The organism is Marinobacter sp. BW6, assembly GCF_008107725.1.
GTDB lineage: Bacteria > Pseudomonadota > Gammaproteobacteria > Pseudomonadales > Oleiphilaceae > Marinobacter.
In genome coordinates this window covers 1,604,824-1,662,494 of record NZ_VIRN01000064.1, presented here as the reverse complement: position 1 = coordinate 1,662,494, position 57,671 = coordinate 1,604,824, and the positions used below count along the sequence as shown (strand labels likewise).

General features: G+C 55.4%; 49 protein-coding genes and 4 tRNA genes (2 of these 53 only partly in view). 17 read left to right on the top strand and 36 right to left on the bottom strand.

Translation table 11 applies throughout. The features are described from left to right. On the top strand, positions 1–90 hold the 3' end of the coding sequence (locus tag FMN52_RS16290) for a hypothetical protein (RefSeq protein WP_148609607.1). The gene continues 918 nt to the left of window position 1, outside the view; 90 of the gene's 1,008 nt are visible here — the last part of the coding sequence; its start codon lies beyond the left edge, outside the window; its stop codon occupies positions 88–90. Positions 91–133: 43 nt separating this feature from the next. Continuing rightward, the gene (locus FMN52_RS16285; protein WP_148609606.1) at positions 134–1,621 is read left to right on the top strand and encodes an amidase family protein; all 1,488 of its coding nucleotides are present in this window, start codon (positions 134–136) and stop codon (positions 1,619–1,621) included. Positions 1,622–1,708: 87 nt separating this feature from the next. Here the strand turns inward: FMN52_RS16285 and FMN52_RS16280 are convergent. Both FMN52_RS16280 and FMN52_RS16275 read right to left on the bottom strand, forming a co-directional pair. After that, positions 1,709–1,785: transfer RNA gene (locus tag FMN52_RS16280), tRNA-Met, on the bottom strand. A gap of 99 nt (positions 1,786–1,884) precedes the next feature. After that, positions 1,885–3,222 (bottom strand): acetyl-CoA C-acetyltransferase, encoded by a 1,338-nt coding sequence (locus FMN52_RS16275; RefSeq protein ID WP_240339502.1) that lies wholly within the window; start codon positions 3,220–3,222, stop codon positions 1,885–1,887. Between the two features lie 314 nt (positions 3,223–3,536). Here FMN52_RS16275 and FMN52_RS16270 point away from each other — a divergent pair, with 314 nt between their 5' ends. Then, on the top strand, positions 3,537–4,943 hold the full coding sequence (locus FMN52_RS16270; RefSeq protein ID WP_148609605.1) for a 3-oxoacyl-ACP reductase: 1,407 nt from the start codon (positions 3,537–3,539) through the stop codon (positions 4,941–4,943). A gap of 150 nt (positions 4,944–5,093) precedes the next feature. On the opposite strand, the gene FMN52_RS16265 is transcribed toward FMN52_RS16270, so the two are convergent. The 6 genes from FMN52_RS16265 to FMN52_RS16240 form a co-directional block, all read right to left on the bottom strand. Then, positions 5,094–5,169: transfer RNA gene (locus FMN52_RS16265), tRNA-Val, on the bottom strand. 19 nt (positions 5,170–5,188) lie between these two features. Next, positions 5,189–5,265: transfer RNA gene (locus FMN52_RS16260), tRNA-Asp, on the bottom strand. Between the two features lie 67 nt (positions 5,266–5,332). Next, a tRNA-Val gene (locus tag FMN52_RS16255) sits at positions 5,333–5,408 on the bottom strand. A 161-nt stretch (positions 5,409–5,569) separates the two neighbouring features. Continuing rightward, a complete protein-coding gene (locus FMN52_RS16250) occupies positions 5,570–5,827 on the bottom strand; it encodes a hypothetical protein (protein ID WP_148609604.1) in 258 nt (85 codons plus the stop codon). A 49-nt stretch (positions 5,828–5,876) separates the two neighbouring features. Continuing rightward, on the bottom strand, positions 5,877–6,749 hold the full coding sequence (locus tag FMN52_RS16245; RefSeq protein WP_148609603.1) for a DUF2846 domain-containing protein: 873 nt from the start codon (positions 6,747–6,749) through the stop codon (positions 5,877–5,879). Between the two features lie 139 nt (positions 6,750–6,888). Further along, positions 6,889–7,857, bottom strand: coding sequence for a hypothetical protein (locus FMN52_RS16240; RefSeq protein ID WP_148609602.1), 969 nt, complete (start codon positions 7,855–7,857; stop codon positions 6,889–6,891). Positions 7,858–8,154: 297 nt separating this feature from the next. Between FMN52_RS16240 and purE the strand changes: the two genes are divergently transcribed. From purE to FMN52_RS16210, 6 genes are all read left to right on the top strand, one after another. Next, positions 8,155–8,646: a 5-(carboxyamino)imidazole ribonucleotide mutase gene (purE, locus tag FMN52_RS16235; protein ID WP_148609601.1), complete on the top strand. Its 492-nt coding sequence runs from the start codon at positions 8,155–8,157 to the stop codon at positions 8,644–8,646. 17 nt (positions 8,647–8,663) lie between these two features. Continuing rightward, positions 8,664–9,782 (top strand): 5-(carboxyamino)imidazole ribonucleotide synthase, encoded by a 1,119-nt coding sequence (locus FMN52_RS16230; RefSeq protein ID WP_148609600.1) that lies wholly within the window; start codon positions 8,664–8,666, stop codon positions 9,780–9,782. 71 nt (positions 9,783–9,853) lie between these two features. Further along, entirely contained in the window at positions 9,854–10,432 is a 579-nt protein-coding gene (gene sodB / locus FMN52_RS16225) for a superoxide dismutase [Fe] (protein WP_148609599.1), read from the top strand. Between the two features lie 283 nt (positions 10,433–10,715). Next, positions 10,716–12,776 (top strand): GGDEF domain-containing phosphodiesterase, encoded by a 2,061-nt coding sequence (locus tag FMN52_RS16220; protein WP_148609598.1) that lies wholly within the window; start codon positions 10,716–10,718, stop codon positions 12,774–12,776. A 26-nt stretch (positions 12,777–12,802) separates the two neighbouring features. Beyond that, positions 12,803–13,390: a LemA family protein gene (locus FMN52_RS16215; RefSeq protein ID WP_148609597.1), complete on the top strand. Its 588-nt coding sequence runs from the start codon at positions 12,803–12,805 to the stop codon at positions 13,388–13,390. An 11-nt stretch (positions 13,391–13,401) separates the two neighbouring features. Beyond that, on the top strand, positions 13,402–15,399 hold the full coding sequence (locus FMN52_RS16210) for a M48 family metallopeptidase (RefSeq protein ID WP_148609596.1): 1,998 nt from the start codon (positions 13,402–13,404) through the stop codon (positions 15,397–15,399). A 4-nt stretch (positions 15,400–15,403) separates the two neighbouring features. Here the strand turns inward: FMN52_RS16210 and gspD are convergent, their stop codons facing one another. From gspD to FMN52_RS16180, 6 genes are all read right to left on the bottom strand, one after another. Next, positions 15,404–17,353, bottom strand: a complete 1,950-nt coding sequence (gene gspD / locus FMN52_RS16205; protein ID WP_148609595.1) for a type II secretion system secretin GspD — start codon at positions 17,351–17,353, stop codon at positions 15,404–15,406. A gap of 32 nt (positions 17,354–17,385) precedes the next feature. Continuing rightward, the gene (locus tag FMN52_RS16200; RefSeq protein WP_148609594.1) at positions 17,386–18,237 is read right to left on the bottom strand and encodes a type II secretion system protein N; all 852 of its coding nucleotides are present in this window, start codon (positions 18,235–18,237) and stop codon (positions 17,386–17,388) included. Position 18,238: 1 nt separating this feature from the next. Continuing rightward, positions 18,239–19,030 carry a type II secretion system protein N gene (gene gspN / locus FMN52_RS16195; protein WP_148609593.1) on the bottom strand — a complete coding sequence of 264 codons (792 nt, stop codon included), beginning with the start codon at positions 19,028–19,030 and terminating at the stop codon, positions 18,239–18,241. A gap of 174 nt (positions 19,031–19,204) precedes the next feature. After that, positions 19,205–20,857: a chaperonin GroEL gene (gene groL / locus FMN52_RS16190; protein ID WP_088827708.1), complete on the bottom strand. Its 1,653-nt coding sequence runs from the start codon at positions 20,855–20,857 to the stop codon at positions 19,205–19,207. A gap of 78 nt (positions 20,858–20,935) precedes the next feature. Beyond that, positions 20,936–21,223 (bottom strand): co-chaperone GroES, encoded by a 288-nt coding sequence (gene groES, locus FMN52_RS16185; protein WP_008171363.1) that lies wholly within the window; start codon positions 21,221–21,223, stop codon positions 20,936–20,938. A gap of 193 nt (positions 21,224–21,416) precedes the next feature. Next, complete coding sequence (locus FMN52_RS16180) at positions 21,417–21,965, bottom strand: FxsA family protein (protein ID WP_148609592.1); 549 nt, start codon at positions 21,963–21,965, stop codon at positions 21,417–21,419. 158 nt (positions 21,966–22,123) lie between these two features. Here FMN52_RS16180 and FMN52_RS16175 point away from each other — a divergent pair, with 158 nt between their 5' ends. Continuing rightward, the gene (locus FMN52_RS16175; protein ID WP_148609591.1) at positions 22,124–22,885 is read left to right on the top strand and encodes an SDR family oxidoreductase; all 762 of its coding nucleotides are present in this window, start codon (positions 22,124–22,126) and stop codon (positions 22,883–22,885) included. A 95-nt stretch (positions 22,886–22,980) separates the two neighbouring features. On the opposite strand, the gene FMN52_RS16170 is transcribed toward FMN52_RS16175, so the two are convergent. The 3 genes from FMN52_RS16170 to FMN52_RS16160 all read right to left on the bottom strand — a co-directional run bounded on the left by FMN52_RS16170 (position 22,981) and on the right by FMN52_RS16160 (position 25,330). Continuing rightward, on the bottom strand, positions 22,981–23,292 hold the full coding sequence (locus FMN52_RS16170) for an MGMT family protein (RefSeq protein WP_148609590.1): 312 nt from the start codon (positions 23,290–23,292) through the stop codon (positions 22,981–22,983). 142 nt (positions 23,293–23,434) lie between these two features. After that, positions 23,435–24,769 (bottom strand): MFS transporter, encoded by a 1,335-nt coding sequence (locus FMN52_RS16165; protein ID WP_205424936.1) that lies wholly within the window; start codon positions 24,767–24,769, stop codon positions 23,435–23,437. Positions 24,770–24,847: 78 nt separating this feature from the next. Beyond that, the gene (locus tag FMN52_RS16160; protein WP_148609589.1) at positions 24,848–25,330 is read right to left on the bottom strand and encodes a YajQ family cyclic di-GMP-binding protein; all 483 of its coding nucleotides are present in this window, start codon (positions 25,328–25,330) and stop codon (positions 24,848–24,850) included. Between the two features lie 111 nt (positions 25,331–25,441). Between FMN52_RS16160 and FMN52_RS16155 the strand changes: the two genes are divergently transcribed. Together FMN52_RS16155 and FMN52_RS16150 are read left to right on the top strand one after the other, a co-directional pair. Further along, on the top strand, positions 25,442–26,413 hold the full coding sequence (locus FMN52_RS16155; RefSeq protein ID WP_148609588.1) for a response regulator: 972 nt from the start codon (positions 25,442–25,444) through the stop codon (positions 26,411–26,413). 347 nt (positions 26,414–26,760) lie between these two features. Then, the gene (locus FMN52_RS16150; RefSeq protein ID WP_148609587.1) at positions 26,761–27,792 is read left to right on the top strand and encodes an AraC family transcriptional regulator; all 1,032 of its coding nucleotides are present in this window, start codon (positions 26,761–26,763) and stop codon (positions 27,790–27,792) included. Between the two features lie 131 nt (positions 27,793–27,923). On the opposite strand, the gene FMN52_RS16145 is transcribed toward FMN52_RS16150, so the two are convergent. From FMN52_RS16145 to FMN52_RS16120, 6 genes are all read right to left on the bottom strand, one after another. Continuing rightward, a complete protein-coding gene (locus tag FMN52_RS16145; RefSeq protein ID WP_148609586.1) occupies positions 27,924–29,135 on the bottom strand; it encodes an argininosuccinate synthase in 1,212 nt (403 codons plus the stop codon). 170 nt (positions 29,136–29,305) lie between these two features. After that, on the bottom strand, positions 29,306–29,704 hold the full coding sequence (gene fliS / locus FMN52_RS16140; RefSeq protein WP_148609585.1) for a flagellar export chaperone FliS: 399 nt from the start codon (positions 29,702–29,704) through the stop codon (positions 29,306–29,308). A gap of 70 nt (positions 29,705–29,774) precedes the next feature. Beyond that, positions 29,775–31,748, bottom strand: a complete 1,974-nt coding sequence (gene fliD, locus FMN52_RS16135) for a flagellar filament capping protein FliD (protein WP_148609584.1) — start codon at positions 31,746–31,748, stop codon at positions 29,775–29,777. Between the two features lie 234 nt (positions 31,749–31,982). Further along, positions 31,983–32,417 carry a flagellar protein FlaG gene (locus tag FMN52_RS16130; RefSeq protein WP_148609583.1) on the bottom strand — a complete coding sequence of 145 codons (435 nt, stop codon included), beginning with the start codon at positions 32,415–32,417 and terminating at the stop codon, positions 31,983–31,985. A gap of 70 nt (positions 32,418–32,487) precedes the next feature. Further along, a complete protein-coding gene (locus FMN52_RS16125; protein ID WP_148609582.1) occupies positions 32,488–33,690 on the bottom strand; it encodes a flagellin in 1,203 nt (400 codons plus the stop codon). 159 nt (positions 33,691–33,849) lie between these two features. Continuing rightward, positions 33,850–35,997, bottom strand: coding sequence for a 6-hydroxymethylpterin diphosphokinase MptE-like protein (locus FMN52_RS16120; protein ID WP_148609581.1), 2,148 nt, complete (start codon positions 35,995–35,997; stop codon positions 33,850–33,852). Positions 35,998–36,335: 338 nt separating this feature from the next. Here FMN52_RS16120 and FMN52_RS16115 point away from each other — a divergent pair, with 338 nt between their 5' ends. Then, complete coding sequence (locus tag FMN52_RS16115) at positions 36,336–37,835, top strand: flagellin (protein ID WP_148609580.1); 1,500 nt, start codon at positions 36,336–36,338, stop codon at positions 37,833–37,835. Between the two features lie 198 nt (positions 37,836–38,033). Beyond that, on the top strand, positions 38,034–40,034 hold the full coding sequence (locus FMN52_RS16110) for a hypothetical protein (RefSeq protein ID WP_148609579.1): 2,001 nt from the start codon (positions 38,034–38,036) through the stop codon (positions 40,032–40,034). A gap of 172 nt (positions 40,035–40,206) precedes the next feature. Here the strand turns inward: FMN52_RS16110 and sbcB are convergent, their stop codons facing one another. Next, positions 40,207–41,652 (bottom strand): exodeoxyribonuclease I, encoded by a 1,446-nt coding sequence (gene sbcB, locus FMN52_RS16105; protein WP_148609578.1) that lies wholly within the window; start codon positions 41,650–41,652, stop codon positions 40,207–40,209. A 49-nt stretch (positions 41,653–41,701) separates the two neighbouring features. Then, positions 41,702–42,589 carry a hypothetical protein gene (locus tag FMN52_RS16100; protein ID WP_148609577.1) on the bottom strand — a complete coding sequence of 296 codons (888 nt, stop codon included), beginning with the start codon at positions 42,587–42,589 and terminating at the stop codon, positions 41,702–41,704. Between the two features lie 354 nt (positions 42,590–42,943). On the opposite strand from FMN52_RS16100, the gene FMN52_RS16095 reads away from it, so the two are divergent. Then, the gene (locus tag FMN52_RS16095; RefSeq protein ID WP_148609576.1) at positions 42,944–43,972 is read left to right on the top strand and encodes a response regulator; all 1,029 of its coding nucleotides are present in this window, start codon (positions 42,944–42,946) and stop codon (positions 43,970–43,972) included. Positions 43,973–43,975: 3 nt separating this feature from the next. Then, the gene (locus FMN52_RS16090; protein WP_148609575.1) at positions 43,976–44,929 is read left to right on the top strand and encodes a sensor domain-containing diguanylate cyclase; all 954 of its coding nucleotides are present in this window, start codon (positions 43,976–43,978) and stop codon (positions 44,927–44,929) included. 37 nt (positions 44,930–44,966) lie between these two features. Here FMN52_RS16090 and FMN52_RS16085 read toward each other — a convergent pair whose 3' ends face one another. The 5 genes from FMN52_RS16085 to FMN52_RS16060 form a co-directional block, all read right to left on the bottom strand. Further along, entirely contained in the window at positions 44,967–45,335 is a 369-nt protein-coding gene (locus tag FMN52_RS16085) for a histone-like nucleoid-structuring protein, MvaT/MvaU family (RefSeq protein WP_148609574.1), read from the bottom strand. Between the two features lie 180 nt (positions 45,336–45,515). Further along, positions 45,516–46,778: a Vi polysaccharide biosynthesis UDP-N-acetylglucosamine C-6 dehydrogenase TviB gene (gene tviB, locus FMN52_RS16080; RefSeq protein WP_148609573.1), complete on the bottom strand. Its 1,263-nt coding sequence runs from the start codon at positions 46,776–46,778 to the stop codon at positions 45,516–45,518. A gap of 43 nt (positions 46,779–46,821) precedes the next feature. Beyond that, on the bottom strand, positions 46,822–48,378 hold the full coding sequence (locus FMN52_RS19915; RefSeq protein ID WP_205424935.1) for an MBL fold metallo-hydrolase: 1,557 nt from the start codon (positions 48,376–48,378) through the stop codon (positions 46,822–46,824). A gap of 56 nt (positions 48,379–48,434) precedes the next feature. After that, entirely contained in the window at positions 48,435–50,372 is a 1,938-nt protein-coding gene (locus FMN52_RS16065; RefSeq protein ID WP_148609572.1) for a nucleoside-diphosphate sugar epimerase/dehydratase, read from the bottom strand. Positions 50,373–50,377: 5 nt separating this feature from the next. Beyond that, positions 50,378–50,929 (bottom strand): sugar transferase, encoded by a 552-nt coding sequence (locus FMN52_RS16060; protein ID WP_205424959.1) that lies wholly within the window; start codon positions 50,927–50,929, stop codon positions 50,378–50,380. Positions 50,930–51,516: 587 nt separating this feature from the next. Here FMN52_RS16060 and FMN52_RS20020 point away from each other — a divergent pair. Further along, positions 51,517–51,765: a hypothetical protein gene (locus FMN52_RS20020; RefSeq protein WP_240339501.1), complete on the top strand. Its 249-nt coding sequence runs from the start codon at positions 51,517–51,519 to the stop codon at positions 51,763–51,765. Between the two features lie 120 nt (positions 51,766–51,885). Here the strand turns inward: FMN52_RS20020 and FMN52_RS16050 are convergent, their stop codons facing one another. The 6 genes from FMN52_RS16050 to rfbC all read right to left on the bottom strand — a co-directional run. After that, a complete protein-coding gene (locus tag FMN52_RS16050; RefSeq protein ID WP_148609569.1) occupies positions 51,886–52,833 on the bottom strand; it encodes a UDP-glucuronic acid decarboxylase family protein in 948 nt (315 codons plus the stop codon). Position 52,834: 1 nt separating this feature from the next. Continuing rightward, positions 52,835–53,626: a glycosyltransferase family 2 protein gene (locus FMN52_RS16045; protein WP_148609568.1), complete on the bottom strand. Its 792-nt coding sequence runs from the start codon at positions 53,624–53,626 to the stop codon at positions 52,835–52,837. Next, positions 53,623–54,882 (bottom strand): capsule biosynthesis protein, encoded by a 1,260-nt coding sequence (locus tag FMN52_RS16040; protein ID WP_240339500.1) that lies wholly within the window; start codon positions 54,880–54,882, stop codon positions 53,623–53,625. Before FMN52_RS16040 ends, FMN52_RS16045 begins: the two co-directional genes overlap by 4 nt. 293 nt (positions 54,883–55,175) lie before the next feature. Then, a complete protein-coding gene (locus tag FMN52_RS16035; RefSeq protein ID WP_148609566.1) occupies positions 55,176–56,510 on the bottom strand; it encodes a hypothetical protein in 1,335 nt (444 codons plus the stop codon). 190 nt (positions 56,511–56,700) lie between these two features. Continuing rightward, positions 56,701–57,585 (bottom strand): dTDP-4-dehydrorhamnose reductase, encoded by an 885-nt coding sequence (rfbD, locus tag FMN52_RS16030; RefSeq protein WP_148609565.1) that lies wholly within the window; start codon positions 57,583–57,585, stop codon positions 56,701–56,703. After that, positions 57,582–57,671, bottom strand: the 3' portion of a protein-coding gene (gene rfbC / locus FMN52_RS16025; protein ID WP_148609564.1) for a dTDP-4-dehydrorhamnose 3,5-epimerase. 453 nt of this gene lie beyond the right edge of the window; only the last 90 of its 543 coding nucleotides appear in the window; the start codon falls outside the window, past its right edge — the gene reads right to left on this strand; it ends in the stop codon at positions 57,582–57,584. Before rfbC ends, rfbD begins: the two co-directional genes overlap by 4 nt.

The window sequence follows — 57,671 nt, the reverse complement described above, 5'->3', positions numbered from 1 at the left end:
AACGAGGCCCTGATTAACCTTATTGTTGAGATCATTGACGCAATCAAGAGCCAGGTAAACGTAAAACACTGGCGATCCGAGTTACCCTGACGCCCTGGCGATCGTTTAAAAACCAACAACAACGAGACCATCCATGGATGCATCGCAATTGCCACTGCACTATCAATCCGCCCATGACCTTCTGGCACAACTTGAGGCTGGCACCCTGAGCAGTGAGGCTCTGACCACTGCCCTGCTGAACCAGATCCGCGAGCATAATCCGGCCATCAATGCCGTCGTCACCCTGGATGAAGAGCGGGCTCTCGCCAGCGCACGCCGGGCCGATGAACAACGTGCGGCCAACACGGTAAAAGGTCCCCTCCACGGACTGCCCCTCACCCTGAAAGACACGTGGGAAGTGGTTGGCCTGGCCTGTACCGCGGGCGCACCGGCTCTGAGAAACCACAAACCAGAATGCCACGCAGACGTTGTGCAGAGGCTTGAAGACGCCGGTGCCATTATCCTGGGCAAAACCAATGTGCCGATCTACGCAACAGACCTGCAGAGCTACAACAAACTGTTCGGGGTAACCAACAACCCCTACAACCCGGCACACACACCCGGGGGCTCCTCGGGCGGCGCAGCAGCTGCCCTGGCCGCAGGCATGACGCCCCTGGAAGTAGGCAGTGACCTGGCTGGCTCCATCCGCACACCCGCGCACTTTTGCGGCGTGTTTGGCCACAAGCCAACCCGCACTCTGGTCTCTTTTCGCGGTCACATTCCCGGACCGCCCGGCACCCAATCCCGGCCGGACCTTGCTGAGGGCGGTCCCATGGCGCGTAACGCCCGGGATCTGGAGCTTCTACTGAAAGTAATTGCCGGGCCCCGGCCAGCTGAAGAGCGCAGTTGGGCCTTGGCAATGGCACCAACTGAACTTCAAAGCCTCGACCAGGCCAGGGTCGGTTTGTGGCTGGAAGACCCCCTGTGTCCGGTAGAACAGGAGCTGACCGAAGGCTATCAGGCCCTGGGCAAGTCACTGGCTGAGCGGGGCGCACTGGTCACCGAAGCCAGCCACCCCTTACTGAGCCTTGAACATATCCTGCCCGCTTACTTCAACCTGCTTGGTGCATTACTGAGCACGTCCCTGAAACCCGGCCAGCGCCGACAAATGAAATGGATTGCCCGACTGGAACCCTGGCTCAGATTCCTCGGCCCGATGACGCCGTTTATCGGTGAATACGGACGGGGCGTGAATCAGCCGGTCTACCAATGGATGGCCTGGAGCGAAATGCGCGAAAAGATGCGGGCAGAAATCGAATCATTATTTCAGGAAGTGGACGTTCTTCTGACGCCGGTAACACCAACCACCGCCATCCGGCATGACCACACCCACCCGGTCTTCAAACGCCGGATTACCGTCGCCGGCCAGCCAAGGGCGTACATGGACCAGTTCTGCTGGATCGCCTTCGCCACCTTGCTTGGCCTACCCGCTACCTCTGTGCCCATTGGACGGACAGCAGAAGGCCTGCCATTCAATGTTCAGGTGATCGGTGCACCGGGGATGGATCTGACGACAATCGGATTTGCGGGATTACTGGAAGACGCCGGGCTGGCTGGGTTTGTTCAGCCGGAAGGATTCTGAAAAACGCGGAAGCGAAAAAAAGCCGGCAACTCAAAAGCCCCCGCTAAAAAGCAACAAAGCCCGCGAAAGCGGGCTTTGTTTCAATAGTGGTAGCGGGGGCTGGATTCGAACCAACGACCTCCGGGTTATGAGCCCGACGAGCTACCAGACTGCTCTACCCCGCATCAAACTGGTTGTTTCTCAGGGAACCCCTGATCAACGTGGCGCGCATGATAAGGGGTGAGACCGACACTGTCAAAGGAAAGTTCCGGTTTTCCGTAAACTTACCGTTCCAGTATCGCAGTGACCCCCTGTCCACCGGCTGCGCAAATGGAAATGAGGCCTCGACCACTGCCTTTCTCCTCCAGCAACTTGGCCAGCGTCGCAACGATTCGGGCACCGGTGGCGGCGAAGGGATGTCCGGTTGCCAGACTGCTCCCTTTTACATTGAGCTTGTCACGATCAATGCTACCCAGGGGCTTATCCAGACCCAGCCGTTCCTTGCAGAAAGTCGGATCTTCCCAGGCTTTCAGCGTGCAGAGCACCTGCGCGGCGAAGGCTTCGTGAATTTCATAGAAATCGAAATCCTGAAGGGTCAGCCCCGCTTTCTCCAGCATCCGGGGCACCGCATAGGCAGGTGCCATCAGCAGGCCTTCCTTCTTGTCCACGAAATCGACCGCAGCTACTTCGGAGAACGTCAACCACGCCTTGACCTCGTAATTATTGGCCTTCGCCCATTCCTCACTGGCCAGCAACACGCAGGACGCGCCATCCGTCAACGCCGTGCTGTTGGCTGCAGTCATAGTGCCGTTTTCCCGATCAAAAACCGGCTTGAGCGTGGCCAGTTTCTCCAACGTGGTATCCGGCCGCAGAATATTGTCTTTCTCCAGCCCCGCCATTGGCGTCAGCAGCTCGTTGAAGAAACCCTCCTCATAGGCTTTGGCCAGCTTCTGGTGGCTCTCAAAGGCCAGCTTATCCTGATCCTCCCGGGCAATATCCCACTCCCTGGCAGTGACCTGGGCATGCTCACCCATCGACATACCGGTGCGGGGCTCACCATTTTCAGGAACCTCAGGCTTGAGATGACCCGGCCGGAAACGCCCCAGAATCTTCAGCCGCTCGCCCGCAGTCTTGGCCCGGTTCAGATCCAGCAAAATTTCCCGAAGCCCCTCACCCACGCCAATCGGCGCATCGGACGTGGTGTCGGTTCCCCCGGCAATGCCACACTCAATCTGCCCCAGGGCAATCTTGTTGGCCACCAGAACCGCCGCCTCCAGCCCCGTACCACAGGCCTGCTGGATATCGTATGCCGGCGTCTCCGGCGCCAGCCCACAACTCATCACCGCCTCCCGGGTCAGGTTAAAATCCCGCGAATGCTTGATAACCGCCCCGGCAGCCACCTCACCCAGCCGCCGCCCCGCAAGGCCATACCGATCCACCAGCCCTCGTAGCGCCGACGTCAGCAACTCCTGGTTACTGATCTTGCTGTACGCTGTATTGGACCGTGCGAACGGAATCCGGTTACCACCCAGCACCGCCACGCGGCGAATATCCGAAGGGGCAGAACTGGCCTTTTTTGATGTGGCGGTTTTCTTTTGAGTCGTTTTCGGTGCCTGTGCCATGATCAATCCATTCCTTTTATGAGATATCTGCGATGCCCAAAGGAGCAATGGGGTTGGGCTTTCCAAAACCGTAGAGCGCCAGGGATGGCGCGACCGAGCCCTACAGGGACGTATTCACGGGCGTGTTTTGGGAAGCCCAACCCCATTGCTCCCTGCACCCAATCTGAAAACAGTGTAGCGAGAACGCCAAATGCCTCATTGGCACCCCTGACAACACCCTACAGGCATTGAGTCAATCCAAAAACTATCCGATTCTTTACCCTGTAGGACGATTCGCATCCAGCAACCCGAATGCAAACACAAGGAAGCCACCCATGTCTGACCTCTATCTTAGAATAGTAAACACCCCGGTAGGTAAAACCGCCGCACAATCCCTGGGCCTGCCCGCGCCAGTACCCCTGAAACGCCTCAAACGTACCGACCAGCCCTTTATTGAAGGCGACGTGCTCGTTGGTGCGGCCGGCGGCGGTAAAGCCATCGCGATCATTGGCAGCACCCTCAGTGCCAGCGCCGCCACACTGCATCACGCAAGCGGCAATGATCGCCTGAAAGATTCATCCAAAGCTGGCAACAAAGCCCGGCCACTGGATCTGGGGTCGGAAATTGACCACAAATTCTCGGCCCTGGTGTTCGACGCCACCGGGTTAAAAGGACCCGACGACCTTCGAGCCCTGTACGATTTTTTCCACCCCACCATCAAAAAACTCGGCAGCAACGCCCGCGTTCTTGTTATTGGCCAGAACCCCGCCACCTGCAGGAAAGCACCCCAGGCGGCTGCACAGCAGGCCCTTGAAGGGTTTGTTCGCAGCGCAGGAAAAGAAATCGGCAAGAAAGGCTCTACGGCAAACCTGCTGTGGATAGCACCGGGGGCAGAGAATCAGCTGGATTCCAGCGTGCGGTTCTTTCTGTCTGCCCGCTCTGCCTATGTGTCCGGCCAGGTGGTCAAGATTGGCAAAAGCGATGCAGCGCCCGCGACCAACCCTGTCGCTCCGCTGACCGGCAAAGTAGCCCTGGTCACCGGTGCCTCCCGTGGCATCGGCGCTGCGATTTCTGAAACCCTCGCGAGAGATGGCGCCACCGTTATCGGCCTGGATATTCCGCCAGCCATGGAGGACCTGGAAAAGGTCACATCCGCCATCAACGGCAAAGCACTGGCCTGTGACATTACCGACGATAGGGCGCCAACACTGATCGCCGACTTCATCGACGAGCATTTCGGTGGGGTTGATCTGGTCATTCACAACGCGGGCATCACCCGGGACAAGACCCTTGGCAACATGCCCGAGCACTTCTGGGATATGACGATTGCCGTGAACCTGACCGCCGAGGAATTGATCGACGAGGAATTGGCAAAGCGGGAACTGATGAAAGAGAACGGTCGCATTGTCTGCATCTCCTCCATCAGCGGCATTGCCGGTAACTTCGGGCAGACCAACTATTCAACCGCCAAGAGCGGTGTAATCGGCTACGTGGAAGCCATGGCACGGCAGCTGAAGAACGGGGTAACCATCAACGCTGTTGCCCCAGGATTTATCGAAACCCAGATGACCGCAGCCATGCCGGTCACCATCCGCGAGGCAGGGCGCCGGATGAACAGCCTGTCCCAGGGCGGGCAGCCTGTGGACGTTGCGGAAGCGATTGCATGGTATTGCAGCCCTGCATCCAATGGGGTGAACGGCAATGTAGTGCGGGTTTGTGGGCAGTCTTTGATCGGCAAGTAAGAATCGACCAGACCTGGACGTCGGATTACGCCTTTGGCTAATCCGACCTACGTGGCTGTCTGTGTAGGTTGGATTAGCCAAAGGCGTAATCCAACATCGCGAGCACAAAAAAAGGGCCGATCCTCACGGATCGGCCCTTTTTTAGAATTCTGGTGGGTGGTACTGGGATCGAACCAGTGACCCTCGCCTTGTAAGGGCGATGCTCTCCCAGCTGAGCTAACCACCCGGGAATACTGCATAAAAAATGGCGGAGCGGACGGGACTCGAACCCGCGACCCCCGGCGTGACAGGCCGGTATTCTAACCAACTGAACTACCGCTCCGCATCAATTCCGGCCCTCGGGCCCGAACCTGAAACCGGATGGGGTGATCCGGTGATGCATTTGAAAGTGGTGGGTGGTACTGGGATCGAACCAGTGACCCTCGCCTTGTAAGGGCGATGCTCTCCCAGCTGAGCTAACCACCCACTTTCAAGCCTTTCAAAGGCGCTCACTTGCTAGCCAGCGTTGCTGTCTCAACCAAGTGAGAGGCGCATTTTAAGCATTTGGCTGGCGGTGTCAAATATTTTCCCTGAATTTTCTCAAAAAACCTGCAAGCCATTCAAAAGAGTACAGTTTTTGAGCAAATTCACTTTGGCCGCGAAGCCTTGCCCGCCGCTTTAACAGCCCGTACGACCGGGCGATCCTGGCCCGCTTGCTCCGCTTTTTCCTGCAGGGACAGCTCGCTGACACGGCTGCGCCTGTTTTCCGGGACCGCTCGATTGGCCAGGGAGCAGTTCAGGTCGTCAAGCCGTTTCTGCAGATCCCCCCAGCCATCAAGTAGCTGGGGGACAACATCATCCGCGAGTTTTTCAAATCTGAGTCGAAGAGAATCCTTGAAAGCCATTGTTTTAAAATTTCCCGAGTCTTTCACCTGCAGTCAGTGTAGTCAGCACTCAGAAAATCCACCAGCCACCGCCGGATTCTGCCTCTTCCCTTCGTTCACGCTCCAGTTCCAGCTCCGCGTATTCCCGCTCCAGCTTCTCAATCTTGTGATCCGTCTCCAGGGGAACCGTGGGGCCACCGCCGAAGGGCCAAAACCAGGAAGTGGATTCATACTTTCCCTCTTCCTTCAGCCGCTCGACCTCAAGTTCCCGCTCCTCCTCAAGCAGCACAAGTTGCCGCTCATAATCCAGGTCTTCGTTCACTTCCACAATCGAGGTCGCCGCGTGATTCGGCGCCAACAGATCACTGTTCAGGAAACGGGTGGAAACAATCTCCTCCGCCTGCATGGCATATTCCCGGGTCACCAGCTGCAGGTCGCCCTGAGTCAGGGGATGGTCCGAATCCAGGTCAGGATGCCGTTGGCCCGGCTCCGAGAGCTCGTTATAACGCAGGTAATAGATCTGGCCAGGCTCAACCTCCAGTGTGGCATCAGCGATCAGACTCAGACTGAAGGAGTTCATCCCCTCCAGCCCCAGCAAAGGCCGACGCATGGCAATGTGGCGCTCTCCGGGGCTTACCTCCAGCCAGGTGAAGCTGTCGTTGCGGATATTGAAATAGTGGGTATCGTCTATGTAGACACTCGGGGCTTCAATCTCATCGGCCGCCCACTGGGAATGGGTCCGATAGAAATACAGCACGGCGTTGCGTCGGTCCCAGCTGTCGTTATCAATATGGACGAAATCATGGCCGGAAACCGGATGCAGGAACGAACCAACGCTCTTGCCGATGGACTGATAAACGGTACAACCCGACAACGCCAGCAACAGAAACACCACCACCAGCGGTCGGAAAAACGGGGAGACAGAAGGCACTCGGGTTTTCATTGTTGTTAACTCTTCATCCTGATTGCGAGTTGCCTGATCATAACAACTGCAAATCGCCAGAAATGAGAGCTACCGCAAGGGATTGCTACAAACCGTTACAAAACCCGAAATGCCAAGGACCAAATGCCCTGCAGGCCAGTTACTGCCCGCTAACCTGACTCCGCAGCTGATTCACCTCTTCAGACAGCCGAACGAGACGGGAAGTCAGTTGTGAACGGGAGGAATCAATGGACTCAACCGTTCTCTTGAGGCTGGCCACCTCATTTCGCAGCGCCTGAACCCGGCCATCGCCGGCCAGCTCATCCGTCTCCCGCTCCAGGGCCGAAATCCGCCCTTCCATGCCGCTGATACCAAGCTTTTGCTCCTGCTCAAACCGCCGGATACGGCTCTCGATTACCTGATCCACATCCGCTAGCTGCTGACTGAGCTTCGTCAACTGATCCGTTGCCTGCCGGTTGGCATCCTGCAGCGCCGTGATCGACGTCTCCGTCTGCTGCTTCAGAGCCGCGATGTCCTCAGAAAGTGACGAGCGAACCTTCTCTACCGACGTTTCAAGAGCGCCAATAGACTTTTTGCCTTCCGCAAGGCCGGCTTCCAACGCGGCGATCCGCTCCTGCTGCTCATCGAGACGTTTCTTGTTGCGCTCATTGGCAATGACCCAGAGCTTACGAATCTCACTGTCCGCCGTATCAAGCCGCTTCGTGTGCGCCGCTATCTGCTCCTCCAGAGTCGCTCCCCGTTCCTGCAGATTCTCGCCCGTCTCCGAAAGCTCACCCTCAAACCGCGCCAACGCCAGCTTACTCTGCCGAGCCCAGTAATCCGCCTCCTCGAGCTGTCCTTCCAACGCCTGAACCCGCTGCTCCTGCGAATACCAACCAGCCCCCGCCGCCACGGCCAGCACAATCAACAGCACCCACAGCATCGCCGAGCTGCCGCGGCTACCCCCGTTACCGCCCTTGCCACCTTTGGGAGGCTGCGCCGGCGCCGACGGTTCGCCTTTCCCACTTGAAGATGGCCTGGGCTTTCTCTCTGCCAACTTCTTCGGCTCGGCACTACCACTCGGTCGTTCGGCCCTCAGCTCATCATCATCTGGACGGATGGGTTCCATTACAGCTCCTGACTATGGACGGTTAAAACAATAAGGTCCGATAATACCTGTACTTACCCGCAGGTAAAAATGCAGCCTTGCCAATACATACTTTTGCATGGAGTCAGGGGGCGGGATGGAGGCTCTTTCCGGAAATGTCTGAAGCCATGGATGGCTTCAGCCAAGCCCACATGGATGTGCTCGTAGCGTTTTCCGGAAAGAGCCTCCATCCTGCCCTACTCCGAAGCCATAAGTTTGCATGGTAAGTAGGCAAAACATACAATGGCCGGCTTTCCAATTATCACAGGACTGTTGCATATGCAGCCGCTTGTAGGACTCATCATGGGCTCCAAATCCGACTGGCCCACCATGGAACACGCCGCCAACATGCTCGAAAAACTCGGCGTGGCCTATGAAACCAAAGTCGTCTCAGCCCACCGCACCCCGGATCTGCTGTTTGACTACGCCAAAACCGCGGCTGACCGCGGCCTGAAAGTCATTATCGCGGGCGCCGGCGGCGCAGCTCACCTGCCGGGCATGGTTGCCTCGCAAACCGCCCTGCCGGTTCTGGGAGTACCTGTTCAATCCAAAGCTCTGAATGGCCTGGATTCTTTGCTGTCCATCGTCCAGATGCCAGGCGGCATCGCTGTCGGCACCCTGGCCATCGGCAAAGCCGGAGCCACCAACGCTGGCCTCCTTGCAGCACAGATTATCGGCACCTCCGACGACAATGTCCGTGAAGCGGTGGAACAGTTCCGAGCAACACAGACCGAAACGATTCTGGACAATCCTGATCCTCGGGACCAGTAACAGGCAGGAGAACACGAATGAGAATTGGTGTACTGGGCGCCGGCCAACTGGGACGAATGCTGGCACTGGCCGGATACCCACTGGCCAAGACCTTTGTTTTCTATGACATGTCAGGCAGCCCCAGTGCCGGGCTCGGTGAAGTGATTATCGACCGCGAGGGCGAATACCTCGATGACTTCCTATCCCGCGTCGACCGGGTTACCTATGAGTTCGAACACCTACCGGTAGACGTGGCCGAGAAAATCGCCGCCCACAAACCCGTTCACCCCTGCCCGCGGGCATTGCAGGTGTGCCAGAACCGGGAAGCGGAGAAAACCCTTTTCGGCCAGCTAGGCATCCCGACACCAGAATGGAGAATTGCTGACAGCGCCGCCTCATTGAAAGCCGCCGCAGAGGAACTTGGCTGTCCGGTGGTGGCGAAGTCCAACACCGAAGGTTACGACGGCAAGGGCCAGGCTGTTCTGAGGAGTCCGGAAGACGCCGAGGCTGCCTGGGCGTCTATCGGCCACCCCCGCCTGATCGTGGAAAAGTTTGTCGACTTCCATCGGGAAGTATCAATGATCGCCGTGCGCGCTGAGGACGGGGACCTGGCGTTCTACCCGATGGCGGAGAACACCCACCACGAGGGGATTCTGCGTTACTCGATTGCTCCAGCACCAAAACTCGAAAAACATGTTCAGGAAGATGCAGAGCGTTACATCAAGGCGCTACTGAACGAGTTGGACTATGTCGGCGTATTAACACTGGAGCTATTCGAGACTGCCAATGGCCTGGTCGCCAACGAAATGGCTCCGAGGGTTCACAATTCCGGGCACTGGACCATCGAAGGCGCGATGACCAGCCAGTTCGAGAACCACATCCGAGCCGTCAGCGGGCACCCTCTTGGGAATGTCGCGCCCCGTGGCGTAAGCTGCATGATCAATATCATCGGCGAGCATGGCGATATTGAGCGGATCCTCGAACTGCCCTATGCCCATGTTCACCTCTATAATAAAGGGGAACGTCCGGGCCGGAAGCTGGGCCATGTGAACATACTGGCGGACAGCTACGAAGAACTGGTGTGGCGGGTAAAGAACTGCGCGCAGTTCCTGCCTGGCAGCCCCGAGTTTAAAAGTTCTTTAGCACCAAGGGGTTGATCTGACTCAAATCGACCCTATATTGGGCTTACGTACATCAACATAAACAGAGAGACAGGGAGAACGACCTCATGGCATTTGAACTTCCCGCACTGCCTTATGAAAAGAACGCACTGGAACCGCACATCTCTCAGGAAACCCTTGAGTACCATTACGGCAAGCATCACAACACCTACGTCACCAAGCTCAATGGTCTGATCGAAGGTACTGACAACGCCAACAAGTCTCTTGAAGACATCATCAAGAGCGCCAGCGGCCCGCTGTTCAACAACGCCGCACAGGTCTGGAACCACACCTTCTACTGGCATTGCCTGAGCCCGAATGGCGGCGGCGAGCCGACCGGCGCTGCGAAAGAAGCCATCGAGAAGGCGTTCGGTTCTTTTGATGACTTCAAGAAAGAATTCAACGACAAGGCCGCCAACAACTTCGGTTCTGGCTGGACCTGGCTGGTGAAAAAATCGGATGGCAGTGTTGGCATCGTTAATACCAGCAATGCTGAAACGCCGCTGACCGGTGCCGACAAGCCGGTACTGACGGTCGACGTCTGGGAGCACGCGTACTACATCGACTACCGCAACTCCCGTCCGAACTACCTGGAAGCTTTCTGGAATCTGGTCAACTGGGATTTCGTAAACGAAAACCTGGCCTGATCGAAGCTCCGCTTCCAGACAGAGTCCTCAAGGACTGTGTTGAAACGCCCGCCTCTGGCGGGCGTTTTTGTGTCTGTCATACCCAGACAATTACAATTTGATACAACCGCGCTCTGAAATCTTTGGAAAAATTGCCGATAATCCATGAAGATATCCGGAACCTGAACCATACTTGGGAACAACAATCAGGGTGAGACCCCAACCACATCGCCCGAAGTGCGACACTTTCGCCCTGAACAATGCGGAACGATCGTCCTGCATAACCGGAATAAGACAGGCTTGAATGCATAACTCCTTCGAGGTTGAACATCGCCTGGGCTACCGAATCTTACGGTGGATTCTTGCCGTGGCCCTCGTCAGTGGTGTCATTGTCAGCACCATACAGGTCATCCTGGATGCCCAACGCGTGTCTCTGGGTCTGGACAATGACGCCGAGCAGACAATCGCGATGGTAAAAGACGCCGCCACGCAGGCCGTGTTCAGCATTGATGCCGAACTCGCCCAACAAGTGGTGGACGGACTCTTTGCCAAGGAAGCGGTTCATATGGCCCGCATTGTCCACCCCGATGGCGACCCGCTGGGCAATCGCAGCCGCCCACTCCAGGAAACCGCCTTCCGTCCGGTGACCGATCCGATTTTCGACGCCGAGCGCATCTACAGGGAACCACTGTTCCGCGAGGGCAGCCCGGAAGACGTCTACGGCTTCCTCGATGTTCACTACGACACGGCAGCCGCCGCCCGTACCTGGCTGGACAGGGCTGCCGTCACCTTTGCTTCCGGTATCGCGACGGCACTCATTCTCGGGATGGTGTTGTTCTTTGTATTCCACCTGCTGCTGACGCGCCCCCTCCTCAGAATTGTCAATTCCGTGAGGCAGGTGGATCCTGCCCACCCGGATGACCGCCTGGTCACCATCCCATCCGGCCACCAGAGCGACGAGCTTGGCCTCTGGGTAAACGCCACCAATAATCTGCTGGTCGCCATTGGTGACAGCCAGAAGCGCCATCGCGAGGCAGAGGATCGAGTGAGCCGCCTGTCCCGCTACGATCAGCTCACCGGCCTACCCAGTCGGGATACCTTCATGGAGCTGCTGCTGCGGGACATTGAGGAGGCCAACAAACGCAATTCACAGCTGTCCCTGATTGTCTGCGGCATCGACGACTTCAAGTCGGTGAACGAGCAATGCGGTTTCCGCTCTGGCGATCTTATTCTGCAGACGGTCGCCGATCGGCTAACCAGCAAACTGGATAATGCCCGCTTCACCATTGCACGTCTTGGCAGCGATCAGTTCGTGATCGTTCAGAAAGGACTCCGGGACGGGTTCCAGGCAGCAGACACGGCTGAGCGAGTTCTGGCCTGTATCAGCGAGCCCATGCTTGTTGAAGATCAGAGTATCTCGATGAGCGCCACCCTGGGAGTCGCGCTGTACCCCTCAGACACCAATCAGGCGGACCGGCTGCTTCAAAGTGCCGAACAGACAATGACCCTGGCCAAACAGAACGGCCATAACCACTTCCAGTTTTACGTTGCCAGCATTGATCAGGAAATCCGGGATCGGAAACAACTGGAAAAAGATCTTTCCCAGGCACTCTCCAACCACCAGCTGCACCTGGTTTACCAGCCCCAGATCAATCTTGAGAGTAAACGGGTGATCGGGGCCGAAGCGCTGCTGCGCTGGGAGCACCCGACGCGTGGCACGGTTCCCCCCGACTTTTTCATTCCGGTGGCCGAAGCCAATGGCTCCATCGTTGAGATCGGCCAATGGGTTCTGGACCAGGCCTGCTGGCAGGCGGCACGCTGGGCATCGGATGGTTCCCCGCTGCGCATTGCTGTTAACCTCTCAGCCGTTCAGCTTCGCCAGGAAACCATCGTCGATGACGTTCTCGATACCCTTCGACGACACAAGATTCCTGCCGGGCGACTGGAGCTTGAGGTGACCGAAACCAGCTTCATGACCAACCTTTCAGACGCGGTGGCCAAGCTCCACAGGCTTAACAAGGCGGGCATCAGCATCGCAGTGGACGACTTCGGCACCGGCTACTCGTCCCTCACCTACCTCAAACAGATGCCAGTCCAGCATCTGAAGATCGACAAACAGTTTATCCGGGACCTGCTGGTCAACGAGGAAGACACCCGAATTGCCAACACCATCATCGATCTTGGCAAGAGTCTGAATCTGTCAGTGGTTGCTGAAGGTGTGGAAACGGCGGAACAGGAATACTACCTGAGTCAGCGCGGCTGCCAGCTGGCCCAGGGCTATTTCTTCAGCAAACCATTGCCGCCTCGTGAGTTTGAGACCTTCGTAAAAGGTTTCCACGAGCAAATCGTGGAAAATAACGCCTGACCCATCCATTACCCTGAGGAGTTGCCATGGGAACTACCGTTATCGGCCTGATCGTCATTGCCGTCGTTGTTTTCTACCTGGTCTTTATCTATAACCGCCTGGTTTCACTGCGCAATCAGTTCAAGAACGGGTTCGCCCAGATTGATGTCCAGCTGCAGCGCCGGCACGACCTGATTCCCAACCTGGTGGAAGCAGCGAAGGCCTACCTGACCCATGAGAAAAGCACCCTCACCCAGGTGATGGAAGCCCGTAACAACGCGGTTAGCGCCCAGAAAGATGCGGCCAAAGATCCCGGTGACGGAACCAAGATCCAGCGCCTGGGCAGTGCCGAAAACCTGCTGACCAAGGCCCTTGCCAATTTTTACGCCGTGGCGGAGAACTACCCGGAGCTCAAGGCCAACGAAACCATCCAGCAGTTGATGGAGGAACTGTCCAGCACCGAGAATCGCGTCGCCTTTGCTCGCCAGGCCTATAATGACGGCGTAATGAGCTACAACATTTTCCGGGAGCAGTTCCCCAACAACGTCATTGCCGGGATGTTTGCCTTCAAGGAAACCGCGCAACTGGAACTGGAATCACCGGAAGCCCGCCAGGCACCGAAAGTGGCCTTCTGAGGCCCTGAGGTATGGCTCATCCCGGTTTCTTTCAGCGCCAGGCCCATGCCCGGCGCAACACCAGCCTGCTCGTCTTCCTGTTCCTGACGGCAGTGGCGTTTATTACACTCGCCGTCTGCCTGGTGGGTTATTTCGTGACCCGCAGCGAATCGTCCGGTCTCGCCTTCCATCACTGGCTGCTCTCCAATCATGGCCTTCTGACGGCCGTTACGGTTGTCACACTGATTGTTTTGGGCTCGCTGCTCCGCTGGGTCGACCTGGCCGGCGGCGGGGACCGGGTTGCCAAAATGGTTGGCGCGCGCCCGATTGATCCTGATACCCGGGACAGTGACGAACGCAAACTGCGCAACATTGTCGAGGAAATGGCCATTGCCAGCGGTGTTTCGGTCCCGGAACTCTATGTGATGGACCAGGAAACCGGCATCAATGCCTTTGTGGCCGGTTATACGCCCGGCGAAGCCGTCATGGTCGTCACCCACGGTGCCATCACCCAGCTTTCCCGGGACGAGCTCCAGGGCGTGGTTGCCCACGAATTCAGCCACATTTTCAACGGCGACATGCGGTTGAATGTCCGGCTCATTGCCCTGCTTGCCGGCATCCTGATGATTGGCCAGATAGGTGGTTTTCTGCTCCGAGCATCCTTTTACCGTGGCCATCGCGTCGGAAGGTCACGGGACGGGCGGGCCCAGGCGGCTATGGGTATTATCGGCCTCGCCCTGTTCGTAATCGGCTATGTAGGCGTTTTCTTTGGCCGGCTCATACAGGCGGCGGTGTCCAGGCAGCGGGAGATGCTGGCAGATGCCTCCTCGGTGCAATTCACCCGCAACCCGGAAGGCATTGCCGGTGCCCTGTTCAAGATCGGCATGAAGGGCGGCTTCCTGGACACCACCAGCCACGCCAGTGACATGAATCACATGTGCTTTGGCGAGAGTGCCCGGATGAAGTTTACCTCACTGCTGGCGTCCCATCCGCCGATTGACGAGCGAATCGATGCCATTCAGCCGGGCATGCTGGCCAGATTGCGCAGCCGGCTTCGGGATACCGAGCCGGGTGCCGACCTTTACCGTGGTTCCGGACCAGCTCCAGAAGCCGGGGCCTCGGGATTTACCGGCGCGGCAGCCGACATCCTCGGACCGGTCACAGGCAGGAGCGGGAGAACCTCACCGCTCGCATCCAGCCCAGAGAAGAGCCTAAAGCCGGCCCGGAAATTTTCCGATCAGGTCGGGACAATCAACCGGCAAAGCGAAGATTTCGCAATGCGCTTCCTGAAGCGCCTGCCGGCCACCTTCCGAAACCTCCTGTACACCCGGGCCGGGGCCGCACAGCTTTGCTATGCCATGCTGATCAGTGAACTGCCGCGACCACAGCAAACGGAACGACTGAGCCTCCTGCCGGCGCACCCGGTATTGGGCAGCCAGCCGGATCTGCTGGAGAAACTGCTGCCAGCCCTGAAAACCATTGGTGATGGCGTCCGCTTCCCTGCCCTGGAGCTCGCCATGCCGGCTCTGCGCAAACTGGACCCGGAAGAACGGGAGATGCTGATCACCAATGTCCAGAAACTGGTCGCAGCGGATAACCGGGTTACCCTGTTCGAACTAGCCCTGACAAGCTTCCTATCCCGTCATCTGGGTGATGAGGCAGCACGAGTGGTACCGGTCCGCTACAAGAGCTACAAACCGGTCATGCCGGCCCTGCAGCGCCTCCTGAGCCTGATGGCAAGGGCTGGCTCTGGGTCCCAGGCTGACGCCGAAAAACTGTATCGAGAAGCCATGGCAGGGTTCATGAATGCGAGGGATGCTGTTGAACCGGTTCTGGAGAAAGTCACCATGCGCCAGCTGCGGGAGGCATTGACCGCGCTGAACGGCCTCTCGCCTCTGCTGAAACCGGCGATCATTGATGCCTGCGGGCACTGCATCACCCGCGACGGCAAAGTGGAAACCCGGGAGTATGAACTGATGCGCCTGGTGGCGGACCAGATGGACTGTCCGATGCCGCCACTGGCTGTTTGAGGACTTACTGGACCCGGGCACTCCCGTCTTCAAACAGCGCATCCACGGTCGGACGCTGCTCTTCCGTCGGGATACCCAGCTTTTCACGGATGTTCAGATTCACATCCCATAGCTGATTGAACTTGTCGGAGGTGGCTGCAACGGCCTCCTCCTTGCCCAACATGATTTTCGGGCGCAGGAACACCAGAAGGTTACGCTTTACCCGACGCTCCGACTCCGAGGAGAACAGGCGTCCGATAAACGGAATGTCACCCAACAGAGGCACTTTGCTCTTGTTGACCTGATAATCATCCCGGGTCAAACCGCCCAGGACGATGGTCTCACCATCATCTGCAAGCACCGTGGTCTTGATTTCACGCTTGTTGGTGACGATATCCGAGGCATTCTCGATACTGTCTGCCACGCTCTCCGTGGTCTGCTCCACAACCAGGCGCACCAGGCCATCGGCGCTGATGGTCGGGGTAACCTTCAGGGTCAGACCGATATCACGACGCTCGATGGTGGTAAACGGGTTGGTCGTGCCATCGCCGGTGACCGTGGACTGGCCGGTGCGGAACGGCACGTTCTGGCCCACGATAATTTCCGACTCCTGGTTATCCAGGGTAATGATGCTGGGCGTGGAGAGAAGGTTTGCAGCCGCCGAGGTAGAAAGCGCCTGCAGGAGAATCCCCCAACTCACACCATTCTCGTTTCGTTGGCCGGCGCCGACCGTGATGCCGCCGGTGGCAGGTGTAATAGCTGAGCCGGTCAGAATTGCGCTCAGCACCTCGCCGAGGCTGCGGCCCACATTACCAAAGTTGGAACCGATCACCGGCGTGGATTCACCAGACTCGTCAGCCACAGCAACCTGGACGCCCAGATCCTGGCCCAGTTCGTCACTGATCTCTACAATGGCTGCCTCAATCATGACCTGGGCACGACGTACATCCAGAGCTGCAACAATCTGTTCGGCTTCCTGCATGAGAGACGGCTCACCGCGAACCACCAGCGCGTTCAGCCCCTCATCCGCAAACACGGCAAAGCTGCTCTGCGGTTTGGCACCGCCTGTGCCCCCCGAACCCGTGCCCTCTTTAACGAGCTCGCCCATGACACCCTTGAGAATCTCAGTCAGGTTTTTGGCATCAGCGTGTTTCAGCCTCAGGACCTTGGTGGTGCCACCGGTCGCCGAAGGCTGATCCAGTTGCCGGATGAGGCCACGCATCTTGTCCCGGAAGGTCTCATCGCCCCGCAGAATGAGCCGGTTACTGCGCTCATCGGCGGTTACGCTGTATTTTCTGGCAGCGTTGTCGCCGCCGGCTCGACCCAGTTCATCCGGGGCCAGCTCCTGCAGCAGAGTAACCATATCGCCCACCCAGGCTTCCTGAAGCTGGATGACTTCCACTTCGTATTTTGACGGGCTATCCAGCTCCCGGACAATCTGCTCGATACGCCGAATGTTTGAGGAATGATCGCTGATGATCAGCGCGTTAGCAGCGGCCACACCGGCCAGGTGACCATACTTCGCCACCAGTGGGCGCAAAATCGGCACCAGCTCCAGGGCGTTGGCGTTGTCGATCTGGATAACCCGGGTAATCAGCTGCTCGGAGGGGGTTTCTGGAAACCGCTCCAGGGATTCTGCCGACTGCTTGGCGTCAACCTGCTGCACTACCTTGATCACTTCTTCGCCAGGAATGGCGGTAAAACCGTGAACATTCAGAACCGCCAGGAACAGGTCGTAAATCTCATCCTTGTTCATGGGTGCGCTCGATAGCACGGTTACCTTGCCCTTCACCCTCGGATCCACCACAAAACTGTAGCCGGTAATATCGGCCACCTGGGTCACAAAGGCGCGAATATCGGCGTCTTTGAGATTCAGTCGCCATGTCTCGGCTTCCTGGCCATGCGCCATGGACATAAAGGGAAGGAGGACAAGCAGGACAATGGCCCGCAAAAGATTGGTCTTGTGGTTATACATCTGGCGTTTTCGTCCTGTTTCAATGAACCCGATCAGCGCCACTGTTCGGGTATGGCATAACTGATGGTGAGGATGGATCCGTCACGCTCTATTTCTATCTCCAGCTGGGCCTGGCCGCGCCAGTTCTCGAGCAGAGCCTTGTCCTGACTGATATCACCGAGTCGCTGGCCGTTGATGGCGGTTATCACGTCACCGGCCTGCAGGTTAACGGCATTCAGCATGGCATTAGAGCCGTCGTATACATAGCCGGACATGCCGCTGTCATCCACCGGACTCAATCCGAAAGGTGCCAATGCGGCAATGCCCTGACTGTCAATCTGTTCGCGGGCGCTGGCCAGGAACTCATCCGGTGATGATTCTGCCGGCTCGGTGGTCACTTCTGCAACCAGTTCAGACGACTGTTCCTCGAAAGTCAGGGATTCGTATCGCCCACCCCGACGAATCAGTATGCGCCCGGGTTCCACTTCCGCCAGCTTTGCATTGCCGGGCAACATTTCTCCGACCCGGTAATAAGCTGTCTCACCATTACTTCCAGCAACTATAGCACCGGAGTCCTCCGGGCGCTGTGCTACCAGTACTCCTTCCAGCCGAAGCCTGAGGCGGGTCTCCGGAGCCGAGCGGCGAACGGCTTCCGCCACCTCAACCGGTCGCTCCGAACGGCCGAAAAAATCGTACACAGCCATGGAGGCATTCACGCGACTGCCCCCAGCCATGTTTCCGGTGCCGTTTGCAGACGGCGCGCTGGGAACCGGCCTGTCGTCCCAGGCCAACAGCCAGGTCATCCGGGCGAGAGTAACAGCCAGATAAACCACCAGCACCAGCAGCAACAGGTTCGCCAGTATCCGGGAAATCCGGCTCTGGGCCGGAATACTCAACAGCGCCATATTATCGCGCCCCCGGTACGAGAGGCTGTCGTACCCGGAACACCACATCTCCGGGGTTGGCAGAATCCGGCCAGGGCTGACCGGCAAGATCCACCATGCGCTTGTAGACACGCAGCTCCATCATTCCGTTCCACGTTACCGTCGCATCCGCCGCCGGTCCCTGCCCTCCTTGCTCGGACACGCTCAAAGCAACACCACCCTGGGTGGTGTCCATGGTCGCCTGCATGGGAGGAAACTCTGCCTGCCCCCGCTGATCTCCCATTGGCCAGGTCACCAGGCCGCCTTCCCAGCGCCCCAGACCTTCGGCCCGGGTAACCCGGTTATCGGCCCAGGTCATGTTCAGCCGGTCAATCATGACCTCCCCTTCGATCATTGCACCGCCGCTCTGCCGGATCAGGTCTTCAAACTCGGCCACCATGACCCGGCCATTGGCATCCAGCTGAGCGCTGGCGGGCCAACCGATCGTAACATTACCGTTGAGCGAGGATTGTGACGATTCGACAGACATTCTGGCTGGCCATTCGAGGTCGATAACAGAGGGCATATCAAGTTGCCACTCGACACGCAGCGGAAAACCGGCAACGACAACCCCGGCTTCTCCATCCCAGAGTTTGCCGGCGACCTGTCGAACCTGCACTTGAGGAGGCAAAGGCACATGGGCAGAGGCCTGCTGCCAGACCCATCCGGCAGGTACAAGAAATACCAGTGACAGCAGATAAACCAGAACGCCCAGCAGCAGAAGCAGAAATACCTTGCCGGGGCGAAGAAAGGATTTGGGTTCAGCGTCACTCATTCAGCGTTGCATAGTTAATGGACCGGAGGCCGAGTCTAGCAAAGGCATAGGGCAAGTTCATGACAAAAAAACAAAAACCCCGCGTTAGCGTGAACCAACGCGGGGTTTTGGTGATCAAGCGGACCACGCTTCTAATAAATCTGACCAGAAGCGTGGCGGGGCTTCAGGCAGGCATTACATCATGCCGCCCATGCCTCCCATGCCGCCCATGCCGCCCATGTCCGGCATACCGCCGCCGGCAGACTCTTCCTGCGGCTCGTCCGCAACCATCGCCTCGGTGGTGATGATCAGGGAAGCCACAGAAGCAGCGGCCTGCAGCGCGGAACGGGTCACCTTGGCAGGATCCAGGATACCCATCTCCAGCATGTCGCCATAGGCTTCGGTAGCAGCGTTGTAGCCGAAGGAGCCTTCGCCGTCGCGAACCTTGGCAACCACGACAGAGGACTCACCGCCTGCGTTGTATACGATCTGACGCAGCGGAGCTTCCATGGCACGGCGCAGGATGTTCACACCGGCTTTCTGCTCTTCGTTGATAGCGTCTACCTTGTCCAGAGCCGCGATGGCACGGATCAGGGTAACACCACCGCCCGGAACGATGCCCTCTTCAACCGCAGCGCGGGTAGAGTGCAGCGCGTCTTCAACACGGGCCTTCTTCTCTTTCATTTCCACTTCGGAACCGGCACCAACCTTGATCACGGCAACACCGCCAGCCAGCTTGGCAACACGCTCCTGCAGCTTTTCCTTGTCGTAATCGGAAGAGCTGTCCTCGATCTGCTTGCGGATCTGCTCAACGCGAGCTTCAATGTCCGCCTGTGCACCAGCACCGCCGATGATGGTGGTGTTTTCCTTGGTGACGTTAACGCGCTTGGCTGTGCCAAGATCATCCAGGGTGGTGTTCTCAAGAGTCAGGCCGACTTCTTCAGAAATTACGGTACCACCGGACAGGATCGCGATGTCCTGCAGCATTTCCTTGCGACGATCACCAAAGCCAGGCGCTTTAACGGCGTTGACTTTCACGATGCCACGCATGTTGTTCACTACCAGAGTAGCAAGCGCTTCGCCTTCGATATCTTCAGCGATGATCTGCAGCGGCTTGCCAGCCTTGGCAACAGATTCCAGCACCGGCAGCAATTCGCGGATGTTGGAGATCTTCTTGTCTACCAGCAGGATGTACGGGTCTTCCAGCTCGGCGGACATGTTGTCCTGGTTGTTGATGAAGTACGGAGACAGGAAGCCACGGTCGAACTGCATACCTTCAACAACGTCCAGCTCGTCTTCCAGGCCACGGCCTTCTTCAACAGTAATGACGCCTTCCTTGCCAACTTTCTGCATCGCATCGGCAATGATCTTACCGATGGTCTCGTCGCCATTGGCGGAGATGGTGCCGACCTGGGCAATCATCTTGCTGTCGTCGCACGGCTTGGCCATCTCGCGGATCGCCTTCACAGCTTCTGTAGTGGCCTTGTCGATGCCGCGCTTCAGATCCATCGGGTTCATGCCGGCAGTAACAGCCTTCACGCCCTCGTTAACGATGGACTGGGCCAGAACGGTTGCAGTGGTCGTGCCGTCACCAGCCGTGTCGTTGGCCTGGGAAGCCACTTCTTTCACCATCTGGGCGCCCATGTTCTCGAACTTGTCAGACAGTTCGATTTCCTTGGCGACGGAAACACCATCTTTGGTGATGGTCGGCGCGCCGAAGGACTTTTCCAGAACCACGTTGCGACCTTTGGGGCCGAGGGTCACTCTAACCGCGTCTGCCAGTACGTTGACGCCTGCGACCATGCGCTTACGTGCGCTATCACCGAATTTAACGTCTTTTGCTGCCATGTCTTCTATTCCTGTTCGTTAAACCGAAGTCGTTGAATCAATCGGATTAATGAGAGTTCGTGCGATTCGCCTCAGCGATCACTCAAGCACGCCGTAGATGTCGCTCTCGCTCATGATGAGGAGCTCTTCGCCGTCAATCTTGACGGTGTTACCGGCATACTGACCGAAGACCACGGTGTCTCCCACCTTGACCGCCAGAGAGCGGGTTTCGCCGTTTTCCAGGATGCGACCGTTACCTACGGCAATCACCTCGCCCTGGGAGGGCTTCTCTTTAGCGTTACCCGGCAGCACGATGCCACCCGCAGTTTTCTCTTCTTCTTCCTTACGGCGCACGACAACACGATCGTGTAGCGGACGAATTTTCATTGCTCGGTTTCTCCAATAGTCAGATTAATGTGGCAATGACATTGTTGATGTAAGTCGAATCAGCAAAGCCTGATCCGACAAATTGCCCGGCTGGATAACCAACTGTTTTCAGTGGAAATCAGCCCGCAGCGAACTTGTGGTTTCTATTTGGGGTAGCAGGTAGGTGTTTTCAACACCCCGGAGAGAAAAATTTTCACTTTTTTTCGATCCGGTCCCGATCGGATTCGGTCTCGTCCTGGTATTCACCTTCGATGATGTCGCCGTTACTGTCACGGTCAAACGGACGCTGGTGGCCAAACGGGTTTTCCCGGCCACCAAACGGATCCTGCCCGAACGGATTGGACCCGCCACCGGCACGGAAATAAAAGCCCTGACTCCGGCTTTGCCCAGCCACAACCATGCGCTTGAGTGCCTGGGCTGCCAGCCAGTGACGGGTTCCGGGAATAAGACACAGAAAGCCGACGGTATCGGTAATAAAGCCCGGCGTCAGCAACAAGGCACCGCCAACGGCCAGAATCAGCCCCTCGGCGACCTCTTTGGCAGGCAATTCACCACTGTTCAGCCGCTGATTGGCTCTCAACAGCGTTGCCAGACCCTGCTGGCGAAGGAGCCAGGCACCGATAACGGCAGTCAACAACACCAGCCCGACGGTATTAAGCACACCAATCATGCCACCCACCTGGATCAATACCGCCATCTCGGCGATAGGCATGATAATGAAGAGAAAAAGGAAAACGGACAAAGTGCCTCCATTGTTTCGGATCTTGTCGGGCTACGCTTCGCTAACCCGACAAGGATAAAACCCCACCATAGTCGTATTTGATATACTCCGCGCACAAAAATAACCGCACAGACGCACAGCAACCGTAAAACCACCTGATACAGTAGTTAGGGCAAAACATGAAACTTCAAGATTCTGTGATTGCAATTACCGGCGGCGGCCAGGGCCTTGGCCGTGCCATGGGCGAATACCTTGCCGCCAGAGGCGCAAAAGTCGCGCTGATCGACCTGATGCCGGAGAAGCTGGATGAAGCCGTCACCGCCTGCGTGGCCGCGGGCTCCGAGGCCAGAGCCTACGTCTGCAACGTGGCCAAAGAAGAAGAGGTAGAACAAACCTTTGAAGCCATCGTAAAGGACTTCGGCCACCTCAATGGCCTGATCAACAACGCCGGTATCCTCCGGGACGGCCTGATGGTCAAAGTGAAGGATGGCGAAGTTGAGCGCCGCATGGAGCTGTCCCAATGGCAGGCGGTTATCGACGTCAACCTCACCGGTGTGTTCCTCTGCGGCCGCGAAGCTGCGACCCAGATGATCAAGAACGGCGACCAGGGCGCGATCATCAACATCGCCTCCATCTCCCGTGCCGGCAACATGGGCCAGAGTAACTATTCCGCCGCCAAAGCCGGCGTCTCCGCCCTGGTTCCGGTCTGGGCCAAGGAACTCGCCCGCTACGGCATCCGCTGCGCCGGTATCGCCCCCGGGTTTATCGAAACCGAAATGACCGCCTCCATGAAGCCGGAAGCCCTGGAAAAAATGACCGCCGGCATTCCGCTGAAGCGCATGGGCAAGCCGGAAGAGATTGCATCGGCCGCCGCGTTCATCTTTGAGAACGACTATATGTCCGGGCGGATGCTTGAGGTGGATGGAGCTCTGAGGCTGTAACCTGGCAGCAAGGCTGAGCGACAAGTGTCGGATTACGGCTTCGCCTAATCCGACCTACTATCAATCCGATATATGGTTGCTTTGCCTAATCCGACCTACGGTTGCCATTGAAAGCGGCGCATGGGGACGCGGCCGTTGGTGACCTCCACGCCCTCACTCTTCAATCTGCCAACCTGAGTTTCGTAGGCATCCGAGCCTTCCGGGAACGCGATCTGGCCGTTGCTGCGGATAACCCGGAACCAGGGAATGCTGTGGCCGGCTGGCAGCTTGCCCAGGGCCCGGCCTATGTATCGCGCCTGGCGGCCGAGGCCGGCCATGGCGGCTATCTGGCCATAGCTGGCCACCTGGCCGAGCGGGATGGCGGCAACGACTTGCCAGATTTTTTGGTCCTTTGTTGGTTCGGACATGATTTAGGCGTCTCGTTTCTTGTCGGATTACGCGTTGCTAATCCGACCTACGGCCCTGAGTTCAACTCCTCGCAATCGTAGGTTGGATTAGCCGTAGGCGTAATCCAACAGCTTTTGTCGGATTACGCTTCGCTAATCCGCCCTACGGTTCCGAGGCGGTATCCGGCTTTGACTCATTCCGCGGTGCCAGTGCATCCAGCCGGCGACCGTGCCGAATCATGAACATGGCCAACAAAATGGCAGGCACGCCCATTATGCCGGCCACCAGGAAGAATTCCGCATAACCGAAGCCCGCCACAACGATGCCGGAGAACCCCCCCAGAAACTTGCCTGGCAGGGTCATGAGAGAACTGAACAGGGCGTACTGCGTTGCCGTGAACGAGGCACTGGTCATGCTGGAGAGCCAGGCGATCAGGGCCACGTTGGCAATGCCGCCGCTGAGGTTATCGGCACTGACTACCGCAGCCAGGGTAACGATGTTGGGTGGGTACTGGGCCAGAACGACGAACAGAAGATTGGTGGCGGCCGTCATGATCGCCCCCAGCAGAAGAATCCGGCGAACGCCGTAGCGAACCACCATAACCCCGCCAACCAGCGAGCCGGCAATGGTCATGAAGAAGCCGAAGATCTTGGTCACGTCTGCTACCTGGGTTTTGCTGAAGCCCATGAAATCCAGGTAGAAGGGATTGGCCATAACGCCCATGGCGATGTCGGAGATCCGGTAAACAGCAACCATAAGCAGGATAACCAGAGCCAGCTCCTTGTACCGGCGAAAGAAATCGAGGAACGGGCCGGCGACGGCGGCGTAAAACCAGCCAACCAGTCTCGCCAGGCGGGGATTCAGATGGGTGCGCTTGGCCGCCTCCTGCTCGATCTTGTGGGCAATGTCCTGCGCGGCGGCGAAGTGGTTCACGGTGGGCTCACGCACGATGAGCACCGTGAGCGCTCCAACCCCCACCAGGGCGGCCATCACCTCATAGGACACCTGCCAGGACCAGAACTCCGCTAGGTAAAGGGCGCCGGCGCCGGCCACCAGAAGCGCCAGACGGTAACCAAAGATATACGTTGCAGCCAGCGCCGCCTGCAGCCGCTCCTCGGCAATCTCGATGCGGTAGGCATCAATGGCCACATCCTGGGTGGCGGAGGAAAAGGCCACCAGCAGGCCGCAAAGAGCCATCATTTCAGGTGCCGCCGTGGCATCCACATGAGCCATCAGGTAGAGCCCCGTGGCGATACCCGCCTGCGCAAAGATAATCCAGCTTCGTCGTTTGCCCAGCAGCCGGTCGAGCAGCGGCAGTTTCAGGCGGTCCACCACTGGTGCCCAGAACACCTTGATGGAATAAGTAATGCCAAGCCAGCTGAAGAACCCGATGGTGGCCGTTTCCACCCCCACATCCGCCAGACGGGCGTTGAGGGTGGAAAACACCAACAGGAACGGCAAACCCGCCGAAAAGCCCAGGAACAACAGGGCAATCACCTGCCAACGGGTGTAGGTGTGGAGCGTGTCCCGGATCAGGGTCAGGCGGGTGCCGGTTAAGATAGTGAAACCTCCGGATCAGTCGCGGAAATTATTGAACTGCAGCGGGATATCCAGCTCAGCTTCCCTGAGCATGGCGATGGCTTCCTGGAGATCATCCCGCTTCTTGCCGGTCACTCTCACCTTGTCGCCCTGGATACTGGCCTGGACCTTCATCTTCTGGTCCTTAATCATCTTCACAATCTTCTTGGCCATATCGGTTTCAATGCCCTGCTTCAGCAGCAGGTGCTGTTTAACCAGCTTGCCGGACTTACTGTCGCCGTCTTCCGACAGGGCGCGTGAATCGATATTACGCTTGGCAAAGGCCATACGCAGCATATCCAGCAACTGCTCCAGCTGGAACTCCTGCTCGGCACTGATGGTGATGCCCTTGTCGTCCAGCTCAATGTCAGCTTCCACGTTCTTGAAATCCCAGCGATTGCCCAGCTCCCGCTTGGCCTGGTCGACCGCGTTGGTGATTTCGTGCATATCGATTTCTGAAACAATGTCAAAAGAAGGCATGGTCGTTATTCTCCAACAGGGTAAGAAGGTATACTTCCTCAATTTGCAGGGGATGATACCAACCCCCGACAACTCCCGCACCTGACAACGGACTGCTAAAAGTAGATAACAATGCCAAATCTGGACCTTCCCATCCTCGTAGTAGACGACGCGAAATTCAGCAGTATGGTGGTTGGCCGCACGCTGCGAAATGCCGGATATCGCGACGTACGCATCGTGAATAACGCACCGGAAGCCCTGCAACTGATCGAGCAGCGCCCGGTGAGCGTGCTGATTGCTGACTGGCTGATGCCCGAGATGGATGGCCTTGAGCTGACGGATCAAGTGCGACAACAGGACGAGCAGAACAATCACTACACCTACGTGATCCTGCTCACGGCACGGGAAAGCGTCGAGGCTCTTTCAGAAGCTTTCGACCGGGGCGTGGACGACTTCATCTACAAGTCCGACATGACCAAGCAACTGATCCCCCGCATCTTTGCGGCAGACCGAATGGCAGACCGCCAGAACACCCTGCTCCGCGCCAACTCCCTGCTGATCGAGAACAACCGGGAACTGGAATCCACCAACATCATTGATCTGGAAACCGGCCTCTGCAACACGAAGTACGGCCGCGAACGGCTGACCAAGATGCTGCGCCACGCCGAATCCCGAGGCGGCTGCTCCGCTTACGTACTGTGCGGCATTCGCAACTGGCAGGAGCTCAAGCGCAAACACCCGCCAACGGTGATGAGTGAGCTGGCGATTGGCATTGCCCGCCGTCTGAGCACCCTGATTCGCCCCATTGATGCCCTGTGCCGAGTCGGCGACAACCAGTTCGCCATCATTGCCTACTTCCCGACAAGCGACCACTGCACCACCACCGCCTTCCGGCGCGTGTTCGACGGCATCAACCACAAGGCCCTGAAGACCACGGCCGGCTACATTTCCGTGGAAGCCGGCATGGTGCTTTGCAAAGCCGACGCCCAGAACGGCACGCCCTCTATCCAGGATATGGAGCGGGCCGCGGTGCAGGGGCTGGTGGATGCGTACGATACCCGACGGTTTACCGAGACTGCGCCAGAAGTCAGTGCAACGGCATAACCAGTGTGTCGGATTACGGCTTTGCCTAATCCGACAACCAAGCTCCATTTCAGCGACACACTCCGTAACACTGATACACACTTCACAAACAGACAGGAAGGCACGGAAGACTTATTCTGCAATTGTGGATTTAAGCAGTATCCCCCATGGTGGAGGAGCCGAGTAGTACCTCCGCCGCCATATGGGGAATCGGATCCACCGGATTAACGAATTTTTCAGGCACTTTCGTTCTTTCCTTGTTTTTTGGGCCAGCTTTTTAGCTGGCCTTTTTATTTTCCGCTCCAGACGTTTCCGCACCAGTTCCGTTATACTCCAACGATAACGACTCCAAAAACAGTGCTGTAACCATGAAAACCCTCGGAACCGCCTCCGTCGCCGCCCTGCGCCAATACGTTCGTGCTGCCGAATCCACCGGCGCGGACATCAATCGACTTTTCGACCAGGCCGAACTGGACCAGAACATCCTCGACACCGACGACGGCCGCATCAACGGGGAGCAGTTCCAGCACTTTATCCATTTATTGTGCGGACAAACCGGCAACCCGATTCTGGGGCTGGAAACCGGCGACTTTGTTCAGCCCGGCTCCTACAGCGTACTTGGCTACATCACCATGAGCTGCGCCACCCTGGGCGAAGCCGTGGCACGCATTGCGCCGTTCGAAAAACTCGTCGGAGACATGGGCACCACCAGCCTCGCCATGAAAGGCGAAGACATCAAACTGACCTGGAACTGCAACTACACCGATCCCATCGTTCGGCCGCAACTGGTGGATAACGTGTTTGCCTCCTGGGTGAACTACGCCCGCTGGCTTGCAGACAACCAGGAGGCGTCACCAAGCTCAGTAAAACTCCGTCGTCAATCGCCTGGCCCAGAGCTCGAGAAAGCCTACCAAGAGCGCTGGCACTGCCCGGTCACCTTCTCGGCCGATGAAGACAGCCTTTCGCTCAAGAAAAGCCTGCTGGAGACCCGACTGAGACAACCCGACCCCCTGCTCCGCAAAACCCTGGAAGCTCACGCCCTTAGCCAACTGGCCTCCCTGGATACCGACAGCGACCTTACCTCAAGAGTCCGCCACAGCATCCAGCAACAGCTGATGCAAGGTATCACCCGGCAAGACATGGTGGCCGAAGACCTCGGCATGACCAGCCGGACCCTGCAGAGAAAACTCGGCCAAGAAGGCGTGTCTTACCAGAAACTGTTGGATGAAGTGCGGCAGAAAATGGCCGAGGATTACCTTCGCAACAGCGAGTTGGCCATTCCGGATATCGCACTGAGGCTGGGGTACAGTGAAACCACGTCGTTTCACCGGAAGTTCAAAGCGGTTACCGGGAAAACACCCGGAGAGTTTCGGCAATTCGAGGCAAATCCAAAAGCCTGAACGACCGAGGCCGGTGCAAGCTTCCAGAAACGTGGAGCGCCAGGGATGGCGCGACCGAGCCCTACATGGACGTATTTACGGGCGTTTTCTGGAAGCTTGCACCGGCCTTGGTCCGGCACGAAGCCTCAGTCTTACAGCTTGCGGCCTTTCCCGGCAGCAATCCGCAGACGCAGCGCATTCAGCTTGATAAAGCCTTCCGCATCCTTCTGATCGTACGCACCCTGATCTTCCTCAAAGGTGGCAATCTTCTCGTCGAACAGAGAATCCTCAGACTTACGGCCAACCACATCCACATTGCCCTTATAGAGCTTCAGACGAACCGTGCCGTTTACATAGTGCTGGGTCTGATCGATCAGCGCCTGCAGTGCCTCACGCTCCGGGGACCACCAGTAACCGTTATAGATCACCTCGGCGTAACGCGGCATGATGCTGTCTTTCAGGTGCGCCACTTCGCGATCCAGAGTGATGGACTCAATGGCACGGTGGGCACGCAGCATGATGGTACCGCCCGGGGTCTCGTAACAGCCGCGGGACTTCATGCCCACATAGCGGTTCTCAACGATATCCAGACGGCCAATACCGTTAGCACCGGCCAGCTTGTTCAGGGTTTCCAGAACCACGTGAGGCTTCATGTCCTGACCGTCAATGGCAACGATGTCGCCCTTCTTGTAGGTCAGCTCAACGTAGGTTGGCTCATTAGGCGCAGCTTCCGGAGACACACTCCAGCGCCACATCTCTTCCTCGGCTTCCGCCCAGGGATCTTCCAGGTTGATGCCTTCGTAGGAGATGTGCAGCAGGTTGGCGTCCATGGAGTACGGGCTTTTACCCTTCTTCATTTCCACCGGAATGTCGCGCTCTTCGCAGTACTGCAGCAGCTTCTCACGAGAGTTCAGATCCCACTCGCGCCAGGGGGCAATCACCTTCACACCCGGCTTCAACGCGTAGGCGCCGAGCTCGAAACGCACCTGGTCGTTACCCTTGCCGGTAGCGCCATGGGAAATGGCATCGGCGCCGGTTTCATTGGCGATATCGATCAAACGCTTGGCGATCAGAGGACGGGCAATGGACGTACCCAGCAGGTACTCACCCTCGTAGATGGTGTTCGCGCGGAACATCGGGAACACGTAATCGCGCACAAACTCCTCGCGCAGGTCCTCGATGTAGATTTCCTTAACGCCCAACGCCTCGGCTTTCGCCCGCGCCGGCTCAACTTCCTCGCCCTGGCCAATGTCGGCGGTGAACGTCACCACCTCACAGTTATAGGTATCCTGCAACCACCGAACGATGACGGAAGTATCCAGGCCACCGGAATATGCCAGCACCACCTTTTTAATATCAGACATGCCCTTGCTCCAGACTGAACAGAATGGATGTGTTGAAAATAAGGGCGGTATTGTACGGGAGAGCGGGGGGAATGGCTATTGGGCCGGGGTATAACGCAGCCCGCGTGTTGCCAAGGGGTCAGGCGAAAGCGCTCATCTGACCCCTACTTCGGCTAAGCGAACAGACCAGCTCAAACAGCCTGCTGCTGACCAACAGCCGCTTCACGAATGCCGTCCCAACCTTCTTTAACGGAGCGCAGAAGAGTTAGAACCTCATCAAGCTTGGCCAAATCGTTCTTGGCACTGGCTTCCAGAAGCGCCCGCTCCATGTAGTCATAAAGCGCTTCAAGACGGGCAGCCAGATCGCCACCCTGTTCGAAATCCAGGAAGGAACGCAGCCCCCCAATAATCTCTATGGCCTTATTGATAAGCTGGGCCTTGCCTGAGTAATCTTTTGCCTGGATACGAGACTTGGCCATGTTAATGCGCTCAATAGCACCGTTGTACAGAAGCTGGATGAGCTTATGCGGGTCTGCATCGGTGATGCTGGTCTGGGTGTTAACGCGTTGATATGCCTGCAAGCCGTTCATACTTAACCTCGTTTCACCGTGTTACCGGTTTCTGCCCTGTATTGGCGAGCCATATGGGAGTATGGCCTGATTATTCGTTACTACTGCGTGGGGCTAGTGCAGCCAGCTGCTGGCTCACATAATCCCGAGTACTGTTAAGCTGCGCGATTAGGGAATCCGCAGCGCTAAACTGGCTTACCAGACGCTCCTGGTAAGACTGAATGCGTTGATCCAGCCTGACCCGATCTTCCTGAATCCTCTCCAGGTCCCGGTTCAGCGACTCCGTTCGGGAACTGAGTGCGCCTTCAGCGCCCAAAATGTTGGTGATCGCGCTCACTGCGCGCTCACTTACACCCTCAATAAAGGTCACCGAGCCCCGGTTACCAACCTCGCCGCCAGTAATTCGCACCTGCAACCCGGCCGCATCGCCGCCTGCGCTGTTGGGGAGGTAAAGCACCTGCCCGTCACCTTCGGCAGTCTGGCCATTAATCGTACCCTGTACATCCAGGCCCGTACTGCCATTTTTCGCTGCAATGCCATCGACACCCAGGGTACTCGTCAGGCTCACGTTGGACTCACTGCCAAAACGGTTCGAGGTAAAACTCAAGCCACTGGTGGCGTCCCAACTTACCTGAACAGACCGGTCCGCAGCGTTCAATTCGGAACTGCTGCTCAGGGCACTCTGAATGGCAGCCGCAAATTCCTCGCCGGTAAATGGCGTATCATCAGCAGCAACATTCAGAGACACGCTCACCTGAGTCTCATTGTCCACCTGGAAAGTAAAGGTGTTGCTCTGATCAACCAGAATCGGGCCGATATCAGCCGGCGCGTAGCTCAGACTTCCTCGAGTGGCCATCTGGCTAACATTGATACCGTAGTTGCCGGGCTCTGTGGCCGAACCGCTCCGAACAAACTCTACCTGTGAATCACTGGTCCTGCCCTGCTCGGCAAACAAGGCGGTTACGTCGTTCGGATTGTCACGAAGCTGCTGCTGAAACTTCTGGCTATCAAACTGAAGCTCACCGGTACGCCAGTCCGTCCCGATACCCACATCCGCCATACTACGAACGTTCGCGTTTTGAAGCCCGGGAATCACATCGGTCAGCACCTGGCGCAGCTGGCTCTGAATATTACGGACCGTCGAGTCGCCCGTCAGGATACTGCCCTGATTGGTCTCTGTATCATAGGAGGACAGCTCACTAATCGTCGTCTGCAATTCGTTGAACTTGTCAACAAAGGCCTGCACGCGCTCGGCAACCGCAGCGGTATCCTGCTCAACCTTGACCGTGGATTTGCCTACCTCCGTCAGGTTGAAGGTCAGACCGTCCACCACATTTTCAACGGTATTAGTGGATCGGGTCACCGAAACGCCGTTGATCTTCATTTCCGCATCGGCAGCGGCAATGGTTTGCTGCATGGCAGGGTTGGCTGTCGGGTCGGTCGGATCGAACATAAAATTCGCCAGACCCTCAGCACCCACCTCTTCCGTCACGCTGATTTTAACAGCGTTGGCAGTTCCGGTCTCATCCGCCGAAAGCGTGAGCCTGTAGCCACTGCCGGTATCAATCACGCCGGCCGACACCCCGGCACCGGACTCATTGATGGCGTTAGCCATGCCCTGCAGAGTGTCGTTGCTGGAATCAATGGTGATTTCGGTGGTCTTGTCACCCACCTGAAGAGTCATCGTGCCCCGGCCGACGCTGGTGGCATCACGGTCTGCAAAGGTCTCTGTACTGGCCAACGCCTGCGACTCGGCAAGGGCAACCACCTCAACACTGTAAGACCCCCGCGAAGCCTTGCTGGCATCCACAGACACATCCACGTTGCCACCAGATGAGGTGGCCGAGAATGACTTCATCGCCTCTGCCGAGCCCAACTGCCGCATGGGTAAGCGCAGCTCGGTAACCGCACTGCGCAGCTTGCCATAGGCGGAAATCAGGGCCTCGGTGCGCTCTGTTTTCTGATCCAGCCGAACTTCCGTGGGCCGCCGTTCCGCAGCCACCAGCTGATCGACCAGATCCGACGTCAGAACGCCCGAACCAACACCCAACGATGATATTGCCATAACCTTGCCTCCTCAGGGGGAGCGAATCTGCTTACTGATCAAGTTATCGGCAACAGGCGGCAAAACTTTGCCCCTTTCTTAAACCGATTTGTAACATCGCGTAACCTAAACACCCCTTACCACTGGCACGAGCAGAGCCGGGTAGAAGCCCAGAACGCAGAACACCGCCGGACCCTTTGGGGTGCGGCGGTGCTGAGATACTGTCATCTACATCAGCGCAAAAGCGGCAAGCGCTTACACCTTGATGTTAAACAACGTCAGCGGTTCATCCTGCTGCAATTTTTCTGCCAACCTCAATGCTAGCTCATCCGGAATCTGGCGAATAACTTCTTTGGTCGACTGATCAACTACCTTTACTATCGTCTGGCCTAGTTCATTATCCACTTCAAACTGCAAATCCCGCTGCACATTCTGAACAAAATCGTTCAGCTGGCTAACCGCATCATCCAGTTGTTCCCGCTGGGCTTCACTCCGCGCCTGCAGCTTTTCAGCTTTGGACACGTCTGAAGCTGCCTGGGGACTCTGCACCTGACTGACCGCGGCAAACGAACCAGCAAGGTCGGAGGCATTCCTGCCTTCGGCCTGAGATGACGACAGTGCCTTGGCCGGAGCCTGGGCGCCAGAGCGCACCAGCTTCAGATCCGGGCTGTTCAGGTTAACGTCATTCATAGCTTTACCTCGCTATCCTTCAACGGCGTTAAGCCGGAACCTGAAGGTTCCGGCCGTTACCGCTAATCCCTTACTGCAGGAGGGACAGAACCTGCTGCGGACGGGCGTTCGCCTGAGCCAGGACCGAAATACCGGCCTGCTGCAGCACCTGGGACTTGGCCAGGTTGGCAGTTTCTGCCGCGAAGTCAGCGTCCAGTATTCGACTGTTAGAGGCGCTCAGATTTTCAACCGACGTACTCAAGTTAGCGATGGTTGATTCGAAGCGATTCTGGACGGCACCAAGTTGACCCCGAAGCTCGTTGACGCTGCCCAACGCCGTATCAATTCGAATAATCGCGTTGTTGGCGTCAGCGACAGTGCTCACCGACAAGTCCTCTAGACTACCAGTCTCAGCAGCGACGTTAGCGCCAGTGTCAAGTGATTGCGCTGTCGCTCCTGCCGCAGCGGTAAAGGTATCAAATCGCAATTCATCGGTCGCAGTGAGCTGGATTTTTGAGGTGCCACCATCATCTACAACATCTGCGTACAGCCCACCAATCCCTGCTCTGTTTATCTCATCAGCTACAAACTGAGCTCTTTGTCCCGATGTCGGGCTATCAATCCCTTCCTCTGCCAAACCGGCGTCAATATCACCGATCTCAATCGCTATGGCATTTCCGGTGAAATCCGAACCGAGAGCTACGGTGATCGCACCACCCGCAGCAGCCCCAGAGACATCACCCACCTCAAAGTTTTGAGCTGCAGTACTCTGGAAGACCTCACCGATAGAATCCTGACGTGTGCTCTGCGTGAGATTTACACCAATGGTCTCACCCGCATTAGCACCAACTTGAAAAGATGCCTGGCCGAAAGTTCCATCCAGTACTTTAAGCCCATTAAACGCAGTTTGAGACGATATACGGTCAATCTCAGAGATGCGCTGCTGAACCTCATCATTCAGAGCCTCACGATCGGAACTGCTATTGGTCGCATTCGCTGCCTGAACCGAAAGCTCACGAATACGCTGAAGGTTATTGGTAATCTCATCCAGGGCCCCCTCAGCAGTCTGCGCCAAAGAAATCCCGTCATTAGCGTTTCGAGTCGCCACATTCAGACCACTGATCTGGGACTGAAAGCGTGTTGAAATCGCCAGACCAGCGGCATCGTCCTTTGCTGAGTTAATGCGAAGGCCTGAAGACAACCTTTCTAAGGCTTGATCATTCATACCTTGGGATTTATTCAGCTGATTTTGAGCCGAGAGTGAGGCAACGTTGGTATTGATACCGAGAGCCATAGTGCTTCTCCTATAAAACCGTTTAAGTTTTGCTTGGTGAAGGCCAGACCCCCGCTTTCCAGTTGAGGTGCCGCGCCCTGTTACTTGACTTAACGGCACACCGAGGGGGTTCTTTAGACTTTTTTCCTCGGATTATGTAAATAAATGTTTCAGTCCGGATCAGTCTTCAGAAACAGCTTCATCGTCTGGCACAAACTCCGGATCCCGATCACCGATGAAGCGTTTTGCCCAGGGATCCGTATGCAACAATCGCTTCTCCAGCATTACCTTCGCAAAGTGGCCCGGCACGCTTGCCAGAAACTTCAAAAAACCATCCTCCCAACGCTTCATGAATTCCTGAAGTTCAGCATCATTTTCACAAGCCATACCATGACAAACACCCACATAAAGAAAATGTTGGAGAGAGCCTTTCAGTAACTGGTGGGTCATCAGTTGGGAGCCAGTAACCTTACCCTTGCCGGGGAGTGGACGAACTACATTAAGCTGCTCCCGGATATCGTTGACTAGCGTGCAAAGATCTCTCCGCCCCCCAAGCCGAGCAGATTTCACAGATCTCGTGTGTTGGGCGCAGACTCTCTTAAGCTCTTTGTGGAGATCTTCGAGGGCTTCATCGAAAGAGTCTGCGTTAATCGGTTCCGCTAGACCCTGGAAGGTATCAGCGGCATTAAAGGAAGCGCCCTGACCAGTTGTTTTAATCTGCTCTAAAAAATCAGGCTCTGCCAACCATTGAGCACCATCAATGACGGCCCCATCCGCGCAATTGAAAACCTGAGGAGGCGTTTCGGAAGATTTCAGCCTGTAAATCAAATCTTCCACGGAGCGCTTCGCCGAATAATAGTCATCACGTGTCAGCACAGTGCCACCATCAACAGACGGGGTTTTGAAAACTCGGCGCTTCTTCATCGTAGTCTGAACACGCCTTTGAATCTCCTCCGCAATGGCGGAATCTGTAGCATCCCCATACACAGATTTGCTGGAATGGTCTTTATTCGCATCTTCAAAACCATAATCCGTACCAAATAGGTAAATAGTACTGAAGCCCAACGAGTGACCAATTGACAGCGCTGCGTTCGTGACCGTGGGGTTACAGTTGGAGAACGAACGCTGTGACACACCCAATAATGAGGGATGTGCGTTGTCCATCTTAAAGTAGTAGAAAATCTTATCGAATAAGGTGGGCACGAATGGATTGATTTCATTAACCGCCAAAAGCGGTATATCCCTAATCCTGTCTTCTCCAATATCAGACAAAAGTTGGTATATAAGGTAAGCAGGATCCAGCTCGGCATGATAATCGGGCTTAACCCCGTGAGCCAACAAAGGTCTTAATGCTGTCCCTGCACTCACAACTACAACTTTATCACGAACCTTCTTGAGGCTTTCAACACGTTTATCCAGAGACGGCCCACTACCCACTACAACCAATGGCTTATTTTGAGTTTTGGATTCAGGCCGTGGCAAAAATTGCCCCCCCTGCCGAATGTTATGGGCAGTATTGGAGAGCCTCATGATTTCGTTATCGTAATTAGACCAGTTTGCGCTGATCACGGCGAGATCGTTGGCGTTCTCCATTACGGCTTTGGCCAATTCAACATCTGCAAGATGATTATAGTATGTAGAGAAGAACGGATAAAAAGGTACGTCTTTGGTCATGTACTGACTTACCAGCCGCCGAATTTCCTCAGGCTGATCAGCCTTACCAATAGCAAATGTCAGAGAGAAGCCCTTACGCGCGAAGCGCGAGCAGATTTTCTCCCAGTCGACTGTGTAGAGGCTTACAGCAAATTTCTCCGGTTCCCGCTCAATAATAATACCGTTAATGATAGGAGCTTTCTTCGTAAGTACGTCGATGTGGTAACCGAGGCCACAACCAAGAAAAACCATCGATGGAAAAATATTGCCGCGGATATAACCATTAAAATTATTTGGGGTTACCGGGCTAGCTTCTATAATGCGCCGTAATATTCTGTCAGCGAAATTTTCTTTTCGGTAAGCCGCGTCCCCGGGAGGCGAGAAGGTTCGAATTCTCTTACTCTCAGGATTTTCCTCCAGAACATGCTCTGCTTCATCCAGCGAATACTCTTTGGCCACGCCCCGATAACAAGACTGGCCGTTAGCGACCATGTCGACATCGTTCCTGCCTGGTGTAACCACCAACTCAACGCGCTGAAGTTCCATGCTCGCAAGCAGCTTGTAGATTTCCGGTCGGCGCTTCTTGAAGAATTCAAGATTCTTCTGCAGTCGCTGCATGAATACTTTGCTATCGTCCTGCGGCTGTTGGTTCTGCGTCTTACGCTTCTTCGCCATGAATTACTCCGGAGGCAAGGTTCAAATCTTGAAAGTCTTCCTGGGCATCCCTGACTAAGAGGGATAGACCGATTTTGCCACAGCCCTGCATCAATCTCATACATTGAAAATAACCCGGAGCCGGCAAGATCATTCCTTAAACAGTCGCCAGAATTTTGCCGCCCACCTCTAAAACAGCGACCTCCATTATAAATATTTCTATTATATTCATTGCATTAAAAAGAACTTAAAGAACTTGGCACGATCATCGCATTAATCGAGAAACGGCAAACTAACGACTTTCGTCCGGCAAGCTCATTAAAGGAACTTGCGGCAATTCTGAGCAGGGAGAACTGACAATGCCTCAGATCATCAACACCAATATCGCGTCGCTGAACGCCCAGCGAAACCTGAACGCTTCGCAAAGCGACGCAAACGTTGCGTTGCAGCGGCTTTCCTCGGGACTGAGAATTAACTCCGCGAAAGATGACGCCGCGGGTCTGGCAATCTCAGAGCGCTTCCAATCGCAGATCACCGGCCTGAATATGGCCCAGCGCAATGCCAATGATGGCATTTCCCTGGCCCAAACAGCTGAGGGCGCTCTGGACGAGGTTACGAATAACCTCCAGCGGATTCGGGAATTGGCCGTTCAATCGGCAAACGCGACCAATAGCAATTCCGACCGACAGGCGCTCAATCAAGAAGTCCAGCAGCGCCTGGAAGAGATCAACCGAATCGCTTCTCAAACCTCATTTAACGGCCTGAAGGTTCTCGACGGCACCTTTAGGACACAAACCTTCCAGGTGGGTGCGAATACGGGTGAAACAATCGGTGTCAGCGGGTTGGATACGAGAGGCAGCCAAATCGGCGCTGTAATTGACCAGACCCAACTCTTCTCTGACCTGGCACTAAACCCGGCATCGTCGGCTGCATTCGATTTCGCGGCAAACATATTTAGCGGCGGCGTCACAGGGGAAATAGAGATCGCTTTGGGAAGTGGCGCGACTACTGATCCTATCGGACGAATCTATATTGAAGAAGCCACCAGCCGGGATGACTTTATTGCCCAGTTCAGGGAGCAGGTTCGCAATAATCCTGACATCAATGGGTTGACTATAGAACCGTTCGGATCAGGGACCGAGTTCACTCTTGGCAACAGCCTGGAAGACGGATACACGCTTAATTCCACCGCATTTAGCACCGCATTTAACAACCAGGCTGTAAGTGGGGCGTCAAACTCCACCACCGTCAAAGAGTATTTTGAGCAAGGGAATACTATAACGTTCGATGTTGACGTAACTGATCCCGAAACCGGCGATGTCGTCAGCATTGAGGTGAGAGATGCAACCTCAATAAACGATATAGTCGCCAAAATGAATGCGGAATCTAATCGAACAGGTGTATCTGCAAATCTCGACGCAAGCAACACCAACATAATATTCTCCTCCCAGTTCAGTGAAGGATTCCAAGTAGACATTGCCGGGAGCGCCGGCGGTGAGACTATAGGCATTAGTGTTGAAGGCTCCACCGAAATCGACGCGCTGTCTGCGGATTTTCTGGATATATCCACCCGTGAGGGTGCAGACCGGGCGATGATTGCAGTGGATTACGCCATTGATACGATCAATGGCCACCGGGCGGAACTGGGTGCCGTACAAAACCGATTTGAATCCACCATCCAGAACCTTAGCACCACATCGGAAAACCTCTCTGCCTCGCAAAGCCGGATTCGTGATGCAGACTTTGCTGCAGAAACCGCCGAACTGGCCCGAACCCAGGTTCTCCAGCAGGCTGGCCTGTCCGTTCTGGCCCAAGCCAACGCAAGACCGCAGCAGGTGCTGCAGTTACTGCAAGGTTAAAGGCGCGAAGAGGACCTGAGAGGGCCCGGTAAGAACCGGGCCCTTCTTTCTTGGGTAAAACAATCCCCCTTTCGCTTTAATCCCTCCGCCGCACAAACTGGCACACCTTTCGCAACACCTCCCTCAAAGCACGGCAAACCGTCAAAAAACTGCAGACCTTTGCCGCTCTGGATTGCGGCAAATATAACGAGGTGTCCCATGCAAGCCAAGCATCAAGTCCAGGTATCCCAATCCCAACAGGCCCAGGTTGCCCGCCTGCTTCTGCAGGCCAATCTTGCCTATGGGGAGTCTAACAGCAACGGCCTCAGCCATATTCAGCGGCTAAAGGCCCGGCAGGAATGCCGGAGCTATCTGAACGAGGCGCTGGCTCTGGAGCCGGAGCATGCCGGTGGGCTGGGCCTGCTTGGCCGTGTGGAGATGGACGACGGGCAGCTTGAGAAGGCACACACCCTGTTCAACGCCAGCCTGGACCATCAGCCGGGCCAGGTTCAGCAGTATTGCAACCTGGGTTACTGGGCCCTGAAAACCGAGCGGCCGGCGCTTGCAGAGCAGTATTTCCTGCAAGCCCTGGACTGCGAGCGGCAATCTGCCGCCGCTTTCTGCGGCGTTGCCCACGCCAAGCGGTTGCAGGGCCAGTTCGATGTGGCCTACCTGCATTACCGCAAGCTTCTGGAAACCGGCGCCGAATGGGATTCCGTTTACAGCGGCATGCTGACCTGCGCCCAGCACTTGGAAGTAAATAAGGCGGATTCCGCCCTGGCCCAGGATGCTATCGCTCTGCTTCAGCGGGATGGTTTGCCGCACCAGGAATTGGGTCGGTTTGTCGGCGCGATTATTCATCAACAGTACGATCTGGATAACCCGGATGCACAGATTTTCCTGGATGCCGCCAGCGAAGATGAACTGCTGATCCTTGCTCTCCAGAAAACCCTGATGCCAAATCCGGTCGTGGAAGAACTGGTGACAATGCTTCGTCGGGCAATCATTGCCGAGGTCGCACAAACCGTTGAACTTCGGGACGAACTGCAACGACTGACACTGGCCATCGCTCAATACGCCGACAGAACCGGTTATGCCCTGGCAGCAGAAGACGACGAAGAGCGACTGGCCTCTGCCATCAACGACAGCATCCAGGCCCAGTTCGCCCTTGGTGAGGAGCAGGACGGACTCATCGGCTCACTGATGATCAGCGCGATGTATGGCGCTCTCTTCCACCAGCCCTTCGCCGTCCAGCTTGGCCAGTGGAACCTGGTGGACTGGCCCCTGGCATTGCAGCCAGTCTTGGCCGCCAGCTATTACGACCGGGCCGAAGAGGAAGCCATCAAGCAGAACTTCGATGAGAAAGCCGAAGAGCTCTGTTTGGAGAAGACCGATGCTCCCCAGGCCTGGCCGTCCTGGTCTCGGTTGGCCTATCGCACCGAAAGCAGCCTTAAAACATTGATGGCTACCGAACTGGGGCTGGGCACCGAAAACCTTCCGGTCACCCTTCGCATCATGGTGTGCGGTGCGCAGTCCGGCCAGCGGGCGATGGAACTGGCCAGCTATCTGGACGATGTGGAAGTGATCGCGGTGGATGAATCCCTGGCCAACATCGCCAAAGCCACCCGTATGGCCAACGAAATGGGCGTGGACAACATCGTGTTCTGGCCCTGGTCCATCGCCCAGCGTTTTGTGGCGGATGGCCACCAGGTGCACTGGATTGAAGTCGGTCGCTTGCCCTCGCCCGCCATGACCACTTTGTCTCTAGCGGCTCTGGTTAACCAGGCCACCGGCTCCGGCGCTGTGGTGCACATGCACACCGCGATTGCCGAGCAAACGTCCGGCGACAAACAGATTCGCAAACTGGTTGCCGAGCACAAGCTTCAACCCACCCGCCAGACGCTGCGCCAGCTCCGTCGGATGGTTCTTGCCAATCGCAACGATGCCGCCTGGCAGGAACTGACCGCCGACGCCGATTTCTACAGCCTCGGCGGCTGCCGGGACAGATGGTTCCGGCCACAGGATACCGCCCAGCTGAAAGAGTTGATGGCCATGGCCAGTAACGAGGTGGAATGGAAGCTCGTGAAAGCCCGGGATGTGGATGGCCACAGCCTGGCAACCGGGCCGGTTCAGAAGCAGATTCAGGCAGAGGCACTGGGCAGTGAGGTGCAGAGTTTGATGGGGCAGAATTTGAGTGTTTATTTCGTGAAGCGGCGGTGATGGATCGTCGGATTACGGCTCTGCCTAATCCGACCTACTTTGTTTCGGAGTATGCGCAGGCTTCATCGCGTAGGTCGGATTAGGCGAAAGCCGTAATCCGACAAAAAAGCGCTTTCTCTTGAAGGAGAAGGCGCACTACGCAATGGCGGCTCCAACGGAGCCAACATCCTTATCAGATGTACGGAATCAAAGACTCCCCATACAAATGCAAGTCCTCAAGAATATGCCGCCTCTCCGGCGTCAGTTCCGGGTCGGCCGCCAAGCGCTGTAATTCCTGGGCATAGGCCTCCAAAGACCGCCAACCCTTCTTCGGGTGCATTAGCCTCTGGCTTCGAAACTCCTCCCATCGCTCCAGCTCCTCACCCATCAGGCTGCCCGGATAGTTCCGCGCCCGATAGCGAAACAGCAGTTCCTGCAGGCGATCATCCTCGAAGGTCACATCCTGCTCGCCGAGAGTTTCCACCGGCTGCTCCAGCACCCAGTTCAGCTTCTCGCGGTCGGTCTTGCTGATGAAGCCGCCTGCATAGAGCTGTTCGTCCGGGTCTGTAAGGTCGCTCTCGTGGGGCTGGTCAAAAGCCTCGGCAATTCTGGCCGGAAGATCCGGGGCCTTTCGCAGCATGGCCACGTTGGCCCGCAAGTTATCCCCGTCCAGCGCCAGTTCTTCGAGGCGCTCTTGGGAAAGGGTGGAAAGCATTTTTGCTGGCGCCAGCACCGGGCATTTGTTTAGTTGCACACCTTTCAGCGGAAAGCGGCTTACGCCCTCCCCCAATTCTGCCTGGGAAGTAAACACCCGCTCACGAATCTGCTCAGGGCTGGCGTTGATCAACTCGGTGGGGTCTTCCCGCAGGTCGTAGACGATCACCAGGTTCTTGTTGGTGGGATGATCGGCCACCGGGGCCACCATCGCACAGCAACCCCGGCTGGCCGGGTACTTGGCGGATATGTGGAACACCGGCTTCATGCTGGCGGTATCCAGCATGGCCCGGGCGGAGTGTTTGTCCTTGTTCTGCAGAACAAAATCAAAGAGCTTTGGCTGTTTCTCCTTGATCAGTTTGGCCACCGCAATGGTTGCCTCAACATCCGACATGGCATCGTGGGCCGCTTCGTGAGCGATGCCGTTGGCAACCGTCAGTTCCTCCAGTTTGAAGCTGGGACTGCCATCTTCCTTGCGGGGCCAGTTGATACCCTCCGGGCGTAGCGCATAGGTCAGGCGCACCATGTCGATGATGTCCCAGCGGGAATTGCCATTCTGCCATTCGCGGGCGTAGGGATCGCGCAGATTGCGGTAGAGAGTGTGACGGGTCACTTCGTCGTCAAAGCGCAGGCTGTTGTAACCCACCACACAGGTGCCGGGCTGGCTGAAGGCCTCGTTGATCTGAGCGATAAACTCGGCCTCCGGAAAACCGTCTTGCAGGGCTTTCTGAGGCGTAATGCCGGTAATCAGGCAAGCCTCCGGCGATGGCAGGTAGTCATCCGCTGGCTTGCAGTAGATTACCAGCGGGTCTTCAATGATGTTGAGATCCGCATCGGTTCGTACGCCGGCAAACTGGGAAGGCCTGTCGTGAACCGGGTCTACGCCGAAGGTTTCGTAATCGTGCCAGTAAAACGAGCGGATCAAGGGACTAAGCTCCTGCCGAATGGATTAAACACTGGCAGGAGTTTAGCATTTAAAACAATCGGGTACCCATATCGTCCCGATGGGTCTGCAGCCGATCCACACCCTGGCTGATCAGCTGGCTCATATCCACCTTCATGCTTGTGGGCAGATTGATAAACACGCCTTTGCCAGCATTGATGACATTGGCGCCGTCCGGGCTCTGCCAGTCCACCCCTTCGCGCTGGAAACCAATGAAGAAGTCACTGGTGAAATCGGTAACACCATCGACGCCCTCTTCCCCCACGATGATCGACTGTAAATGCGTCAGTGGCGCACAATTTGTCTCAGCACCAGCGGTGCAATCAGCCGGAGCGGCAGCAAGATCGTTGATACCTATGTGGCTGGCGCGATAGTTGGTGGCCTGGGTGTTCTCATCAAAGAGTGTGGCATCGTACTCTTGGCCGCCACTAACGAGTTTCAGGCCAATATCGCCACTGAAACTGCTGGTCAGCGAGGAAACCGACCCTCTCGCCTGCCCGAACCCCATGCGAAAGCCGGAAAGCTTCCCCTCTGCAGGATCTTCCGCCAGCTCGATGTAAGGTTTGAGCGCCTCGAAATGCACGGTATCTCCGGCACTGTAGGTTCGGCCGTTGAATTGCTCACCGTCATTACGGGCAATATGGCCCAACGCCACATGCTGCGCAGCGAAGTCCACGCCGCCATCAATCTCGCCGGCTTGCACGTCATCCACGTTCATCCGGGTTTCCACATCCATGGTCAGCGTCATACGCGTGAACGCGTGTGTATCCCCCGGTATGTTCTCGATCTGCATAAATGCCTGCCCGGTCACCTCACCCATTGTTTCCTCTGAAATGGGCTTCAGCTCGGCCTGGGCAACGGGCGCAATACCTAGGCAGAACAGGGTGACGGCAGCGTATCCATACGCCAGCTGTCTCATAGTTTTGTGTCTCTGAAGTAATCGTTAAGAGTCAGTTTCCGACGCCCGACTCTGCTGCAGCCCGGTTTGTTTTTGGTTTTTCCGGTGCTTACAGGCGGCAGGTCTTTTACATTATTTTTTATTTGCCGCAGACACACTATAACCAAGGCAGATCGGCCAATAGAGTGAGCAGAGTCACAATCGCCGTTTACAATTCAGTAATACTCGACCAACTTTGAATACAGTCACAAAACCTTTGGCTTAATATACTTACAGCACCTTACTGATTGTTACGAATGATGTAGCAAACGTGTACACAACAAAGACTGCTGGTATACTTTCGCACCTTATGACTAACCCTCTACGGCCCCATCCATGACCACCCGCATTCTGATCTGCGACGACTCTGCCCTTGCCAGAAAGCAAATGGCCCGAGCCCTGCCAGAAGGATTGCGCGGCGATGTCAGCTTCGCGAAAGACGGTGTGGAAGCGCTGGAGAAATTGCGTCGGCACGAGGCAGAGCTCATGTTCCTGGATCTGAACATGCCGGAGATGGACGGCTATCAGGTGCTGGAGCAGGTTCGCAAGGAAGATTTACCAGTCATGACCATCGTGGTTTCTGGCGATATCCAGCCCGAAGCACGGGAACGCGTCAAAAAGCTGGGCGCCCTCGACTTCATCAAGAAGCCTACAGAAACCTGCACCGTACTTGACCTGCTGGTGGAATACGGGGTGTACCGCCCCGGAGAACTCGAAGATTCCGCTCTGCAGGATGCCAGCCTGAAAAACACAGGCAGCACTACCCCGGAAATCTCCGTTTCCCTGAACGACTATCTGCAGGAAATTTCCAACGTCGCCATGGGCCGGTCTTCGGATCTGCTGGCTCGCCTGTTGCGAGTTTTCGTAAAGCAACCGATTCCCAAGGTTGCTTTCCTGGCCAACTCCGAACTGCACATGGCCATTTCCTCGGTAAGCGACAGCGACACCTATTCAGCCGTGTGCCAGGGGTTCACCGGCGCCGGCATCGCCGGGGAAGCATTCCTGTTATTTGCAGATGCCAGCTTCCGGGAAATGGCCGAGATGCTTCACTACGACACCCTTGAGGGCGAGGCGGTGAACGTGGAGGTATTGATGGACATGTCCAGCATACTCTTCGGCGCCTTTCTCAAAGGCATCGGCGACCAGCTGGACCTGAAACTCGGCCTGGGCCACCCTACCGTGCTGGGCCAGCACCGTCAAATTACCGAATTGCTTGAACACCACAGCGCCAGGGAAGAGCAGCTGTTGTGCATCGAAATCTGCTACACCCTGGAAGACCGGGACATCGAATGCGACATGCTGATCCTCCTTACCGAGGATTCAGTGCCTTTTCTCGAAGATCGCCTGCAATATCTGGTGGACTGACTCATGGCCATAGAAGAATCTGAAGCCAACTCCTTTCACTGGCTGATGGACATGCTGGAATCCGTGGAAGTAGGCCTGGTAGTGCTGGACCTGGATTTCAGAGTCGAAGTCTGGAACGGATTCATGGAGAACCACAGTGGTATCACCGCGAGCAGGATCCAGGGGAAGGTATTGTTCGATGCATTCCCTGATATTCCCAAGGCGTGGCTGACCCGAAAAGTAGATGCTGTAGCGCTGCTCAACACCAAAGCCTTTACTTCGTGGGAGCAACGCCCGTATCTGTTCCAGTTCCGCAATACCCGGCCTATTACCGGCACTGAAGAATACATGTTCCAGAACCTGACCATCAGCCCGCTCTCTGGAACAAATGGCGAAGTCGAGAAAGTGTGCCTGATGGTGTACGACGTTACCGACATTGCCAGCAGCAAAATGGCCCTGGAGCGGGCCAACGAACAGTTGGCCAAACTCAGCATGACAGACCGTCTTACCGGCCTGCTCAACCGGGGCACCTGGGAAAACCTGGTAGATGCCGAGTTCGAACGCTTCCGCCGCTACGGCCATACCACCAGCTTGGTGATGTTCGACATCGATCACTTCAAGCCGGTGAACGACACCCACGGCCACCTGGCCGGGGATGAAGTGATCAAACACACCGCCAGCGTCACCCGTAACGCCATCCGACAATCCGACAGCGCCGGCCGCTACGGGGGTGAAGAATTCGGCATCATACTTCCGGAGACCGACGCCGAAGGCGCGCGCATTATCTGCGAACGGATACGGGAAAGCATTGAGCAAAGCGTTGTGGAAACCAGCGTGGCACCAATCCGCTATACCATCAGCATTGGCATTGCCCAGTTAACGGAAGAGCCTGAAAACTATATGCAGTGGATGCAGAAGGCGGACGAGGCGTTGTACGCGGCAAAAGAAGGTGGTCGGAACCGGGTTGTGGTTGGTTAACAGCCCCTCTCCCTGAAAGGAGAGGGGCCAGCTGACATCAGTCCTGCTGCCAGCTCTGTACAGCTTCCTTACCATGCTTCTGACGCCACTCGTTCAGCGTCTTGTGATTGCCACCACGGGTCTTGACCACTTCACCGGTGTGCGGGTTCTTGTAGGTCTTCATCGGGCGCTTCGGGCGACTGCCAGCGGTTGAATCGGCCTTTGCCCCAGACACTGAGGGATCAATTGCAGAAAGAATCTGCAGTACGTCCTTCGGTGACTTGTCATACTCCTTCATCAAGGCACGAACCTTGTTTTCAAACTCCAGCTCACCTTTCAGAGCCTGATCTTCTTCAAGCTTTTCCAGCTCTGCAGCAAGCTTTTCCATAAGCTGTTTTTTCTGGTAATAATCGTTAATCTTGGCCATGGAATTAAAACCTTATTCAAATAGGGGTTTTAAAGAATTAATTGGAGTTGACTGAAAGTCAGCCACGATAATAATCAAATAAATGTAGTCTGGCAAAATTATTTATTTACGAGTCCTTAATAATAAAAAAGCCGATCAATTTGACCGGCCTTTAAATTTAACTCTGTACGAAAATTGTACTTACAGTCTTAGATCCGCTTCGCCCAATGGCAAAACACCCTTCAGATCAAACAAAACACCATTGTCTTTCAAAAAGGAACGCAGCTCTTTGGCAGATTTGGCGGCATATTCACGATGAGGCACTGCAAGAAACAGCGCATCATAATCTCCGGCATTCGGGGACTCCACCAGGGAAATACCATATTCATGCTCGGCTTCGGTATTATCTGCCCAACAGTCCGTTACATCCACGGAACAGCCAAAATCTTCCAGCTCACGAATAACATCAATCACCCGAGTGTTCCGCAAATCCGGACAGTTCTCCTTAAAGGTAAGCCCCATTACCAGCACTTTTGATGATGCCACTGTATGCCCGGCTTTAATCATTGCCTTAACCAGTTCGGCTGCTGCATAGGGGCCCATATTGTCATTCACCCGACGACCGGAAAGAATAATTTCCGGATGGTAACCAATGGCCTGGGCCTTGTGGGTCAGATAATAGGGATCCACACCAATACAGTGGCCACCTACCAAGCCGGGTTTAAACGGCAAAAAATTCCATTTAGTACCCGCTGCGGCCAGCACTTCATGAGTATCAATTTTAAGGCGTGAGAAGATCATCGAAAGCTCATTCATCAGCGCAATATTCAGATCACGCTGGGTGTTTTCGATCACCTTGGCGGCCTCGGCCACTCTAATAGAACTGGCTTTATGGGTGCCTGCAGTAATAACACTGGCGTATAGTGCATCCACTTCATCAGCAATATCCGGCGTGGAGCCAGAGGTCACTTTCATGATGCTAGTTACCCGATGCTCCTTATCACCCGGATTGATTCGTTCAGGACTGTAACCGGCAAAGAAATCCTTGTTAAACCCAAGACCGGAAACTTTCTCCAGTACCGGCACACAAACTTCTTCCGTGGCGCCGGGATATACCGTGGATTCGTAAATCACGATATCGCCCCGCTTGAGAACCTGTCCGACGGTTTCACTGGCTTTTACCAGAGGCGTTAAATCGGGCGTTTTGAACTCATCAATGGGGGTGGGTACCGTCACAATATAAATCTGGCAATCCCGAATGCCTTCAAGATTATCGGTAAAAGACAAACCCGAGGCCGCAGCCAATTCCTCCCGGGAAACCTCCCGGGTAAAATCAACACCATCCTTCAGCTCGGCAATACGTTTTCTGTTGATATCAAAACCGACAATGTCACGCTTTCCACCAAAGGCGGCGGCAAGAGGCAGCCCCACATAACCAAGACCAATAACTGCAATTTTCTTCATTTGAAATCCTTTCCCAAGAAGTACAACCCGGTTTCGATCCGCCCTACTCTGATGGGATAATTATGTCTGTACCAGCCAGGGATTGAAAACATCTTTTCAACGCCAGTTTGGCGCCCGAATCACCGTGGACAATTCGAATCTCGCGAGGAGGCACAGAGATGCCTGATACAAACTCCACAAGATCCGATTGCCCTGCATGGGCCGAATAGCCTCCGACCTGATGAATCCGAGCCCGGATATCGTAGCGCTCACCATCCAGTTCCACCCAGCCACCGCGGGGTCCATAAGTAAGAATAGCTCTTCCTGGCGTACCTACGGCCTGGTAGCCAACAAACAGAACATCGTTCCGCTTATCCCCGAGCATCGCCTTCAGGTAATTCACCACACGGCCACCGGCGCACATGCCGGAACCTGCCAGAACCACACAGGGGCGATGGGAACGAGCCAGGTAGTCCACCGCATTCAGGTGGTCTTCGTGGGAGTTGATCACCGTAAGCTGCTCAAACGACAACGGATGCCGGCCCTGGCGCACCAAGTCTGCAGCCTCTGCGTCCCAGTAGGGTTTCAGGTCGCGGTAAATTCGGGTGAACTCCGCTGCCAGAGGCGAATCGACAACGATTTCCAGATCGTTCCACGTTAGCTTCTTTGTCGGATTACGGCTTTGCCTAATCCGACCTACGGGTGCGAGGCTGTCTTGGGTTGTCGGATTACGGCTCTGCCTAATCCGACCTACGGGTTCGGAGTCGTCTTCGTAGGTCGGATTAGAGCCGCCCTGCGGCACGTAATCCGACACCTCACCAAGAGCCCTATCCCCAAATTCGTGGATCAGACTCTCCATCTCATAAAGCAATTCCTGCGTCCGCCCAATACTGAACGCCGGCACCAAAACCGTCCCGCCATCTTCCAGGGCATGCTCCAGCACCGCCTTCAACCGATAACGCCGCGTTTCCCTGTCCTCGTGGTCCTTATCCCCATAAGTACTCTCAATCACCAATCGATCCGCCCGCTCCGGGGATTGGGGCGCCGGAAGCAACGGGGCATGGGGCGCCCCAAGGTCGCCACTGAACACAATGCGCTCCGCAACACCCGCCACTCGCGCATCACATTCCACATAGGCCGAACCCAGAATATGCCCTGCTCTCTGCAGCCGAACCGACAGCGAGCACTCACCCTCGGCGAACACCGAATGCCACTGACCATAAGGCACCGGCACCAGGCGCGAACGGATCAGTCCTAGAACCCGCTCAATAAGTTGCCGGTCGCGGGTAAACCCGATCTTCAGGGCATCTTCCAGAATCTCTGGCAGCATAGTCGCGGAGGGCTCAGAACAAATAATGGGCCCTTCGAAACCTGCAGCCAGCAGATAAGGAATGCGCCCCACGTGGTCAATATGCACATGGGTGACCACCAGGGCCCGGATATGTTCGATGGGAAAATCAATGGAGAGATCAGAGGCAGAAGCGCCGCGGCCTTCGTCCTGGCCCTGGAACAGGCCGCAGTCTATGAGGATGCCGCTCTTCTGGGCCCCTTGACCAAGGGTGAGTTCGTGGCAAGAGCCGGTTACGCCAGAGGTGGCGCCATGGTGTTTGAGGTTAATCATCAACAGTCCTTGTCGCTAAAGTCCAGTCCAATCTTCCGTTTGGACGGCGCCTTAACTCAGATAGGCATATTACGAACGTTACTTCGAGCTTCAGCGGGCTTCTCCAGAGCGGGGGCGCTCGCAATCAGGTCGACCAATTCAGTTTCCAACGGCTGATAATCGGTTGGGCATTCCTTTAAAATACCCACCACTTCTTCGCAATCGAATCTCTTACTTGCATCTGCCAGTTTGTTAAGAGCGCTTTTCAAATCGGCCCAATGCATGGAGTTTTCTCGAGCCATCATGATTCTCGGATGGTCAGTGCCATGCGGGTTGTTACCGATAAGGAGTTCTTCGAAAAGCTTTTCACCAGGGCGGAGCCCCGTGAAGATAATTTGTATATCTCCGTGGGGCTGATCGTCCGTTTTCTCCACAAGCCCCATGAGGTGGATCATTTTTCTGGCGAGATCAGCAATCCTTACCGGCTCCCCCATATCAAGAACGAAGACTTCGCCACCCGTTCCCATACTGCCCGCCTGCAAAACCAGCTGACTTGCCTCAGGAATAGTCATAAAGTAACGAATAATATCTGGATGGGTTACCGTCACCGGCCCACCATCTCGAATCTGGTCGCGAAACAGTGGAACAACGGAGCCAGATGACCCAAGCACATTACCAAACCTGACCATTGAAAAGACCGTGGAGTCTTGTCGCTCGGACAACCCTTGCAACACCAGCTCAGCTAAACGCTTAGACGCACCCATGATGTTGGTCGGCCTAACGGCTTTATCGGTTGAAATCAGCACGAACCTTTCGACCCCAGCTTCGATGGCGGCTTCAGCAACATGCCAAGTGCCTATGACGTTATTCTGGACGCCCTCAATAACGTTATGCTCAACGAGTGGTACGTGCTTGTATGCCGCCGCATGGTATACCGTCTGAACTGCATAGGCTTTCATGACAACCTCGCACCGGCGCCGATGAGTCACACTTCCAAGTATCGGCAATATGGAGACACCCAGACCATCAACTCCATTTACCGCCAATAATTCCCGTTCTATTGCATAAAGCGAGTACTCATTCTGTTCAAAAAGAACAAGTTTATCCGGTTGGTGCCGGATAATCTGACGACACAGCTCCGAACCTATTGAGCCACCAGCTCCCGTCACCATTACGGATTTTCCCCGAAGACTTGCTGCAACAACTTCTGCTTCAGGCCGGACCGGGTCTCGACCCAGCAGATCTTCAAGCTCAAGATCCCGGATATCATTAATCCTCGCCCGCCCCGCAACCAACTCTGACATGGAGGGTACCGTCTGAACCGGCACGGAAAGGGCTTCGAGCTCCCTTATCAAGGCTTTTCGATCAACCGTAGAATCTGCATCCAAAGCCAGGAGAATTCTCTCGATACCATACTTCTTTAAACTTTTGGCGGTGTGCTGCAGGCTTACCACAGGTAAACCGTTGACCGTTGTTTTGTGGTTCTTGTTCTCGAAAGTGATGAATACAACAGGGCGGTACTCCGTTCCCTGTGCCAAAGCAGATGCCAACTGCATGGCCGTTTCACCGGCACCGACAATTGCTACAGCTTCCTTTTCTCTCTCTCTGGGAAGATTCACAAGCATGCGAACGCCCAGACGGCTGCCACTGACAAAAACAAATGCCAATGCACCATAAATCACAGGCACGGAACGTGGTACAAAGGCCTGAAACAGGTAACCCAAAACGATGAAAGTAAGACAGGATGCGAACACGCCATACACAATGGTCATGAATGCCTTATCTGAGAGGTAGCGAATAACTGCCCGATACAAACCGAGTTTGATAAAAAAGGCGATTGTGAATAGCACCGTTAAAGCTACGACAACACCCTGTTTCTCATCAGGCAGCCAATATTGCTGCTCCAGCCTTAGAGCATAGGCTGCCCAGATCGAAAACGTTAGAGCAAATACATCGGAAGCAACCGACAGGATTCTTTTGTACACCCTTGGCAAAGCCAAAAAAGCGTCAAGCATGAACTTTACTCCCTGACACGATCGCCCGAACCTTTTCCGGTGACAGTCTGCAGAATGTACTGAAAGTAAGAACGAACCGACATCTGCTCAATCATCTTCCTGTCCGTTTCAGCAAGCAGTTCCGGAGTCGACATATCAATGTCAGTGACCTGCCCTAAGCCAGTGATTCCTGGCCTTACTAAAAACACACCCCGCTGCTCACGCGCGTCGATAAGTTCGTCCTGATTAAACAAGCATGGGCGCGGCCCAACAAGGCTCATCTCGCCCTTGAGGACATTCCACAACTGGGGCAATTCATCCAGCTTGGTCTTCCGCAAAAAACTACCAAACCGAGTTATCTCTGATGCATTTGCCAAGTGCGTGGCTACAGAGGCGGCGGACTTTTTCATCGTCCGGAACTTCACAAGCTTAAACGGTTTCCGGTTGCGGCCTACGCGCTCCTGAACAAAAAGCGGTGAGCCTGTATCGAACAGCCCAACCAAAAAAAGAGCTACCATCAAAGGCAATCCGAAAACCAGCCCGGCAGCGGAAAAAACAATATCCAGCATACGAATCAGCATTTCGCGCCCTTTTCCCCGATTAACCGGAGCCGATCCAAAGTATCGCCCTGTCGTTCCCAACCAAGAAGACCGACAGCTTTGCTTGAATCCACCTCGAGATCCCCAAACAACTGTTGATACACCGATGCCCTGCCCGTGATTTTAAGAAGCCCACGAAGCAGCCCTACAGGTAACGGTAACAGGCGGGGGCCCCTACCAAATCCGCGGCGAAGGCTACGGACTATGTCACTGGTGGAAACCGGGCTTTCATCAGACGCCACAAACACCTGATTCTCAGCCTGCGGTCGTTCTATGCACAAAATGATTAAACGGACCAGACTATCCAATGAAACCAGACTTCGCCGGTTATTCGCATACCGAAAAGGCAGCGGCAAACCTCCACGGCATACTTCGACAAGCCGGCCAAAATTGCCCGGAGCATTCTCTCCATAAACCAGTGTAGGCCGGATAATAGAAAACGCGGTTGGCGTTCCGGCCAGACTTTCCCTTACGACCATTTCTCCGTGAAGCTTTGATAGCGCGTAAGCTGCGTGGGGACTCTCAGAACTGCGCTCCGTAATTGGCGAGCCCCAAGTACTATCACCATGAACACCAATCGAACTCAGATAAATGAAGCGATGGATTCCTGCAGCAACCGCAGCTTCAGCGAGGCGCTTGGTTGGCGCAACATTGCTTTTCTGGAACGCCTCTGGACTCTGGTGGCTAGACCCGCCTTTGCCATGAGCTTTGCCGGCAAGGTGAACTACTGCATCGAAGTTGTTTGCCAGCAAAGACCCGTGAAAATGACTTTCGAGGTCCTGAACGAGGCTCTGGACGCCCGCAATGGGCAATGAATTTTCAGAGCGCACCAGAGCCGTAACCCGATACCCTCTATCAACAAGAACCTTACAAAGCTCCGTGCCGATAAATCCAGATGCTCCGGTAACCAGTATTTTCTTTCCGCCAGTCATCGCCTAATCAATATCCGAGTTTTTCAGAAGCTCATCAAAGTAAGTAATTGTCTTTACCAACCCTTCCTTCAGCTCAACGGTCGGTTGCCAATCAAGTTTACTTTTCGCCAATGAGATGTCTGGTTGCCGCTGCTTTGGGTCATCCTCCGGCAAAGGCTTGAAGATCAAGCTGGAGCTGGAGCCTGTCAGTTCAATAACCGTCTCTGCCAATTCCCGAATGGTGAACTCATTGGGATTCCCGAGATTGACTGGCCCGGTGAGCTCCTCCGGCGAGTTCATAAGCCGAACGAATCCTTCAATGAGGTCATCGGAATAACAAAAACTCCGGGTCTGCTGGCCCTCGCCATATATGGTTATGTCTTCGCCCCTGAGAGCCTGAACAACAAAGTTGCTCACTACTCTGCCATCATTGGGATGCATACGGGGACCGTAGGTATTAAAGATCCTGGCAACTTTGATAGGCAGATTGTGCTGACGAAAATAGTCAAAAAACAATGTTTCTGCACACCGCTTTCCTTCGTCGTAACAGGAGCGTATGCCAATCGGATTCACCTTACCCCAATAGCTCTCAGGTTGAGGATGAACCTCGGGATCGCCATAAACCTCACTGGTCGAAGCCTGGAATATGCGCGCACCCAAACGCTTCGCCAGTCCAAGCATGTTTATGGCACCGTGAACACTGGTCTTGGTGGTCTGAACCGGATCATGCTGGTAGTGGACGGGAGATGCCGGGCAGGCAAGGTTGTATATCTGATCGACTTCTACATACAGCGGGAAAGTGACATCGTGTCGCATCACCTCAAAGTAGGGGTTATGCATCAGGTGCGCGATATTGCGTTTCCGGCCAGTAAAGAAGTTATCAACACACAAAACGTCGTGTCCCTCCGAGAGCAAGCGCTCGCAGAGATGGGAACCAAGAAAGCCGGCTCCTCCGGTTACCAGAATTCGCATATCACATACCTTTCTTCAAAAATCTGAAATAGAACCCACCCAGCACATGGGTGAGTGTGTAAACGTAAGCCGTAATCAAAGAGCGCCCCGGAAACTCACGGTGTACCATCAGCACCTTCTTCATCATCATCAGCTTGGAGCCCGAAATCTGCCCCTCGCTTTTTCGGTAAAACAGCAAGGGCGCCTTCAACTTCACACAGTGACCAACCAACTGGAGAATGCGAAGCCAGCAATGGTAATCCTCGACTGCCTTGTAGGCTGGATCCTCCCAAAAAGGTGTCTTCAGCAACAATGCTTTTGAAACAAGCACACTGGAGGTCGGAATCTGAGCCCTGACGGACTGTTGCCAATAGGATATTTTCTCGCTTCCCACTTTTTCAATCGGCTCGAACCTCAACGCACGATCGTCTGCAAAGTCTACCATCCCACTACAGACAAACGCGGAAGACGTATCTTCAACTGCGGAAAGCTGAATTTTAAGCTTTTCGGGATGCCAGATATCATCCGAATCCAGGAACGCCACCAGATCAGACCGGGCTTCCTTAACGCCCACATTCCGTGGACCCGCCGGCCCGCCAAAATTCTTCTCAAGCGCGATCAGCCGAATACGGGAATCAGCTTCGGCGATGGCATGGATCTTTTCTCGGGTATCATCAGTGGAACAATCATCAACAACGATCAATTCCCAATCCGGGGCGGTCTGCCTCAGTACCGAGTCTATTGTAGCGCCGATATACTGGCTGGCATTAAAGGCGGGCATAACGATAGATACCCTGGGTTGGCCATGATTCATCCAGCCCGATCTCCTCTGGTAAATTTTGCCCTGAAACCATCAATCCATTTCAGGCCGGCTCGTCTGTTAATTTCAAAAGGAACACCCACCTCCACCGGAGCCTGATAATCGGCCAATCTGGCCCAGTCTGCGCTTTCCAGTGCTCTCAACACATCGTTTTCCGTGGCTTCAGTTTCCGAATATTCAGGGTCGTCCGGACGAATTCGCCCTTCACTTAGCATTCGAATCAATACCTCGGCACTCGCGCCCTTAAAGTAGCGATATTTTGTGGTTTCGACGGCTTTAACATAAGGGACAAACTGCGGGAACCGGTGAGACCGGACATACAGAAAGCGTAGGGTTTTCCGGCGAACCAATTCCGGATCAAGCTCCAGCTCATCCCCGCCATCACGCAATTCCTCACGGGAGCGGAACACATGCACAAACCCGGCCTCCTGATAGGTCGACGGACCCAGGCACACCACCTGTTTACCGCAGGCTCCCGCTTCCACGGCCGAACTGCCACCGTTCATCACCACAATATCTGCCTGCTGAATCAGATCGTAGGTGTTTGCCTTCTCCTCACTGCGAATACAGTGAACCCCTCGCCGAGCTGCCCATCGGGTATATAAACTGAGCGAGCGGCCGCCTTCCACACTGCCTATCGTCTCCGCCCAGTTTGGATGACAGCGAAGCACCACCTGAGAAGGATCAATACTGAAAGCCTCGAAAAAATCATCCAGAGCCTCAGTGTTATCCGCCCATTCCGTGCGCCATTCATCGTGGCCGGCAAACTCGTTCTTGCTGCTGGGCAACACCAGCACGCGCTTACCCGGCGTCTCCAGCGGCCACGGCGCAGGTTCCGGGTTCTTGTTGTAAAGCCTCCACTCCAGAGAGTTTCGCTGCAAAAAACGGTCACCAATCAGCTTACCCGCGTGCGCCGCCTGGAAGGCGGTCAGAGGCTTATCGTCGAATTCTCTGACCAGCTCGCCAAGGGCTATCAGGGAGAGACAATTGCCATTGGGGATCAACTGAAGACCATCCCCGAACCAGGTTCTCTCATGAGTAATATAAGGTACGCCAAGCTGCTCACAGGCATAGGTAACGGCGCGGGGAAGATCCATGCGACCGTTGAAGCAGATTACTCCCTCTATACCCTCCTCGACGATCCAGTTTCGAGCGCTTTGGTAGACCTGGCTTATCGGGCCTACGAGCCGTTGCCGTATTTCCCGAACACTCGGCTCATCCCATTCCCGCTCAGATTCGGTTCGAGTCAATGTTGCAGAACTCGAAAGGGCAAGCGTTTCAAGATCAGCTTCAGCAAGCTCGGAATGGTTTTTACTGATTGCCGTGACGCCATCGGATCTGTAGCTGCGGACGCCACCAACTATACACTGAGCACACTCCCTCATTCTTGAGCGTCCTCGAAGCTCACGGACATAACATGTATCTACTGCCGAATCGCAAGTGAGGAAGACAACCTCATGGCCGTCACCCTCCAGAATCTGAGCCAGGAACTCGAGGTGTTCGACATGAGGTCGGAACGAGAATAGATTTGTAAGCCCTATTTTCATGAAAGCCTTTTTTGAATGAACTGTCTCATTAGAGTAAGAATGAGGCTGGCCCCAGCTAAAAAGAAGCCAAGCCAAACCGATATCACAAAACCGGGGATATTGGTTGGGACGATGAGGAACGATAAAAACCAGAACGAAACCACAAACACAAGAGCGTAGCCAACCAGCATACTGGAAGACCGTTGGAGATAACCAACCAGATAGCCCGCAAGTGCACCCAAACCGACACCCGTGCCAAGAACCCCCCAAAAACCCGTATCGTTCAAGAGCGCAGCTGGCCCGGGCACCCAGAAACCACTGAAAACGGTGGGTGGTGCCTCTACTCCAAACCTTGAGAAAACGAGGGCGAACAGACCTTGCGGGGTTATCCACCCACCCTGCCAGCCGTTTTGAACAATGGCTTCCGTCAGCCAGGTACCGTGGATTCCATACAGGATCACAAGATTCAAATAGTTCATCACATCTTTCAGCGGGCCCGACTCAACGCCAAAGTCACATTCAAGCGCAAAATCGTTCGTCAGATGTTTACAGATATTCAGGAAGTAAGCGAAAGAATCTCCACTGCCAAACGCATGGCTGCGAAGCCAGAAAATAAAACCAAACGCCGCAATTACACTCACTAACAAAAAGAACAGCCGACCGAATGTGAAAAAAGCCGGTCTTATGGATTTGCCGAGTAAAGTGCGGACAACCAAGGCACCGGCACAAAGCGAGAGAGTGATGAGAATGGCAGTTCTGCCTCCAGAAAGGTAAGAGATAGCGCTAATTTGTGCTGCAGCCAACACCCCAACAGTCAAGTGGGTCCACCCCCCACGCTCCTCCCAAAAAAGGACTGAACGAATTAACGGAAACAGGTAACAATAGATAAAAAAGTTTCCGAAAACACTGAAGAACGAGCTATCAAAATTTCCTTGATTCAAAAGCTCCCTGGCTCTCGCAGAACCAACCGAGAAATAATCGATACCACGGAGAAAGTACCGATCATAAAAAAGCGCCAAAACCGCAAGGGCGCCCAATAATAAGATCACCAGATCCCACTTAAAATCCACCTCAAATACATGAGATTTTGCTGGGGCATGAGGACTGGGAAATATTGAAATGACAAACACAAAACCGAGAAGAAAGACGAGGCACCAGAACAACATAAGCCCAAGATAGCCCCAGAAAAAGGTCTCGAACACCAAGGCCGTATACGTAAATGCAAACGTAACCAGGGTTACCGGCAACAACAACCATGTGTGGTTCGAACGAAATGCCATATCAGATAGCCATGTCTTGGTTTGATTGGCCCAGTCATTGTGGCTGACTTCATCTCCAGCCGAAGCTGGCATTCGCCCGCCATATGTTTTGACTAAACCCCGCTTTTTTTGCCGCCAAATAAAAAACGGGCCATCACTCCGTGCGAAGGCCCGTCTGCTTGGAGCTTGACGCAAGTCTACGCCAAGAGACCGATTTTTTCAGCAACCACCATGCACACTCCAACCAATAGGAACCTGAATGGTAGTAGAGCCAGCCCGCTGGCTATGCCTGACTATCATCCAGTTCCGCTAGCACTTTAGTGCATACATCTCTTAACGAAACTCGCCAATCCCCTCCCCTAATCCCCGCTTTGGATACGAGAAGGCTGCCATCTAATACAGAATATTCCGGCCTTCTTGCGGGCGTTGGGTATTCAGCGGAAGGTATTGGAGAAATCGAAGGCACCGCATACTTACTCGATATCTCGCCACAGGTGTCGAAAATCGCCCCGGCGAAATCATACCAACTGCAAGAGTCGCCACCGCAAAAGTGGTAAACACCATTTGCCGGTCGATTCAATGCCAGGCAAACCAGGGCAGAGGCGAGGTCGCCCGCGTAGGTAGGTGTGCCAATCTGGTCGTCGACAATCGACAGGCTTTGCCGACGGAGCCCGAGTTTCACCATTGTCTTTAAAAAGTTACTACCATATTCGCTAAACACCCAGGCGGTGCGCACAATGATGTGTCGTTGGGCTTGCGCAGCCTCTCTCTCCCCTTCCAGCTTACTCTCACCGTAAGCTCCCACCGGGTTGACTGAATCCGTCTCTTTGTAGGGCGTTCTTGATGAACCGTCGAAAACGTAATCTGTTGAAACGTGGATCAAAACTGCACCCGCAGCGTTCGAAGCCTCCGCCAGATTGCCAACAGCTTGAGCGTTCACCTTAAACGCCAACTCGACTTCTTCCTCGGCTCGATCTACAGCCGTATAAGCCGCTGCATTGATTATTACGTCGGGTGTTTGGGCGTCCACGAACCGCTTCACTAGAGATGCGTTAGTAATATCCAGTTCATTACGGCCGACAGCAATCAATTCATGATCCAAACCTGCAATTACGTCTTGCAGGCATTTGCCGAGCTGACCATTAGCCCCCGTAACCATAACCCTCATAAACCAGAGAACTCCCTAAAGCTCGGCGCCGACGCATCTTTATCCGACAACTTAATATCGAGCCCTTCCGGCCACTCGATTCCCAG

What these genes read in the sequence shown, in the direction of transcription:
- FMN52_RS16285 (WP_148609606.1), top strand. Translation starts at nt 134, where the DNA reads ATGGATGCATCGCAATTGCCACTGCACTATCAATCCGCCCATGACCTT.
- FMN52_RS16240 (WP_148609602.1), bottom strand. Translation starts at nt 7,857, where the DNA reads ATGGAACCCATCCGTCCAGATGATGATGAGCTGAGGGCCGAACGACCG.
- FMN52_RS16170 (WP_148609590.1), bottom strand. Translation starts at nt 23,292, where the DNA reads ATGTCCGAACCAACAAAGGACCAAAAAATCTGGCAAGTCGTTGCCGCC.
- FMN52_RS16275 (WP_240339502.1), bottom strand. Translation starts at nt 3,222, where the DNA reads ATGGCACAGGCACCGAAAACGACTCAAAAGAAAACCGCCACATCAAAA.
- FMN52_RS16125 (WP_148609582.1), bottom strand. Translation starts at nt 33,690, where the DNA reads ATGGCTCTCGGTATCAATACCAACGTTGCCTCACTCTCGGCTCAAAAT.
- groL (WP_088827708.1), bottom strand. Translation starts at nt 20,857, where the DNA reads ATGGCAGCAAAAGACGTTAAATTCGGTGATAGCGCACGTAAGCGCATG.
- FMN52_RS16120 (WP_148609581.1), bottom strand. Translation starts at nt 35,997, where the DNA reads ATGGCGAAGAAGCGTAAGACGCAGAACCAACAGCCGCAGGACGATAGC.
- FMN52_RS16270 (WP_148609605.1), top strand. Translation starts at nt 3,537, where the DNA reads ATGTCTGACCTCTATCTTAGAATAGTAAACACCCCGGTAGGTAAAACC.
- FMN52_RS16050 (WP_148609569.1), bottom strand. Translation starts at nt 52,833, where the DNA reads ATGCGAATTCTGGTAACCGGAGGAGCCGGCTTTCTTGGTTCCCATCTC.
- FMN52_RS16095 (WP_148609576.1), top strand. Translation starts at nt 42,944, where the DNA reads ATGACCACCCGCATTCTGATCTGCGACGACTCTGCCCTTGCCAGAAAG.
- FMN52_RS16085 (WP_148609574.1), bottom strand. Translation starts at nt 45,335, where the DNA reads ATGGCCAAGATTAACGATTATTACCAGAAAAAACAGCTTATGGAAAAG.
- FMN52_RS16150 (WP_148609587.1), top strand. Translation starts at nt 26,761, where the DNA reads ATGAAAACCCTCGGAACCGCCTCCGTCGCCGCCCTGCGCCAATACGTT.
- purE (WP_148609601.1), top strand. Translation starts at nt 8,155, where the DNA reads ATGCAGCCGCTTGTAGGACTCATCATGGGCTCCAAATCCGACTGGCCC.
- FMN52_RS20020 (WP_240339501.1), top strand. Translation starts at nt 51,517, where the DNA reads ATGAACACCAATCGAACTCAGATAAATGAAGCGATGGATTCCTGCAGC.
- FMN52_RS16245 (WP_148609603.1), bottom strand. Translation starts at nt 6,749, where the DNA reads ATGAAAACCCGAGTGCCTTCTGTCTCCCCGTTTTTCCGACCGCTGGTG.
- FMN52_RS16145 (WP_148609586.1), bottom strand. Translation starts at nt 29,135, where the DNA reads ATGTCTGATATTAAAAAGGTGGTGCTGGCATATTCCGGTGGCCTGGAT.
- FMN52_RS16110 (WP_148609579.1), top strand. Translation starts at nt 38,034, where the DNA reads ATGCAAGCCAAGCATCAAGTCCAGGTATCCCAATCCCAACAGGCCCAG.
- FMN52_RS19915 (WP_205424935.1), bottom strand. Translation starts at nt 48,378, where the DNA reads ATGATTAACCTCAAACACCATGGCGCCACCTCTGGCGTAACCGGCTCT.
- FMN52_RS16115 (WP_148609580.1), top strand. Translation starts at nt 36,336, where the DNA reads ATGCCTCAGATCATCAACACCAATATCGCGTCGCTGAACGCCCAGCGA.
- groES (WP_008171363.1), bottom strand. Translation starts at nt 21,223, where the DNA reads ATGAAAATTCGTCCGCTACACGATCGTGTTGTCGTGCGCCGTAAGGAA.
- sodB (WP_148609599.1), top strand. Translation starts at nt 9,854, where the DNA reads ATGGCATTTGAACTTCCCGCACTGCCTTATGAAAAGAACGCACTGGAA.
- FMN52_RS16090 (WP_148609575.1), top strand. Translation starts at nt 43,976, where the DNA reads ATGGCCATAGAAGAATCTGAAGCCAACTCCTTTCACTGGCTGATGGAC.
- FMN52_RS16160 (WP_148609589.1), bottom strand. Translation starts at nt 25,330, where the DNA reads ATGCCTTCTTTTGACATTGTTTCAGAAATCGATATGCACGAAATCACC.
- FMN52_RS16230 (WP_148609600.1), top strand. Translation starts at nt 8,664, where the DNA reads ATGAGAATTGGTGTACTGGGCGCCGGCCAACTGGGACGAATGCTGGCA.
- FMN52_RS16250 (WP_148609604.1), bottom strand. Translation starts at nt 5,827, where the DNA reads ATGGCTTTCAAGGATTCTCTTCGACTCAGATTTGAAAAACTCGCGGAT.
- FMN52_RS16130 (WP_148609583.1), bottom strand. Translation starts at nt 32,417, where the DNA reads ATGAATGACGTTAACCTGAACAGCCCGGATCTGAAGCTGGTGCGCTCT.
- FMN52_RS16200 (WP_148609594.1), bottom strand. Translation starts at nt 18,237, where the DNA reads ATGGCGCTGTTGAGTATTCCGGCCCAGAGCCGGATTTCCCGGATACTG.
- FMN52_RS16215 (WP_148609597.1), top strand. Translation starts at nt 12,803, where the DNA reads ATGGGAACTACCGTTATCGGCCTGATCGTCATTGCCGTCGTTGTTTTC.
- FMN52_RS16155 (WP_148609588.1), top strand. Translation starts at nt 25,442, where the DNA reads ATGCCAAATCTGGACCTTCCCATCCTCGTAGTAGACGACGCGAAATTC.
- FMN52_RS16100 (WP_148609577.1), bottom strand. Translation starts at nt 42,589, where the DNA reads ATGAGACAGCTGGCGTATGGATACGCTGCCGTCACCCTGTTCTGCCTA.
- fliS (WP_148609585.1), bottom strand. Translation starts at nt 29,704, where the DNA reads ATGAACGGCTTGCAGGCATATCAACGCGTTAACACCCAGACCAGCATC.
- FMN52_RS16175 (WP_148609591.1), top strand. Translation starts at nt 22,124, where the DNA reads ATGAAACTTCAAGATTCTGTGATTGCAATTACCGGCGGCGGCCAGGGC.
- FMN52_RS16065 (WP_148609572.1), bottom strand. Translation starts at nt 50,372, where the DNA reads ATGCTTGACGCTTTTTTGGCTTTGCCAAGGGTGTACAAAAGAATCCTG.
- gspD (WP_148609595.1), bottom strand. Translation starts at nt 17,353, where the DNA reads ATGTATAACCACAAGACCAATCTTTTGCGGGCCATTGTCCTGCTTGTC.
- FMN52_RS16210 (WP_148609596.1), top strand. Translation starts at nt 13,402, where the DNA reads ATGGCTCATCCCGGTTTCTTTCAGCGCCAGGCCCATGCCCGGCGCAAC.
- gspN (WP_148609593.1), bottom strand. Translation starts at nt 19,030, where the DNA reads ATGAGTGACGCTGAACCCAAATCCTTTCTTCGCCCCGGCAAGGTATTT.
- tviB (WP_148609573.1), bottom strand. Translation starts at nt 46,778, where the DNA reads ATGAAGAAAATTGCAGTTATTGGTCTTGGTTATGTGGGGCTGCCTCTT.
- FMN52_RS16045 (WP_148609568.1), bottom strand. Translation starts at nt 53,626, where the DNA reads ATGAATCATGGCCAACCCAGGGTATCTATCGTTATGCCCGCCTTTAAT.
- FMN52_RS16220 (WP_148609598.1), top strand. Translation starts at nt 10,716, where the DNA reads ATGCATAACTCCTTCGAGGTTGAACATCGCCTGGGCTACCGAATCTTA.
- rfbD (WP_148609565.1), bottom strand. Translation starts at nt 57,585, where the DNA reads ATGAGGGTTATGGTTACGGGGGCTAATGGTCAGCTCGGCAAATGCCTG.
- FMN52_RS16035 (WP_148609566.1), bottom strand. Translation starts at nt 56,510, where the DNA reads ATGCCAGCTTCGGCTGGAGATGAAGTCAGCCACAATGACTGGGCCAAT.
- fliD (WP_148609584.1), bottom strand. Translation starts at nt 31,748, where the DNA reads ATGGCAATATCATCGTTGGGTGTTGGTTCGGGCGTTCTGACGTCGGAT.